The sequence below is a fragment of the Chitinophaga sp. YR573 genome (assembly GCF_900110995.1).
Lineage (GTDB): Bacteria > Bacteroidota > Bacteroidia > Chitinophagales > Chitinophagaceae > Chitinophaga.
On sequence record NZ_FOJF01000002.1, the window covers coordinates 519,042 to 576,712 of the forward strand.

Annotated in this window: 45 protein-coding genes (2 of these 45 cut by a window edge); 27 read left to right on the top strand and 18 right to left on the bottom strand. The window is 43.2% G+C overall.

The annotated features are described in order from the left end of the window. The 3 genes in view from BMW86_RS22040 to BMW86_RS22050 are tightly spaced (at most 12 nt apart) and all read left to right on the top strand, a layout consistent with a single transcriptional unit that may run on beyond the window. Positions 1 to 253: the 3' end of a hypothetical protein gene (locus BMW86_RS22040; RefSeq protein ID WP_089784107.1), read on the top strand. 3,734 nt of this gene lie to the left of the window's left edge; 253 of the gene's 3,987 nt are visible here — the last part of the coding sequence; its start codon lies off the left edge, out of view; it ends in the stop codon at positions 251 to 253. 12 nt (positions 254 to 265) lie between these two features. Next, positions 266 to 1,372 (top strand): hypothetical protein, encoded by a 1,107-nt coding sequence (locus BMW86_RS22045; protein WP_089784108.1) that lies wholly within the window; start codon positions 266 to 268, stop codon positions 1,370 to 1,372. Then, complete coding sequence (locus BMW86_RS22050) at positions 1,372 to 4,311, top strand: pentapeptide repeat-containing protein (RefSeq protein ID WP_255373013.1); 2,940 nt, start codon at positions 1,372 to 1,374, stop codon at positions 4,309 to 4,311. Before BMW86_RS22045 ends, BMW86_RS22050 begins: the two co-directional genes overlap by 1 nt. A 47-nt stretch (positions 4,312 to 4,358) precedes the next feature. Here the strand turns inward: BMW86_RS22050 and BMW86_RS22055 are convergent, their stop codons facing one another. The 4 genes from BMW86_RS22055 to BMW86_RS22070 all read right to left on the bottom strand — a co-directional run bounded on the left by BMW86_RS22055 (position 4,359) and on the right by BMW86_RS22070 (position 9,767). Further along, positions 4,359 to 6,803, bottom strand: coding sequence for a carboxylesterase family protein (locus BMW86_RS22055; RefSeq protein ID WP_255372978.1), 2,445 nt, complete (start codon positions 6,801 to 6,803; stop codon positions 4,359 to 4,361). Positions 6,804 to 6,876: 73 nt separating this feature from the next. Then, entirely contained in the window at positions 6,877 to 7,773 is an 897-nt protein-coding gene (locus BMW86_RS22060; protein WP_089784110.1) for a metallophosphoesterase family protein, read from the bottom strand. 113 nt (positions 7,774 to 7,886) lie between these two features. Further along, on the bottom strand, positions 7,887 to 9,197 hold the full coding sequence (locus BMW86_RS22065) for a DEAD/DEAH box helicase (RefSeq protein ID WP_177189403.1): 1,311 nt from the start codon (positions 9,195 to 9,197) through the stop codon (positions 7,887 to 7,889). 165 nt (positions 9,198 to 9,362) lie between these two features. Next, positions 9,363 to 9,767, bottom strand: a complete 405-nt coding sequence (locus BMW86_RS22070; protein WP_089784112.1) for a GNAT family N-acetyltransferase — start codon at positions 9,765 to 9,767, stop codon at positions 9,363 to 9,365. Between the two features lie 83 nt (positions 9,768 to 9,850). On the opposite strand from BMW86_RS22070, the gene BMW86_RS22075 reads away from it, so the two are divergent. The 10 genes from BMW86_RS22075 to BMW86_RS22120 all read left to right on the top strand — a co-directional run bounded on the left by BMW86_RS22075 (position 9,851) and on the right by BMW86_RS22120 (position 29,432). Next, on the top strand, positions 9,851 to 10,966 hold the full coding sequence (locus tag BMW86_RS22075; protein WP_089784113.1) for a suppressor of fused domain protein: 1,116 nt from the start codon (positions 9,851 to 9,853) through the stop codon (positions 10,964 to 10,966). A gap of 129 nt (positions 10,967 to 11,095) precedes the next feature. Next, positions 11,096 to 12,082, top strand: coding sequence for an aldo/keto reductase (locus tag BMW86_RS22080; protein WP_089784114.1), 987 nt, complete (start codon positions 11,096 to 11,098; stop codon positions 12,080 to 12,082). A 38-nt stretch (positions 12,083 to 12,120) separates the two neighbouring features. Beyond that, complete coding sequence (dusB, locus tag BMW86_RS22085; RefSeq protein WP_089784115.1) at positions 12,121 to 13,158, top strand: tRNA dihydrouridine synthase DusB; 1,038 nt, start codon at positions 12,121 to 12,123, stop codon at positions 13,156 to 13,158. A 71-nt stretch (positions 13,159 to 13,229) separates the two neighbouring features. After that, positions 13,230 to 15,413 carry a putative Ig domain-containing protein gene (locus BMW86_RS22090; protein ID WP_089784116.1) on the top strand — a complete coding sequence of 728 codons (2,184 nt, stop codon included), beginning with the start codon at positions 13,230 to 13,232 and terminating at the stop codon, positions 15,411 to 15,413. Then, a complete protein-coding gene (locus BMW86_RS22095) occupies positions 15,410 to 17,893 on the top strand; it encodes an alpha-L-arabinofuranosidase C-terminal domain-containing protein (RefSeq protein WP_089784117.1) in 2,484 nt (827 codons plus the stop codon). Before BMW86_RS22090 ends, BMW86_RS22095 begins: the two co-directional genes overlap by 4 nt. A gap of 295 nt (positions 17,894 to 18,188) precedes the next feature. After that, positions 18,189 to 19,325 (top strand): Gfo/Idh/MocA family protein, encoded by a 1,137-nt coding sequence (locus BMW86_RS22100; RefSeq protein ID WP_089784118.1) that lies wholly within the window; start codon positions 18,189 to 18,191, stop codon positions 19,323 to 19,325. A 41-nt stretch (positions 19,326 to 19,366) separates the two neighbouring features. Then, the gene (locus tag BMW86_RS22105; protein ID WP_089784119.1) at positions 19,367 to 19,957 is read left to right on the top strand and encodes a phage tail protein; all 591 of its coding nucleotides are present in this window, start codon (positions 19,367 to 19,369) and stop codon (positions 19,955 to 19,957) included. Positions 19,958 to 19,970: 13 nt separating this feature from the next. Next, positions 19,971 to 21,134: an ABC transporter substrate-binding protein gene (locus BMW86_RS22110; RefSeq protein ID WP_089784120.1), complete on the top strand. Its 1,164-nt coding sequence runs from the start codon at positions 19,971 to 19,973 to the stop codon at positions 21,132 to 21,134. A 13-nt stretch (positions 21,135 to 21,147) separates the two neighbouring features. Continuing rightward, positions 21,148 to 28,518, top strand: coding sequence for an Ig-like domain-containing protein (locus BMW86_RS22115; protein ID WP_089784121.1), 7,371 nt, complete (start codon positions 21,148 to 21,150; stop codon positions 28,516 to 28,518). An 8-nt stretch (positions 28,519 to 28,526) separates the two neighbouring features. Then, positions 28,527 to 29,432 (top strand): PorP/SprF family type IX secretion system membrane protein, encoded by a 906-nt coding sequence (locus tag BMW86_RS22120; RefSeq protein WP_089784122.1) that lies wholly within the window; start codon positions 28,527 to 28,529, stop codon positions 29,430 to 29,432. A gap of 57 nt (positions 29,433 to 29,489) precedes the next feature. Here the strand turns inward: BMW86_RS22120 and fusA are convergent, their stop codons facing one another. Together fusA and BMW86_RS22130 are read right to left on the bottom strand one after the other, a co-directional pair. Continuing rightward, positions 29,490 to 31,553: an elongation factor G gene (fusA, locus tag BMW86_RS22125; protein WP_089785746.1), complete on the bottom strand. Its 2,064-nt coding sequence runs from the start codon at positions 31,551 to 31,553 to the stop codon at positions 29,490 to 29,492. A 364-nt stretch (positions 31,554 to 31,917) separates the two neighbouring features. Further along, positions 31,918 to 32,310, bottom strand: a complete 393-nt coding sequence (locus BMW86_RS22130; protein ID WP_089784123.1) for an acyl-CoA thioesterase — start codon at positions 32,308 to 32,310, stop codon at positions 31,918 to 31,920. Positions 32,311 to 32,403: 93 nt separating this feature from the next. Here BMW86_RS22130 and BMW86_RS22135 point away from each other — a divergent pair, with 93 nt between their 5' ends. The 3 genes from BMW86_RS22135 to BMW86_RS22145 all read left to right on the top strand — a co-directional run bounded on the left by BMW86_RS22135 (position 32,404) and on the right by BMW86_RS22145 (position 34,429). Further along, entirely contained in the window at positions 32,404 to 32,871 is a 468-nt protein-coding gene (locus BMW86_RS22135; RefSeq protein WP_089784124.1) for an RNA polymerase sigma factor, read from the top strand. Between the two features lie 4 nt (positions 32,872 to 32,875). Beyond that, complete coding sequence (locus BMW86_RS22140; RefSeq protein ID WP_089784125.1) at positions 32,876 to 33,388, top strand: hypothetical protein; 513 nt, start codon at positions 32,876 to 32,878, stop codon at positions 33,386 to 33,388. A gap of 78 nt (positions 33,389 to 33,466) precedes the next feature. Next, complete coding sequence (locus BMW86_RS22145; protein WP_177189357.1) at positions 33,467 to 34,429, top strand: EndoS/ChiA family endoglycosidase; 963 nt, start codon at positions 33,467 to 33,469, stop codon at positions 34,427 to 34,429. Positions 34,430 to 34,622: 193 nt separating this feature from the next. Here BMW86_RS22145 and BMW86_RS22150 read toward each other — a convergent pair whose 3' ends face one another. Then, positions 34,623 to 35,033, bottom strand: coding sequence for a DUF1016 N-terminal domain-containing protein (locus tag BMW86_RS22150; RefSeq protein WP_089784127.1), 411 nt, complete (start codon positions 35,031 to 35,033; stop codon positions 34,623 to 34,625). Positions 35,034 to 35,300: 267 nt separating this feature from the next. Between BMW86_RS22150 and BMW86_RS22155 the strand changes: the two genes are divergently transcribed. Both BMW86_RS22155 and BMW86_RS22160 read left to right on the top strand, forming a co-directional pair. Next, complete coding sequence (locus BMW86_RS22155; protein WP_089784128.1) at positions 35,301 to 36,191, top strand: PfkB family carbohydrate kinase; 891 nt, start codon at positions 35,301 to 35,303, stop codon at positions 36,189 to 36,191. Positions 36,192 to 36,429: 238 nt separating this feature from the next. Continuing rightward, entirely contained in the window at positions 36,430 to 38,199 is a 1,770-nt protein-coding gene (locus BMW86_RS22160; protein ID WP_089784129.1) for a hybrid sensor histidine kinase/response regulator, read from the top strand. Here BMW86_RS22160 and BMW86_RS22165 read toward each other — a convergent pair. The 7 genes from BMW86_RS22165 to allB all read right to left on the bottom strand — a co-directional run bounded on the left by BMW86_RS22165 (position 38,186) and on the right by allB (position 45,021). After that, positions 38,186 to 39,118, bottom strand: coding sequence for a terpene synthase family protein (locus tag BMW86_RS22165; RefSeq protein WP_089784130.1), 933 nt, complete (start codon positions 39,116 to 39,118; stop codon positions 38,186 to 38,188). The genes BMW86_RS22160 and BMW86_RS22165 overlap by 14 nt on opposite strands. Before the next feature lie 145 nt (positions 39,119 to 39,263). Next, positions 39,264 to 40,661, bottom strand: a complete 1,398-nt coding sequence (locus tag BMW86_RS22170) for a DUF6986 family protein (RefSeq protein WP_089784131.1) — start codon at positions 40,659 to 40,661, stop codon at positions 39,264 to 39,266. 285 nt (positions 40,662 to 40,946) lie between these two features. Next, positions 40,947 to 41,285 (bottom strand): hydroxyisourate hydrolase, encoded by a 339-nt coding sequence (uraH, locus tag BMW86_RS22175; RefSeq protein WP_089784132.1) that lies wholly within the window; start codon positions 41,283 to 41,285, stop codon positions 40,947 to 40,949. Further along, positions 41,282 to 41,755, bottom strand: a complete 474-nt coding sequence (gene uraD, locus BMW86_RS22180) for a 2-oxo-4-hydroxy-4-carboxy-5-ureidoimidazoline decarboxylase (protein ID WP_089784133.1) — start codon at positions 41,753 to 41,755, stop codon at positions 41,282 to 41,284. The genes uraH and uraD overlap by 4 nt, the downstream gene beginning before the upstream one ends. Beyond that, positions 41,752 to 42,486, bottom strand: coding sequence for a (S)-ureidoglycine aminohydrolase (gene allE, locus BMW86_RS22185; RefSeq protein ID WP_089784134.1), 735 nt, complete (start codon positions 42,484 to 42,486; stop codon positions 41,752 to 41,754). The genes uraD and allE overlap by 4 nt, the downstream gene beginning before the upstream one ends. Positions 42,487 to 42,496: 10 nt before the next feature. Continuing rightward, complete coding sequence (locus BMW86_RS22190; protein ID WP_089784135.1) at positions 42,497 to 43,708, bottom strand: M20 family metallo-hydrolase; 1,212 nt, start codon at positions 43,706 to 43,708, stop codon at positions 42,497 to 42,499. Then, positions 43,705 to 45,021, bottom strand: coding sequence for an allantoinase AllB (gene allB / locus BMW86_RS22195; protein ID WP_089784136.1), 1,317 nt, complete (start codon positions 45,019 to 45,021; stop codon positions 43,705 to 43,707). Before allB ends, BMW86_RS22190 begins: the two co-directional genes overlap by 4 nt. Positions 45,022 to 45,087: 66 nt before the next feature. Here allB and pucL point away from each other — a divergent pair, with 66 nt between their 5' ends. Then, complete coding sequence (gene pucL, locus BMW86_RS22200; RefSeq protein ID WP_089784137.1) at positions 45,088 to 45,933, top strand: factor-independent urate hydroxylase; 846 nt, start codon at positions 45,088 to 45,090, stop codon at positions 45,931 to 45,933. Positions 45,934 to 45,938: 5 nt separating this feature from the next. On the opposite strand, the gene BMW86_RS22205 is transcribed toward pucL, so the two are convergent. The 3 genes from BMW86_RS22205 to BMW86_RS22215 are packed head-to-tail and all read right to left on the bottom strand — an operon-like array spanning position 45,939 to position 50,522. Next, entirely contained in the window at positions 45,939 to 46,916 is a 978-nt protein-coding gene (locus tag BMW86_RS22205) for an XdhC family protein (RefSeq protein ID WP_089784138.1), read from the bottom strand. After that, positions 46,879 to 49,161, bottom strand: coding sequence for a xanthine dehydrogenase molybdopterin binding subunit (locus BMW86_RS22210; RefSeq protein ID WP_089784139.1), 2,283 nt, complete (start codon positions 49,159 to 49,161; stop codon positions 46,879 to 46,881). The genes BMW86_RS22205 and BMW86_RS22210 overlap by 38 nt, the downstream gene beginning before the upstream one ends. Beyond that, on the bottom strand, positions 49,158 to 50,522 hold the full coding sequence (locus BMW86_RS22215; RefSeq protein WP_255372979.1) for an FAD binding domain-containing protein: 1,365 nt from the start codon (positions 50,520 to 50,522) through the stop codon (positions 49,158 to 49,160). The genes BMW86_RS22210 and BMW86_RS22215 overlap by 4 nt, the downstream gene beginning before the upstream one ends. A 94-nt stretch (positions 50,523 to 50,616) precedes the next feature. Between BMW86_RS22215 and BMW86_RS22220 the strand changes: the two genes are divergently transcribed. From BMW86_RS22220 to BMW86_RS22245, 6 genes are all read left to right on the top strand, one after another. Further along, entirely contained in the window at positions 50,617 to 51,216 is a 600-nt protein-coding gene (locus tag BMW86_RS22220; RefSeq protein ID WP_089784141.1) for a DNA-3-methyladenine glycosylase, read from the top strand. A 16-nt stretch (positions 51,217 to 51,232) separates the two neighbouring features. Then, a complete protein-coding gene (locus tag BMW86_RS22225) occupies positions 51,233 to 52,423 on the top strand; it encodes a DNA recombination protein RmuC (protein ID WP_177189358.1) in 1,191 nt (396 codons plus the stop codon). A 122-nt stretch (positions 52,424 to 52,545) separates the two neighbouring features. Beyond that, complete coding sequence (locus tag BMW86_RS22230; protein WP_089784143.1) at positions 52,546 to 53,415, top strand: helix-turn-helix domain-containing protein; 870 nt, start codon at positions 52,546 to 52,548, stop codon at positions 53,413 to 53,415. A gap of 53 nt (positions 53,416 to 53,468) precedes the next feature. Beyond that, a complete protein-coding gene (locus tag BMW86_RS22235; protein ID WP_089784144.1) occupies positions 53,469 to 53,768 on the top strand; it encodes a DUF3817 domain-containing protein in 300 nt (99 codons plus the stop codon). Between the two features lie 13 nt (positions 53,769 to 53,781). Further along, positions 53,782 to 54,486, top strand: coding sequence for a dipeptidase PepE (gene pepE / locus BMW86_RS22240; RefSeq protein WP_089784145.1), 705 nt, complete (start codon positions 53,782 to 53,784; stop codon positions 54,484 to 54,486). 233 nt (positions 54,487 to 54,719) lie between these two features. Beyond that, positions 54,720 to 55,214, top strand: a complete 495-nt coding sequence (locus BMW86_RS22245) for a hypothetical protein (protein ID WP_089784146.1) — start codon at positions 54,720 to 54,722, stop codon at positions 55,212 to 55,214. 86 nt (positions 55,215 to 55,300) lie between these two features. Here BMW86_RS22245 and BMW86_RS22250 read toward each other — a convergent pair whose 3' ends face one another. Further along, positions 55,301 to 56,659, bottom strand: coding sequence for an alpha-L-fucosidase (locus tag BMW86_RS22250; protein ID WP_089784147.1), 1,359 nt, complete (start codon positions 56,657 to 56,659; stop codon positions 55,301 to 55,303). 159 nt (positions 56,660 to 56,818) lie between these two features. Here BMW86_RS22250 and BMW86_RS22255 point away from each other — a divergent pair, with 159 nt between their 5' ends. Together BMW86_RS22255 and tnpA are read left to right on the top strand one after the other, a co-directional pair. After that, complete coding sequence (locus BMW86_RS22255; protein WP_089784148.1) at positions 56,819 to 57,241, top strand: OsmC family protein; 423 nt, start codon at positions 56,819 to 56,821, stop codon at positions 57,239 to 57,241. 327 nt (positions 57,242 to 57,568) lie between these two features. After that, on the top strand, positions 57,569 to 57,671 hold the 5' portion of the coding sequence (tnpA, locus tag BMW86_RS22260; protein WP_089784149.1) for an IS200/IS605 family transposase. It continues 383 nt past the right edge of the window; the window shows 103 of its 486 coding nt (coding positions 1-103); the start codon lies at positions 57,569 to 57,571; its stop codon lies off the right edge, out of view.

Sequence of the window (57,671 nt, forward strand, 5' to 3'; positions counted from 1 at the left end):
TGAAACAAAGGGCTTTATTTATGTGCTTTCTTACAAAGATACCGGCACGAAATCAGAGGATTACAAACTGGATATTTATAACCCGGACGGCACTCCGCTTACTCCCAATAAACTTTCAGATAACGGACAGGTGAATGCAGCAAGATTTGTGGTAGACCAGTGGCGGACATTATTCACCCTGAATTATGAACAGATGGAAGGTGCGGCAGGCAGGCCAGAGCCAACTATTAGCCAATGGATCCCTACAACTTAAAAACACTATTCAATGCATAATGATACACAGACGGAATATGCACTTGTGTCTTCCGAATTGCCTTCGCTGCGTGTGATGCTCATTTTTCAAAATACATTCCAGCTCACGACTCCGATGACCAGCGAGGACATTAAAAAATTTTTCACAATGGTGGAATGGCTTTCGGGTAACTACCCGGATGTCAAAAATTCGCAATGCCTGATTTGGTATAACAGTTTCTTTAATGGTCTTGTTACTGTAGACAAGGTAGACATCATGTACCAGGTTTTCAAATACCGGAGATATGTACATGACACGGGGATAGACAATTGTCCTTACTATCGGGGAGAAACAAAATGGTACAACTGGTGGTATACCTATCATCATGGATGGAAGTATTGGGATCAGGACGATCAGGATACCATCACGGATCCCGGGGTAGGATTGCCCGGACACCCTGCTAACTGGCGAACCATGGCAGATACATTACTCATGGCATGGGGAGATAGTAATCCATCAGAGACATACATTAATAAAGGCGTCAGTAATTTGCTAAAAGGTGTAAACGAAGTGCATGCGTCTGAGGATAAGGTAATGAACAACTGGACTGGTATTTCAACGGTTACCGGAAGCATCTCATCTCTATGGAGTAAGCAAAAAGCAGACTTAGTGGCACTGAAGGCGTTGACCACTATGGATAATAAAAGTTATTTGTTTCTTTTACACCTGTTAATCGGTTTGGCTACAGGCGATACGAAGATGACTACTTTTGTCAATAAACTTGTTGTAGTGAATACTTCTACGGAAGCATACCCGAACGAAAAATTCATCAACCAGCTCACTTATTTTGTTCTTATGTACCTGGGTGATATCCGCGAAACAGATGTGAAGTACGGCTGGAATAATGAACAACTACAGACATTTGTAAGAGACCTGATAAGTGTTATCAATAAAACCACCAGCGCTTCTCCAGGTTCCACGGCAATAGTGGCCAGCCTGAATCTGCAATTAGGGTTGCTTTCTACAATATCCTATTACCCTTTGATTGATCCGGAAAGTAGTCAGCCTTTATCAGAACGTAAAAGCGATACACGTGCTGCATTAAACAGGGCCTTAAAAGCAACTCCAATAGAAGCATGATGCAGACAAACAACTATCAGCCGAAAGGAAACCCACCCTATGATTTTACGGGGCAGGATTTAAGTGGAAAAAATCTTGAGGGCCTGGATCTACGGAAGGCAATCATGAAAAATACAATACTGAAGGGCACCATATTCAAAGGAGTTATCAGCATGCAGGGAGCGGACCTTACAGGTGCGCAAATGGGAGATGGTACTGATTTTTCAGGGCTGGACCTTACCGGTGTTGTGTTTGATAATAAACCCAAATTTGGTGATAATGTAAAACAACCGGTTAAGCTGATCAAGGCTACAATCAATTTTAAGCAGTTAGGGTTGTTGTGGAAATGTATTGATCTTACCGGTGCTGTTATTAAAGAGATACCAGCCGATCCCGGTGATCTTATTGCCAGAAATTCCAATCTTACCGGGATAGATCTGTCTAAAATGCGTCTTAACAACGTTCATTTCTACAGATGTGTATTAACAGGGGCAAAGTTCATCGAAAGCATCCTGCACGACGCTATTTTTGGTGACCAGTGCGACCTTACACAGGCCAACTTTTCCAAAGCTGTTATACCTGGTGGTGTGTTTAACAAAGCCATACTGACCAGGACCAACCTGGACGGAGCGGTATTAACCAATGCCTCCTTTCTGAATGCAAGAATGGATGGTACCATTTTCGATAATACCGATCTTACCAATTGTATATTCAGTCAGCCTGCCAGTTTTTCCCGGGAACGGAATAACCTGACCTCTTTCAAAAAAGCAACGCTCAATTTTTCCACACTGAATAAGGAATGGTCCTATCTTGACCTTCGGGAGACTGTTCTACAAGGATTGAATGCTACTGTTAATCTTGATAACCTGGAGGCATTACACAGTAATCTTTCCGGACGGGACTTTACGGGTTATCACCTGGATGATGCTGACTTTAGCGGAGCCACATTGCACGACACTATTTTTAAGAATGCTGTGATGAACAGGGCGAGGTTAAAAGCAGTGAAAGGAGAGAAAACAATCTTTGTGGGAGCAGTACTGAATGCAGCGAGCTTCAGCAATATTGAGGAGCTGAATATTGCAACGGTGTTGAAGGGGGCAGACTTTACAAATGCCCGGCTGAACAATACGCTGTTTATTAATGCAGACCTCAGCCCATATATATCGGCCAGCAAAGTTAGTACACCGTCAAAGTTCAATGGGGCAGAAATGATGAATGGAGATTTCAGCAATGTTAATCTTACAGAAGCGTTGCTGTCGGGTGGAATTGCCATGCATAACACAAACTTTACCGGGGCCTTATTTAAGAAAGCAAATCTTAGCGGAGCTCAGATGGGGGCTTTTTCAACATTGTTTGAAATGTTGGAAGGAACAGAGGCGTATAAAAGATTACTACAACATCTGACATTACTGGACCCTTATGGCACTGCCGAAATATTCAAAGAATATGGTTATTCTTTATCACCCAAAGGCACCCTTATAAAGGCAGAGATAGCAGGTACAGCATGGAGCATTAATACAGAAGGCACTAGTTCTCTTTCCTATCAGGTGCTTAAATGGACTTCTTCGGATGGTAAAACCGTATTGATTGTTTCAAGACCGGTGAGTGCGGCCACACTTTCAAATGCGATCATGATCGATGTTAATCTTGACCAGGCGGATCTGAGAAATGTTACTGCTACGAAGATTGAATTATATGGACCCAATGTCAAAATTACCGGCGCTAAACTACAAGGCATCAAACTGTCTAACAGTAATCTAACTGGTATTGACCTGACTCAGGCGGTGTTATATAAAGCGGTACTAAATGGGGCCAGTCTGATTAATGTCAAATTAACGGGGGCTAACCTGACAGAAGCCATACTGAATGACTGCAATTTGCAAGGGGCCGTTTTTACGGGTACTCAACTGGATGGTGTTACACTATCTGGTTCTGCAGTATCTGTTAATATAGAACAGACAAAAACTGCGGGTGTTTTCCTCTTAGCATCATCTGCTTCTATGTCCCAGCACAAGGTGTTGCTGGACGAGTTGGAGAAGGTGACTGAACCGCTGATGGCAGATGCTATAACCAGGTATTGTAGTCTTTTGAATGATCCCCGGAATATGACCCGGTTAATGAAAGATATCCCGGCTTTCAGAGATACATTTTCAGAAGGAGCCGTATTAGCTGTTGTTGCAAGGGATAAACAATGGAGTGTTACTGACAAAACTACCATTTATACAATAGAATACAGTCCACTTAAAAATCAGATACTGCTATTTCCTGCTACTGACAAAAAGAGTGCAAGAGTGGTTGTAACGGATACGCTTGATACATGTATTAAAGCGCTGAAAGATAAAAATATGTCTTTGCTGCTATCACTTTATACGGATCTTGCCGGCATTTTTTCTACGGCTGCAGTTATTGAAGTGATTGATAAGAACAAAACCTGGCGTATAGTAGAAACAGATTCCCAAAAAGGCACTATCAAAGAATACAGGGTATGGTATGGGTATAGTGCGAGAGGCGTCAGTGGCTTATATATGCAGCCATTGTTCCCGAAGCTGAAAGATATATTGGACAGAGCAGGTGTCCGTCTCAGGACCCAGGCCTGGATCAGCAAAGGTACTGTTATTGATAGCTGGAATATTGATAATGACCTTCTGAATCCTGACAACAAGGATACTGGTTATGTCAAGATCGAAGTAATAAAAGAATCCAGCGGCAATGTATCTTTCTATGGGACGAATCTGCGTGTAGCACAGATCAATGATAAGCGAGAGCGGGAATTATTTATACGTAGTTATCAGTCGACCGTACTTGCCAAAAGTGGTACTACCACTAAGGATTGCGGGTCTGATGGCAGTAACAGCGTTTTTGGGCCTGATACGATCTGCCCTAATACGATGAAGTTTTCTACTAACAGGTTAGAGAGAAGATCATGGGAAGAGATGTTAAGGGTTTCCAGGTTGCCTTAATTATTCTTAATTATAAAAGCGGGCGTCGTCAGACGCCCGCTCGTTTATTAGTTTTTAATACTCTCTGCATCATCCAGTTTCCATTCATTATTATAGAAACCAGCTGTTTTCACTGCATTCATATCTCCTTTCAAAAGATCTGTACTAAAGATCATGTAATCAGGGAATCCACTACCACCGGCGAAGTATTGATTGGCATCAGCTGCTCTCATACCTGGCAGTCCTGAACCGCCAATTACTGCTACGGAAGCTACTTTACTATCAGCCCTGGGCCAGATGAAATAAGCAGCAAACTGGTTGCCGGTATATTCCTGTGTGCCTACGGTTACTTTGCCGCGGGTTACCTGTACCGGGCTGTTTTGCAGCAGTTGTTTCCAGGCTTTATTGGTACTGGCATTACCATAAATAATTACGCTGCGATCCGGATATTTAGTAGCATCGAAATCTTTATCAGCAATAATATCTACTGCACCATTTCCTCTGTAATACCATGTCTCAGCATCATAACGGGCTTTGTTCAAAGACCATTCATTCTCTGCTGATTGACCACCGGTGCTGTATACAAACACCATTCTGTGATTGAATGCCTCTTTAAAAGTACCGTTACGGGCGATGCCTTTTTCAGTGGACAGCGGCGCTGTGCCCTGGGTCCATGTTACACCGTTATGTAAATAGATAGTGGTATCTTCTGCTTTGCGGGTATAGCTGAGAGCCGGTTTGCCGTCTAACAAAATGTTGGTAGTAGCGCCTACAGGAAGGTCCTTTACATCAAAAGCCAGTGTCTGCACATTGGTGGTGGTACCGGTGATGGTATTGTTGTGACGGAAGAGTTGCAGACGGCTATATTCCAGTGAATGTTGCTGCTGTAATATATGTGCCCAATGATAGGCAGAAGAGATAGCAGGGTTGGCGGTGGTAAAGTCTACCACGCTGATACTGCTGTCTGCCGGGATGGTATGCCATTTAAAGAACTGGAATAACGGGCCCCAGTCAACGCATTGGTCGCCATACCAGTGTTCCCCGCCCGGGTATTCATAATAACTGTAATCCGCATGGAAACCGGCCAGGATCTGTTTCATCTGGCGGGCATAATCTACGGATACTACTTTGTCGCTGTCGCCATGCAGGATATACACACCAGCTGCTTTATAATTGGTAGCGAGTTTGAAAGTGTTGCTTGGATTGCTGGCACGTAACAGCACTTTTTCGGTGTTATTACGGGGAGAGTCCGGAATAAGCCCGTCAGCAGAGCCGTAACCCATTAGTGTGGGGTAACCGGAACAAGGAGCGATCGCCGCCCATTTGCCCGGGAAAGTGGCTCCCAGGTACCATGTCCCGTGGCCTCCCATAGAATGACCGGTAAGGTAGATCCTTTCCGGGTTAGGCTGGAACTTTTTAGTAGCAATGTCCAGTACTTCCAGGGCATCTAAACGGCCCCAGTCTTCCCAGTTAAAACCACGGGGGCGACGGTTGGTAGGCGCTACCAGTACACCCCAGTCTTTGTAACGGTAAGCGCTGGCCTGGTTGATAGCCTGTACTTCCGCACCGTGTACGGAGAGGAAGAGCGCAGGCGCTTTCCCGTCGGGGTTAGACTGTGGCGATACGCTGTAATATTGTACGCTGCCATCTATTTCGCTCACGAACGTGTTGCTGTAATGAAGGGTATCACTGACAGGTTTTAACGTAATCGTTTTATTATCGATGGAAGTTTTTGCATTGAGCAGGGTGAGGGAGCAATTGCCATCCTTAAAAGCGGAAGCATCCATTTTAAAGCCCACTTTACGGGTGGTTTGTGCGGCAATGTCCGGAAGGGTGGTCGTGAGCGTTTTACCCGCTACAGTAGCCTGTAACTGCAGGTTTTTAAGCGGCTGGGCAGTCGTATTGATGATCACTACGGCGCCCCATAGTTCACTGTTGTTTTTGTTGGATACAACAAAGGGCAGGGTAGAATCTGCAGTGCTGATATACACGGGTTTTTCCGGGAATAGCAGTTGTGCTTTGATACCCATTCTGCCATAACTGCGGCCTGTTCTGATATAGAAATCGTTGATCCCTTTGTGCAGGGCAACCGGAACGTACATCCATCCGTAGCGGTACATATCACCTGCATGCGGAGTACCATTCACGTATACCATCTGATGGCCGGCAATATTTAAGATAGCCGTTTGTTCTTTGGGAGAGTTGTAGGATACATAGAGGTAGCCGTTGTTGATAGCACGGCCCGCAAAAGAGCCGTCATCATCCGCCTTGATAGGCTGCCAGGTACCGGCTTTGCCTTTATCATCTGTAAAAGAAGCAGCACCGTTGATGGGTGTTTTCAGTTGTCCTTCGCAGATGAGGCCCGCCAGCTGGTCGGTAAATAAGGCAGTCCTGCCGTACTGGTGGCAGGGGCCACTGATTAATCCATCCTTAAAAACGTACGCCTGTTGTGCAATCAGGCTGAGACCTGTGAACTGGAACAATGCCAGTATGAATACAATCTTCCGCATCATAAGTTAATTTGACTTACAAAATAGAAAGCGGATGAATAGGTAGTATATAGTTTTTGAAGAACGGTAAATCTGCTTAATAGTTGATATATTTCTCTGAGAAACTACCATCTGCATATAGATCTATCAAACCATAACCAGGGGCTGTTTCTCTTCTGTTTCCTTCCCACCAGGCGCCACTTACGGCACCATCGCAGATGTAGGTGACATTGTTGTACACTACTTTATCGCGCAGGTGGATATGCCCGCTTAAACATAATTTTACATTCGGATGCTGGTAGAATAATCTGATGATTTTTGCCGTATCTGTATGCATATCTCCACCCAGCATCTGCCATTTATTTACAATGTCATCTTCTATCATCAGTGTAGCGGTGAGAATAGGGATATGAGACATGATGCACACAGGCATAGTGGTTGTTTTCAACTCATTTTCCAGCCAGCTGAATTGTTCATCGCCCAGTTTTCCGATGTACCAGGTATTATCGATATCCAGGTGTACACTATCGAGTATAATAAACTTCCAGCCATTCTTTACAAAGCTGTAGTAAGGAGAAGATAATTGCAGCTGGTCCAGGGAATATTGTTTACCATATACTGCCTGTCCTTTGTTGTTTTCTGCCCACCAGATATCGTGGTTTCCTATAGCGTAATGGATAGGTAAACTACATTCACCGGCTGTGATGGATTTTACCAGTTTCCATTGTTCATCAATGGTACTGATGTTTTCCTTGTTCATGTCAAACACAATATCACCACCGTTGAGGATCATATCTACTTTGGGAGATTGCTGTTGTACATGATGGAGACAGTCGGCATAATGTTTAGGAGCATCCCATTTATTCTTTAAGTGAATATCGGTGAGATGAGCCACCCGCAAAACAGGCTTTTCCTTTTCTGCAGCAAATGAAAACGGAGATGTGAGTACGAGACCACCTAGTCCCAGACCTTTGAGTAATGTTCTTCTTTCCATGACGGGGCAAAGATATATACGGGGTTATTGAGGGCAGGTTATGAAATTGTAAACAAGGCATAAAAAAAGCCGGTTCCCATCAGGAAACCGGCTTGATAAATATAATCAGTTACTTAGTTCTCATATCTTGAAGAAGTCTGCCTTGCTCTTGGCTGACCGCTGCTGCTACGTTGCTGATTACCACGCTGAGGGCGGTTGTTATTGGAAAAATTGCTTCTTCCACCACCGCCACCACCTTGTGGTTTAGGAGCAACACCACGGAAGGTGGGTGCAGCTACGTGACTATCATGGAATGGATGATTTTCCACTACCGGGATATTACGTGCAATCAGTTTATGGATATCACGCAGGTATGCTTTTTCTTCTCCATCGCAGAAAGAGTAGGCAGTACCGTTAGCGCCCGCGCGACCTGTACGGCCGATACGGTGTACATATGTTTCCGGTACGTTCGGTAATTCATAGTTGATCACATGTGCGAGTTCATCTATGTCTATACCTCTTGCAGCGATATCAGTAGCTACAAGTACTCTTGTATGCTGTGATTTGAAGTTGGAAAGCGCACGCTGACGTGCATTCTGCGATTTGTTACCATGAATGGCCTCTGCGGTGATATTTGCTTTCTGCAGGTCTTTCACTACTTTGTCCGCACCATGTTTGGTACGGGTGAATACCAGTGCAGTTTTAATATCATGTTCTTTCAGCAGGTGAAGGAGCAGACCGCGTTTATCCTGTTTGCCAACGAAGTAAACAGACTGAGTGATGGTTTCTGCAGTGGAAGAAACGGGTGTTACTTCTACTTTGGAAGGATCATGCAGGATGGCGTTTGCCAGTTTCTGAATTTCCGGAGGCATTGTAGCGGAGAAGAATAATGTTTGCCTGTTTTCCGGTAATTTGGTGATGACGCGTTTTACGTCATGTACAAATCCCATGTCAAGCATTCTGTCTGCTTCATCCAGCACAAAGAATTTAATATCTTTCAGGCTTACATGTCCCTGGCTGATAAGGTCCAGTAAACGGCCGGGAGTAGCTACCAGGATATCAACACCTCTTCTGAGGGCTTCTGTTTGTCCGTGTTGGGACACACCGCCAAAGATTACAAGATGTTTAAGATCGAGATATTTACCGTAGGCAGCAAAGCTTTCCTGTATTTGTATCGCCAGTTCACGTGTAGGCGTTAATATGAGTGCTTTGATAGTGCGTGCTCCTTTGCGGGGCGCATTCTGTTGTTCCTGTTGGAGTAACTGTAACAGGGGAATAGCAAAAGCTGCTGTTTTACCTGTACCTGTTTGTGCGCATCCCAATAAATCGCGTTTTTCAAGGATAAGAGGGATGGATTGCTGTTGAATAGGGGTAGGATTAGTATATCCTTCATCTTTCAAAGCCTTTAACACTGGCTCAATGAGCCCTAATTGTTCAAATGACAAATTATTTGATTTTTTAATGATAAATATGGTAAGGCTATCAAATGCAGTTGATACTTTACCTGCCTTACTCGCAAGCCTGCACATTTTTGGAGGGTAACTACAAAAGTAGGTGAGGAGAGAGAATAAAAGTTATGCAAATGTACATTAATTTATTGACAAATTGTCTTATAAGAGTTTTTCCATCAGCATTTCAGGCTTTGATGCCGGGGTGAATCCGAATTGCTGATAGAGAGAATGAGCGTCGGCAGTCATCAATCCCCAGCGTTTTAAACCCTGTAAATCAGGATGTGCCATGACCTCTTTCATGAGTAGTTTACTTAAGCCCTGTCCTCTGTAATCTTCTGCTATAAAGACATCCATCACCCAGGCCAATATGGCATAGTCGGTCACTATTCTTGCAAAACCTACCTGTTGATCATCATCGTTAAATACACCAAAACAGAGAGAATTAGCAACGGACTTTTCAACAACTTCCATGGTCCTGCCTTTTGCCCAGTAAGAGCGGTTACTGAGATAATCATGTATAAAGGTGAGATCGAGTTTGGATTTATCTGCGGATACATAGAACATACAATAAAGGTAATGAATGTTGATAAAAAGGCAATTCAGCGGGAGAACACGTTTAATGATTAGTAGTTATCTTGCATCTCATTATGAGCCAGGAACCAATAACACTGATAGAACAGCCTAACGGCCGCCATACCTTGTATGCGGCGGTAGAGCAGGACGAACGTACCGCCTATTTTTACCTGTACACGGCAGAACTGATAAGCAAGAAATACCGCATGCGTGCCTGCTGGTTGCGCAATCTGCAGGCGGGTCCTTCGGGTAGGGATAGTGCAGCGATGGAAAACGGGATGGCGCCTATGCTGCCAGCCAGGTTGTGTAATCATCCACAAGGAAAGGAGCCTTTGGTGGCTTCCAGGTTATCCATTGTATGGATGCCGGAAGATGATGGTGCAGCGGTATTGTATGATGGTGAGATACTGGGTGTAATTCCCGGCTGGAGCCTGTATGTAGATGAACCGGCTGCCTATGCGGCTGATTGTATAGATGTGGATCAGCAGCAACTGGTGTTCCCTTTGGGAGAACGGGGCAGCAATGAACAATATGATCGTGTAGCGGAAGCCGTTAAGTTCCGTAAAGAATGGGAAAGCGTGGAAGAACCTCGCTGGCCGGTGATACAGGAGCAGTTTATCAATGCGTATGAAGAACGTTTTGGTAAAATGCAGCAGTATTATGCGATTGATAACAAGGAATGGCCGCCTATGGCGATGGGGAAATTTGAGAAAGATAATGTTGTCTATTTCCTGACGATGGGTGTGAGTATCCGGCCTATGCCCTGGGTAGCTTACCTGTATAACGAGAGTGCATCTGCTTTCCGGCGCATGGAGCTGGGGATAGCAATCAATAAAGCTGATTTTACTGAAGAAGAGATTATGAAGATGGCGGAAGGACTGTCTGTTCTCGCGGATATCCCCTGGAGGCATATCAGCTGGTTGGGAGAAGGGCATACAGTAGGTTCTTCGAAGTTAACAGCACCTTTTGAAAGCCTGGTATTGTCTGCTGCTTTATATAACGGGGATAGCCTTGTTTTGCCTGAAATGTATGGAGATAAGGTGAATTTCTACTGGACCAGCCCTATTACACCCCTGGAACTGGGTTTTGCCCACAGAAAGCCTAATGGCGGGTATGAATTGCTGGAAAAGATGATAGAGAATGATATTACGCATGTGGTGAACCGCAGGGATGAGATATTTCAGCAGTAGAGATATGCTTCAACTATGAAGCAGACAGGAAGGAGAGAGGAAGGAGACAGGACGGAGAGAGGAAGGAGGCTTCCTTTTTAAATAGTTTTCAGGAAACTGTCAGATGACCGATCTTTGCATAAAAAAAATATGAAATATAGAAGATTAGGCGCTACACAGGAAGAATTATCGGCTATAGGACTGGGATGTATGGGTATGAATCATGCCTATGGGGAACCTGATGACGTGGAATCCATTGCCACACTGGAAAAAGCCCTGGAAATCGGTATTAATTTCTGGGATACTGCTGATGTATATGCCAACGGTAAAAACGAAGAACTGGTAGCTAAAGTACTGAAACCCAACAGAAACAGAATCTTTATAGCTACCAAGTTTGGTTTCCGTGCTGATAAAGACAATAAACTCACCACATTTGATGGTTCTCCTGCTTATATGAAAACAGCGGTAGAAGCCAGTTTAAAACGTTTACAGACGGATGTGATCGATCTGTACTATGCACACCGCATAGACCCGAATGTACCCGTAGAAGAAATGGTAGGCGCCATGGCCGACCTGGTAAAAGAGGGTAAAATCCGTTATATAGGCTTATCTGAAGCGTCTGCTAATTCTTTACGCAGAGCGCATGCCGTTCATCCTATCAGTGCGTTGCAGAGTGAATATTCCCTGCTGACAAGAGACGTAGAAGCGGAAATCATCCCTGTTTGTAAAGAACTGGGGATCTCTTTTGTGCCTTTTAGTCCACTGGCCCGTGGGTTAGTCACCAATGCATTGAATGTATCCGAACTGGCAGCCAATGATTTCAGGAAATCCCTGCCCCGTTACCAGGGAGAATATGCGGAAAACAACAGTAAGCTCTCTGAAGGGTTTGCTGCTATTGCAGGGACTAAAAACTGCACACCTGCGCAACTGGCGCTGGCCTGGGTACTGGCACAGGGAGAGGATATCATTCCTATTCCGGGTACTAAACGCCGTAAATACCTGCTGGACAATGCGGGATCTGTAGATGTAGTACTGAATACGGCTGATTTACAGGAGATTGAAGCCCTGCTGGCTAAATATCCGAATACTGGCGACCGCTACAACGAAGCGAACTACAAGTTTGTAGATAAAAACTGATATTTTTGCGCTCCGGGAACAATCCCCGGATACATATAATGATCAAGATAGATAACATCGTGCTGCCCGACTTTCCCTTGTTGCTTGCACCAATGGAAGATGTAAGTGATCCCCCTTTCCGGGTGGTATGTAAGGATAATGGGGCCGATCTGATGTATACGGAATTCATTTCCAGTGAAGGGTTGATTAATGATACCGCCAAATGCCGTAAAAGGCTGGACATTTTCGATGAAGAACGCCCGGTAGGCATACAGATCTTTGGGGGTGATGAGGGAAAGCTCGGTATGGCAGCTACGATCGTAGATATGATCAAACCAGATCTGCTGGATATTAACTTTGGATGCCCTATTAAAGGGATTGTCAGCAAAGGCGCCGGCTCCGGCGTGCTGAAAGATATAGACCTGATGGTGCGCTTAACTGCCGCCTGCGTAAAAGCCACTAATCTGCCCGTAACGGTTAAAACAAGACTGGGGTGGGACGATCATACCAAAAACATAGAAGAAGTGGCAGAACGGCTGCAGGATGTGGGAATTAAGGCCCTTGCCATCCATGGACGTACCCGCTGCCAGATGTATAAAGGCACAGCCGACTGGGAGCTGATTGCCAAAGTAAAGAACAACCCCCGCATTCACATTCCTGTTTTCGGCAACGGAGATATTGACAGTCCGCAGAAAGCCCTGGAATACAAGAACCGCTATGGTGTAGACGGGATCATGATAGGCCGTGCTGCCATCGGTTATCCCTGGATCTTCCGCGAAGTAAAACATTACATACAGACCGGCGAACTGTTATCTGCACCTACATTGGCCGAAAGGGTAACAGTGTGTAAAAGACAATTACGTAAATCATTGCAATGGCGTGGCCCGGAATCCGGTGTATATGCCATGCGCCGCCATTATATCAGTTACCTGAAAGGCCTGCCGGAGTTTGCGCTGTTCCGCAAAAGACTGGTATCTACAGATGATCCGCAGGAAGTAGAAGCAGTACTTGATGATCTGCTGGTAGCTTATAACGGCTTTGAATTTGAACAGACTCCCATAGAACTGATCAATTATCATGAAAACTGTTCATTGTAATTGATAAAATCTAAGCAAAGCCGGGTAATATCTGTTAACGGATTCTGCTATAAGAGTGGGAAGTTTACAGTATGTGGACTAAAACCTGGCTGATAGTATTTACTCTTACAATAAGCTTGTCATCATTTGCCCAGCACCGCAACTTTATACCTTTACCTGTTGCCCGTTTTTCTACCGGTGATACTGCTGCATGGGCTTTATCTTCCTATAAGGATGTTCACTGGAAGCCGGTGCGTACAGGTCATGTATGGCAGGAGCAGGGCTATGATGGTTATCATGGATATGCCTGGTACCGCATTCATGTAAAGATTCCTTCCTCATTAAAGAATAGTGGATTCTGGAAAGATAGTCTGCGTATTTTCCTGGCACATATTAACGATGTGGATGCCACTTATCTGAATGGCGTTCTGATTGGCAAAACTGGCGCTTTCCCGGAAGATGAAGGCGGATATGTGAGCAAATGGCCTGCGGTGCGTGAATATCATGTATCGGTGAAGGATCCTGCTATTCACTGGGATGAGGATAACGTGATTGCCATCCGTGATTATGATGGTGGTGGCAGTGGTGGTATTTTTATGGGAGACCCTTATATTGATATGCTGGAACGAACAGACGGACTGGATATCACTATGCCGGTGGAAGAAATTAAGTATGGGAAGAATGGAATGGCTACGCAGCCTTTGCATATACATAACCGCTTTAATACACCTGTCTCCGGTACACTTGCCTATAAAGATCATACTATCGCGGTGCAATTACCTGCGTACGGGCAGTTATCATTTGTATTGAATGTACCTGATAAGGAAGGTATTTCTTACTATTATCGTTTTACAGAAAAGGGGAGTGGTTTGCAGGTATATCATCAGCAAACATTTCCTTATATTCTTACACCACCTGTGTCTCCGGCTCCCCGTATCAATTCTGCAAAAGTATATGGTGTAAGGCCGGGCTCTCCGTTTTTATTTAAGATAGCAGCCACAGGTATTAAACCATTAACTTATCATATAGATCATCTTCCTTCCGGATTAGCGTTAGATACTCAGACGGGTATTATTACCGGGATATTGGATAAGAAAGGTAGTTATCAGACAGTCATACACGTTAGTAATGTAAAAGGGAGCGCTGCTCAGAACTTTACTATTAAAGCAGGAGATACGTTGTCTTTTACGCCTGTGATGGGATGGAACAGCTGGAATTGCTGGGGCGTGAATGTTAGTGCAGAAAAGGTACAAAGTTCTGCAAAGGCAATGCTGGATAAAGGGTTGGCTGATCATGGCTGGAGTTATATCAATGTGGATGATGGATGGGAAGCGCCTGCCCGGGCTGCGGATAGCAGTATTGTTACGAATAGTAAGTTTCCGGATATGCCGGCATTAGGTAGCTGGTTACATCAGCGTGGACTGAAGTTTGGTATTTATTCTTCTCCCGGACCATTGACCTGTGGCGGGTTCCTGGGTTCTTACCGGCAGGAGGAAAGTGATGCACGTACTTATGCGGGATGGGGAGTAGATTATCTTAAATACGACTGGTGCAGTTATGAATCTATAACGGATACTTCTCTGGAAGGGTATATTAAACCTTTCCGGATTATGCAGCATGCATTGCGTAAACAAAACAGGGATATTATTTATAGTATTTGTCAGTATGGATTGAAGGATGTGTGGAAATGGGGACGTGAAGTGGATGGACAATCCTGGCGGACTACAGAAGATATAGAAGATACCTGGGAGAGTATGGAGAGGATAGGATTTAGTCAGGATAAATTGCAGGCATACGCCGGCCCTGGTCATTGGAATGATCCTGATATGATGATTGTGGGGAAAGTAGGATGGGGAGAGAATTTACATGCTTCGCGTTTAACGCCTGATGAACAGTATACACATGTGAGTTTATGGTGTTTGTTATCTGCTCCTTTACTGATAGGATGTGATCTGGATAAGCTGGACGACTTTACATTAAATCTGTTGACGAATGATGAAGTGCTGGCGATAGATCAGGATGAACTGGGTAGTCAGGCAAAAAGGGTATCTGCTGATGTATGGGTGAAAGACCTGGCAGATGGAGCGAAAGCCGTTGGCATTTTTAATATGGATACTACTAAGCGTACTATAACGGTGAACTGGAAAACGCTGGGGCTGGATCATTATCATGTTATCCATGATGTATGGAGACAGAAAGATCTCGGTCAATTACAATCCACTTTTACTAAATCAATAGCACCACATGGCGTGATGCTGATAAAGCTGATAAAATGAAAAAACTGTTGATAGCGGGTATTGTTTATTGCAGCGCTGCGAATGCACAAACAGTGATTAATATAAATACACAACAACAAGGTGCGGGAATCTCTCCCACCTTACATGGAATATTTTTTGAAGAGATCAGTCATGCCGGTGAAGGGGGATTATACGCAGAGCTGATACAAAACCGTGGTTTTGAGGAAAGTAATCTGCCACAGGGAACTACGTTGGAAGATGGGTTCATTGTACCTAAAAGAACACCTCATTTTTCCAGTCATCAGATCAGCGACTGGAAAATGGAATGGCCTGTTAAAAGTGAGTGGCCTTCCTGGTCTGCTACGGATGGGATACAACTGGCTTTAACAGATAAAAAACCATTGAATCATCATTCTCTGGAAGTAAACATTAAAGCAAAAAATGCAAGCCTGATGAATGAAGGTTTCTGGGGGATTAATACGGTAGCGGGGAGTAAGTATGAACTGCAATTTTATGCAAGGAATTATAAAGGTCCGGTTACAGCTTCATTACAATCATCTAACGGAGATATTCTTGCCAGTTATACTTTTACTGATATCAATAAAAAAGGATGGGCAAAATATACGGCTACGTTATCTGCTGTTAAATCAGATCCTGCAGCACATTTTGTATTGTCTTTTGGTAATACAGGTGTTGCTTATCTCGACTTTGTTTCCCTGTTTCCGCAACAGACATTTAAGCAGCATGGTTTAAGGTTAGATCTTGCGAATTACATTGCAGATTTAAAACCTGCGTTTATACGCTGGCCAGGTGGTTGTTATGTTGAGGGGATCAATATTGAAAGTGCACCTGACTGGAAACGTACACTGGGACCTGTTGAGAAACGGCCTGGTACGTATAGTCTGTGGGGGTATTGGTCGGGCGATGGATTTGGTTACCATGAATACCTGCAATACTGTGAGGATATTCATGCAGCGGCCTTGTATGTATTTAATGTAGGGATTTCCTGTGATTACAGAAGTGGAACTTTCACGAATGATATAGATAGTGTGATTCAGAGTGCGCTGGATGCGATAGAATATGCGGTAGGTCCTGCTACCTCTAAATGGGGGAAGATAAGGGCAGCTAACGGGCATGTGAAACCTTTCCCATTAAAGTATGTAGAAGTGGGGAATGAACAACATGGGCCGGAGTATGCAGTGCGTTATAATCGTTTTTATGATGCGATTAAAAAAAGATATCCGTCAATAGAGATTATAGCCAGTATGGGAATAGGGGATGTGAACCGGAATACGATGGATAGTATGCATCATATAGACCTGGCAGATGAACATGCATATAAGGGAGTTTACTGGTCGTTTAATCATGATAACCATTTTGATAAGTATAAAAGAGGTAACTGGAAGATGTATGTGGGAGAGTATGCAACGAATGCCGGTGTAGGCACGGGTAATATGGCAGCTACATTAAGTGATGCGGTGTATATGATGGCGATGGAAAGAAATTCCGATCTGGTGAAGATGTCCAGTTATGCGCCGTTGCTGGTAAATGTACATGATATAGACTGGCCGGTGAACCTGATTAATTTTGATGCAGCGCATAGTTTTGCGAGGATCTCTTATTATGCTATCAAAATGTTTAATGACAACAGACCTGATGTAAACCTGGCGACTACGGTGACGACTGCACCTTCAACAGCACCAGCTTTCAGCGGCGGTATAGGATTAAGCACCTGGGATACACAAAGTGAATATAAAGATATAGAAGTAAGGCAGGGGGATCAGTTATTATACAAAAGTGACTTTATACAGAGCGTTCAGGACTGGCAGTTATTAAGAGGGACGTGGTCTGTACACGACAGTGCTTTATCACAAACGGCAGAAGGGGCACAACTAATGGCTGTTTTAAAGGGGAAATCATTTGATACCTATACGCTTACATTAAAAGCACGCAAAAAGGATGGTTTTAACGCCTTTATTATCCCTTTTGCTGTAAAGGACAATAACACCTGCTTAAGAGCGCATATCGGCTCTTATGTGAACCAGAATTGCGTATTTGAAAGAGTGACAGGAGGCTATGATGTATCTGACCTTAGTGATCAGCGCCGTCTAAAACATCCTATAGAAAAAGACCGTTGGTATGATATACGTTTAGAGGTTAAGGTGGATCAGGTAGATTGTTACCTTGATAATGAACTTTTAATGAGTTACCGGGAGCCTGCTAAAGTTTTCGCTATTGCAGGGAAAGAGAAGAGTACCGGAGACATTATTATAAAAGTGGTGAATGCGAATGCAACTTCCTCTAACACAACTATAAAACTGGATAGTGCAGTGACAATCGATAAGACCGCGGAGTTGATAACACTTGCCTCAGACAGTGAAATTTCGGAGAACTCCTTTGAAAAACCTGAAGCATATATACCTGTGCAACATCAGGTACCGGTTAATTCCGGTTCATTTAACCTGCAACTGGCCCCATATTCTGTAAATGTATTGCGACTAAAGAGCAAACATGATTAAATCTGATTTATAATAAATCAGTGTAACCCTTTTAAAAGGTTATCAGGGGTCTTTTTAAGTGTATTGATATTTTCTTAACAAGAAAGGACTCATAACGAGCTGTTGTTTGTTAATAGGTACGTAGTATTATTACTACATATCTAAAATGATTGCTTTTTGATGAAAAGAAAATATATCTTTGCCTCTACATTGGAAATTTTACCCGGACAATTTATTAAAGAACCTCGATTACATTGTTTTGTCTATTTGTTGGTGCCTACGTTTTATTTCTTATACCTAATAGGATTTACTCTGTATGCGAATTTCAAACAGACGGCATTTCTTAAAGAATGCTGCTATGCTTGCCCCTGTGCTTACCTTTTTGCCTTCTTATCTGAATGCGGGGACAGGGTCCCGATTACGTGTAGCTTTTATCGGTATTGGTCCATGGGGACAACAGTATCTTTCTCATGCCTTACAGCATAGAGATCTTGATGTAAGGGCTATTTGCGACATTGATCCGGTAGCTGTACGAACAGGACTGGAGCTCTTTAACAAAGCAGGTTATAGTCGCCCGGATGTATATACCGATGGCTATAAAACATTGCTGGAACGCAAAGATATTGATGCAGTATTGATAGCGGCTCCATGGCATCAGCACTACGAAATAGCCAGGGCAGCGATGCTCGCCGGTAAACACGTAGCCTGCGGAACGATAATGGGGACAACCCTTGCGGAACATTGGGACATTGTACGCACAAGTGAGCAAACGGGCTGTCAGTATTTTACATTGGATGAACATAACTATCGCAGTGATCTGATCGTTGCGGCTAATATGGTGAAGGAAGGTGTTTTTGGTACAGTGGAAGCAGTACGTGCCGGTGCAAATCATCATCAGTTGAATGGTGAACGTACACCTTATCCTGTGTATCCTGCAACAGCAGTAGCGCGGATTACAGGGAATGCATTTGTATCGTTGCGTACTACGAAGGAGAGACAGCAGTATGTGGTTAAAAGACCACATCCCAAAACTGGCTTGTCCTTTACCAGTGGTATGTTGGAGACTATTACGCTGACAACTGCAGAAGGACAAACAGTGCAACTGCAATCAGGTGCAGGAGATCTGTCTACCGGTTTTCACGTTAAAGGAAGTAAAGGCAGCTGGATGGATGTAGCTAAATCCATTTATAAGAAAGATGCTGTCAACCACGTATGGGAAGCTGATAAGCCTTACCTGCAGGAATATACGATTGCTATGCGGAATGAACGTTTCAAACGCAGCCCGGAAAATGATAATGTAGCGCTTGCGTTGCAGGATTTTATTACCGGAGTGAAAGAGTCTTCGCATAGTGTGTATGCAGCAGCTACCAATAGCATTATCGGGCCATTGGCAGTGTTATCTGCAAAGCGTGGAGGCACAAGCATTGATTTTCCTGATTTCAATAAAGGATAACCGTTAACTATTATTATATCACTTAAATTTTCTCTTGAAACATGGATGCATTTCTGGCGCTAATCTGCGCATTCGGCGGTAATTTCAACCCCAGGGGCTGGGCATTTTGTTATGGCCAGCTATTGTCAATTTCACAGAATGCCGCATTATTCTCTTTACTGGGAACTACTTATGGCGGCGATGGTATGACTACCTATGGCTTACCTGATCTGAGAGGTCGTACACTTATCGGACAAGGGCAGGGTGTTGGTCGTCCAAATTATACTTTAGGGCAAACAGGTGGTGCTGAGTCAGTGATACTGACAATCAACAATCTGCCTGCACATACGCATACCACGGATGTAAGTACCCTGATTGTAACGCCATCAGCATCAACTGCAGCAGCTACTACTAATACTCCGGGTCCTACGCTTGTACCTGCTGTATTACCTACAATTGGGGGTGGTCCAAGTGCTACTCAAATCAAAGGTTATGCTGTGAAAAATGATAGTACAACACTGGCCGCAGGCACTGTAACTGGTAGTGTAACTATTGGTGCTACCGGTAGTGGCGCAGCTGTAGCTACTCAGGACCCTTATCTGGCAATCAGTTATATTATTGCTTTAGAAGGTATTTTCCCTAGCCGTAATTAATTAGTAGTATAGTATGAAGCCACCCCTCACTATTGGGTTCCTCACTCCTTATTCTGGTATTTATCCGCATTACTCCAGCCACCTGGTTACAGGTTGGTTATTGGGTATGGGGCTTGATCCTGTACGACAAAGGTCTGTACAGTTTATGTTTGAGTATACTCAAATGGGAGGGGTGGAAGCATCTGTTGCTGCTGCCCGTAAACTGCTTTTTTTTAACAGGGTGGATATACTGTCTGGTTTAGTCAGTTACAAAGCTGCACCCGGATTGATCCCGTTAATTGAAAACGATAAGAAGCCTGCTTTCTTCTTTGATATGGGGGAATATGTTCCACATTTTCCTTACCTGAGCCCTGATGTATTCTATGCATCGCACCAGCTATGGCAATCACAGTATGCATTGGGTCATTGGGCACAAAGTAACCTGGGGAATGGCGGGCGGATGATAATGCCTGTATATGAGGCAGGTTATCATCTGACTGGTGCGTTTCAACAGGGAGTAGCGGCAGCAGGCGGCACGCAGATCAGTTTTAATGTATTACCGTTTGATCATAATGAACCGGACCGTATGGAGCTAGATGCTATTTTTGATCAACTATCAAAAGATGCCCCGCCATACGTACATGCTATATTTGCCGGCAACATGGGAACCAGGTTCCTGGAAAAATGGATACAGAGTGGTTTCCATAAAAAGATCCCCTTGCTGATAAATGAAACAATGGCATATGATGATATACTGGATGATATAAAACATGCAGACCTGCAAATATATACATCCATGATGTGGATGCGTGAAGATGAAAATAAAGCCAATCAGGCATTTGTGAAGAAGTTTGAAAGTATTGCACATCAGCCAGCTAATATGTATGCTTTAATGGGATATGAAGCAGGACTGATGTGGAGAGAGTTGTTGCCCCACGCCCAAAAAAGAGATTGGGATACCGTTAAGCAGTTACTAAGAACTGGTGTCATCAATGGTCCCAGGGGAGAGAAGAATTTTTATCCTTCCTCAGGATTTGCTTTACCGGTATCTAACATTATAAAAATAACTACCTCAGGAAATAAAATAAATAAAATTATTGTTGATCAGGGAAAAGGAATGCGCTATGATGCGAAAGAATTTGAATTGATCCATAATGAATCCGTGTCAGGATGGCAAAACCCCTTTCTCTGTATTTAATTAATATGTTCATATGAAGAACACTTTTACAAAATTTATCAGCAAGCTATTGCTGATATTATGCTTTTTGTTCACTGGCTATCAGGGCTTCGCTCAGTATACGGCGACTACGATAGCTACTGGTGGTGGTGAGTATCCTGCCATGGCTAAAGACCAGTCGAATAATATATACGTGGTGCGGCTGACCAGTGGCGTCAATTACGAAGTAGTTAAGTTTACTGGCGGTGATCCGGCTGTTGCTACAGTGCTTATTACTGGTTTGAATGCAGGCTCAGGAAGCCTTATTTTTTCCTGGGGACTTGCTGTGAACAGCAGCGGAGATGTATTCGTAACAAATGCTAATCAGGATGATGGCTGGGAAATTATTAAATGGAGGGCTGCTACTGGTACGAGTGCAGTTATCCATACAGGTAACTATTATTCATCCCTGGCAATAGATAATTCTGATAACTTACTATCACTGGAATATGATGGGGTTAGCAATTATCAGGTGTGGAAATACCCGGCAGGTGCTGAAGGCAGTACCGGTTCTCTTGTTTATAACGGAATTACTTATCCTGGTCCCACCCTCACTTATCCCTGGGGTTTGTCTGTTGATTCCCATAATGATATTTTCTTCCTGGGTTTCCTGGAAACGAATGGCGGCAGTTTATATAAACTGAGTTATCCGTCTTATAGTCTTACTACGCTGGGAACAAACAAATCATATACTGCACTGACTATTGATGACAATGATAATTTATATACCAGTGAAGGTATAGATGCCACCACTGCGCAGGTGGTAAAGTATACATATCCTGTGACGGTTGGCGCAACAGGAACATCGATTTATGCCGGACTTGCAAGCGCCGCACCTACTTACCCATGGGGACTGGCAGTGAATAGTAGCGGACAGATATTTGCGAATGATGGCGCTGCATCAGGTAGCGGAAGAATCGTACGCCTTGATCCGCCTACTTCTTTGGTTAGCGCTGTTACGCGCTTAAATTCAACACCAACAGCTGCCACCATTGTTACTTACGCGGTAATTTTCAATAAGTCTGTTACAGGTGTTACCCCGTCATCATTCGGTTTGACCACTAGTGGTAGCGTTACAGGTGCGGCTGTATCCGGTGTATCCGGCAGCGGAACTACCTATGTAGTGAGTGTCAATACTGGCACCGGTGATGGTACAATACGGCTGAATGTAACAGGAACGGGAGTTGTTCCTACTACTACCAATGTTCCTTATACCAGTGGTCCGGCATATACAATAGATAAAACACCACCAGTTGGTTCAATAGTCATCAATAGTGGTGCAACGCTTACCAACAATGCTACTGTAACATTAACGCTTGCGGCTACGGATGCGAGTGGCATACAGATGCGTTTCTCTAATGATGGTAGTGCATGGAGTTCTTATCAAGCATATGCAACCAGCAAGTCCTGGGCGCTTTCTGCAGGTGACGGATTGAAAACGGTATATGTGCAGTATGGTGATAATGCAGGTAATATACAAGGTTACAATTCTACAATTACACTGGATCAGACGGTTCCGGTAACAACAATATTAACTGGTCCTGCTAGTCTTACAAATAGTACAAGTGCAACTTTCACTTTCTCTTCCAATGAAGCTGGCAGTACATTCCAGGGTAGTATTGATGCTGGACCATTTAATCCTATTTCGTCTCCGGCTACTTATAGCGGTCTTACAGATGGCGCACATTCGGTGTTAGTAAGGGCAAAAGATCCTGCTGGTAATTTTTCAACGCCAGTTGCTTACAACTGGACAGTAGATCAGACTGCACCAACAGTTGCATCAGTAGGGGTACCTGCTAACGGATATTATGTGATCGGTTCATCAATGAACTTCGTTGTTAATTACTCGGAGAATGTAGTGTTAGATGTAACAGGTGGAACACCTTATCTGAATGTCATACTTAATTCCGGTACTGTACAGGCTAGTTATGTGAGCGGCTCCGGTACCAGTGCATTGACTTTCACTTATGTTGTGGTAGATGGAGATGCGGATATGGACGGTCCTTCCCTGGGTGCTAACTTACAGACAAACGGTGCTACAATTAATGATGCGGCTGGTAATACAGCCGATGTTACATTACAAAATCCAGGTAGTCTTTCAGGTGTGTTCGTAAATACGACCAGACCAACAGTTACATTGGCCTCTTCAGAACTTCCTTTATTAAATCATGCTATTACTGCTACTATCACCTTTAGTGAAGCAGTAACAGGATTTACAAGTGGAGATATTCAGGCAACCAATGCAACAATTACAGCATTTACTACTTCAGATAATATCACTTACAGTATAACAGCAACGCCTGTTACTGATGGTCCGGTAAGTTTGAGTGTACCTGCTTCTGTAGCTCTGAATGTGGCTGGTAATCCAAATCAGGCATCCACAAATACGCTGAGCTTTACTTATGATATTACCAAACCGGTAGTGAGTTCAGTTAGTGCACCAGCGGATGGTTATTACAAAGCAGGTGATAATCTGGGCTTCACCGTTACATTCGATGGAGCTGTTGCTGTAAATACTACAGGTGGCAACCCATATCTTAATGTAACAATCGGCAGCAGCGTTGTACACGCAACACTTATTAGTACAACCGCAAATGCGTTGAATTTTGCCTATACTGTAGTGGATGGAGATCAGGATATGGACGGTATTGCAGTAGGTAGCCTGGTATTGAATGGCAGTACCATAAAAGATGCTGCGGGTAATAATGCTACACTTACCTTGAATAATATCGCCAGCACTGCAAATGTGTTTGTGAATACTACGCATCCTTCCGTGGTATTGTCTAGCACTCTCAGTGTTGTAAATGCACCATTTACTGCCACTATCACCTTTAGCGAAGCTGTAACAGGATTTGCTATCGGAGATATTACTGCTGGTAATGGAACCCTGAGCAATCTGCAAACTTCAGATAATATTACTTATACCGTACTGGTAACACCAACAGCAGAAGGTTCCGTTACACTGAATGTAGCTGCAGATGTTGCAGTGAATATTGGTAATAATGGTAACACGTATGCTGCACAGTTAAATGTATTGTACGATATAACACCACCTGCTGTCACCTCTGTAAGCGTACCTGCGAATGGTTATTACGTAACAGGTAACAATATGAACTTCACCGTTACATTCTCAGAACCTATTGCTATGAGTTTTGCCGGTAGTACTCCATATCTTAATATTACTATTGGCAGCAGTGTTGTACAGGCAACATATATAAGTGGAACAACGACTTCGCTGACATTCAGGTATACCGTAGTGGATGGTGATCAGGATATGGATGGTATTGCAGTAAATAGCCTGAACTTAAACGGTCACACCATAAAAGATGGAGCCGGAAATGATCTGACACTTACATTGAATAATGTAGGCAATACTTCCGGCGTGTTTGTGAATACAGCACATCCTTCAGTAGTAGTGTCAACCACTGCTCCTGCAATAGTAAACGCACCATATACTGCTACTATCACTTTCAGTGAAGCTGTAACAGGATTTACTATCGGAGATATTACTAAGACTAACGCTACACTCAGCAACCTGCAAACAGCAGACAACATTACATATACAGTACTGGTTACACCAACTGCAAATGGGAATGTAAGTGTAGCTGTTGGGGCTAATGTTGCGGTGAATATCGCTAACAATGGTAATGCTGCATCCAACACCATACTTGTAATGTATGATGCAACGGCACCGACTATTACAACAGTTGGCGTACCTGCAAATGGATATTATAAACTGGGGGCTGCACTGAACTTCACCGTTAATTACTCGGAGAATGTTATAGTGGATGTAACGGGTGGTACTCCTTATTTAAATGTGGTACTCGCTACCGGTACTGTACATGCCAGTTATGTAAGCGGTAGTGGTACAAGTGCATTAACCTTCAGTTATACGGTGCAGTCTGGCGACCTTGATATGGACGGACCAAGTCTGGGAACTAATCTGCAAACCAATGGAGGTACAATAAGAGATGCAGCTACCAACGATGCAGATGTAACATTGCAGAATGTAGGTAGCCTGACAGGTGTATTTGTAGATGGAATAAAGCCTGCTGTAGTAGTATCAACTGCTGCACCGGCATTAGTGAACCAGGCAATTACAGCAACCATCACGTTTAGTGAAGCTGTAACAGGTTTGACAACCGGAGATTTCGTAACAACGAATGCGACGGTAAGCAATCTGCAGACTTCTGACAATATTACTTATACGGTACTGGTAACACCTGTTGCGGATGGTGCAGTAGATATCAGCGTTCCTGCTGCTGTGGCTCAGGACGTTGCTGGTAATGATAATACAGCGTCCAATACAATCAGTTTCACCTATGATGGAACAGCGCCTGTTGTTACATCTGTGGCTGTACCTGCAAACGGATATTATAAAGCTGGAACTACGCTTGGCTTCACTGTTAATTTTGATGGAAACATTATCCTGAATACAACAGGTGGTACACCTTATATCAATGTGACCATTGGTTCTTCAGTTGTACAGGCAGCATGTACCGGTACATCGGGATCAGCAGCATTGACCTTCAGTTATACCGTGCAGAATGGAGATATGGATATGGATGGTATCACAGTGGGCAGCCTGGTACTGAATGGTGGTACTATAAAAGATGCGGCTACCAATAATGCGGTGTTAACACTGAATAATACAGGTAGTACAACGGGAGTATTCGTAAATACAGCGCAACCGACAGTAGTAGTATCTACCACAGCTGCTGCAAAAGTAAATGCACCATTTACGGCAACGATCACCTTTAATGAAGCTGTGACAGGTTTCGCCATAGGAGATATTGTAACATCCAATGCTACATTAAGCAACCTGCAAACTTCAGATAACATTACTTATACCGTATTGGTAACACCAACAGCGGAAGGTATAGTGACAGTGAACGTTCCTGCAAATGCTGCTGTAAATATTGGTAATAACGGTAATACGGTTTCAAATACGTTAAGTGTTACCTATGATATAACAGCGCCTGTTGTTACTGTAGTTACAGTACCAGCGAATTATTATTATAAGGCCGGAAGTAATCTTGCCTTCACAGTTCAGTTCAGTGAGAATATAGTACTGAATACAACAGGTGGTAATCCTTATATTAATGTAACGATTGGTTCTACTGTTGTACAGGCATCATTCCTGGGTACCTCAGGATTGCAGGCATTAAACTTCCTGTATACCGTGCAGAATGGGGATATGGATATGGATGGTATCACAGTGGGCAGCCTGGTATTAAATGGTAGTACTATAAAAGATGCGGCTACCAATGATGCTGTATTAACACTGAATAATACAGGTAGTACAGCAGGGGTGTTTGTAAATACATCACATCCTTCGGTGGTACTGTCTACTGCAGCTGCTGCAATTGTGAACACACCATTTACTGCAACGATCACATTTAGCGAAGCCGTAACAGGATTTGCAATCGGGGATATCGTTGTATCGAATGCCACATTGAGTAACCTGCAAACCACAGATAATATCACCTATACCGTACTGGTAACACCAGTAACAGATGGTGCGGTGAGTGTTAATGTTCCTGCTACGGTGGCTGTGAACATAGGTAACAATGATAATACTGCATCTAATAGCTTAAGTGTAATGTATGATGCTACAGCGCCTGTTGTAACTTCAGTAGCTGTACCGGCGAACGGATATTATAAGGATGGCACTACACTTAACTTTGTGGTTAACTACAGTGAAAATGTGATAGTAAATACGGCAACGGGAGTTCCTTATATCAATGTAGCGTTGACTACTGGTGGCGTAAACGCTGCATATGTAAGTGGTAGTGGTACCAGTGCATTAGTCTTCAGTTACACAGTACAGCCAGGCGATATGGATATGGATGGTATTACAGTGGTTAGTCTGGTAAGAAATGGAGGTAGTATAAAGGATGTTGCAACTAACAATGCTGTAGTGACGCTGAACAATATAGCCAGTACTGCTGGTGTGTTTGTGAATACGGCCACTCCTCTGGTATATATCTCTACCACGGCTGGTGTTATTGTAAATACACCATTCACCGTACAATTATCATTTACTGAGGCGGTGACAGGTTTGACCAGCAGTGATATTACAGCATCTAATGCAACAGTCAGCAATCTGCAAACAACAGATAATATTGTTTATACGGCGTTAATAACTCCTTTTGCTGATGGTGTTGTAAATGTTAACGTACCAGCTGGTTCAGCGGTGAACGTTGTTGGTAATGGTAATTCAGGAAATAACCTTTTAGCTATTGTGTATGATGCGACTGCTCCGGTTATTGCGACCGGCCTAACTTTCAATATTGCTGAAAGAAGCCCGGTTGGTACACTGGTTGGAACAGTAACGGCTGTGGAAGCAAGGGGTACTTTACAGAACTGGACGATCGCCAGCGATGATTCCGGTGGAGCGTTCTCCATTGATAACACTGGTAGCATCCATGTTCAGAATGTGGCACTTCTTAACAGTAAGGCGAATAGCACTGTTACGCTCACTATCACGGTAAGCGATGGATTAAATACCAGCATTGCAGAAACTGTAACAGTGAATGTGAAACTGGTGAACCAGGCACCTTTACTGGATCCTGTCAGCAGCGTGGTAATGTGTACAAACACAGATTCTCATACGATACAGTTAACCGGCGCTTCTGCGGTGGAAACTGATCAGACATATGGCTTCTCTGTAAGTGCGGATAAACCAAACTTTGATGTATTGTCAGTTAGCGCGGCAGGTTTAATTACCTACCAGCTGAAAGCAGGTACATCTGGTATCACAACAGTGACCGTAACAATTAAAGATAATGGTGGTACTGCCAACGGAGGTGTTGATACATCACGCCGCACATTTACTATCACAGCCAATAGCTTACCGCTTATCAGCATCAGCAGCGATAAAGGAAATGCGATCTCCAAAGGAGATATTGTCCACCTCACCGCAACCGGTGGTACTTCTTACAGCTGGAATAATGCAGACGGTAATATCAGCGGTCAGCTGACTGATATCCTGGAAGCAAGACCAATGGAGAACACCACTTACAGCGTAACAGTGACAGATGCAGAAGGTTGTAGCGACAGCGCAACAATCAGTGTGAAAGTGGTGGAAGACTTCAAGGTAGATGCGATCAATATCCTGACGCCAAATGGTGACGGTAAGAATGACAAGTGGGTAATCAAAAACATAGATAGCTATCCAAACAATGAAGTGAGGATCTTCGATCGTACCGGCCGACTGGTATACACACGTAGAAACTACAACAATGAATGGGATGGTACTATGAATGGTTCAGCACTTCCAGAAGGTACTTACTATTATATTTTAACGATTGAAGGTGGTAAGACTGCGAAAGGTTATATCACTATCATCAGAGACCGGAATTAACTTATTTTATGAATATACGTTCCTTATTCGTTAGCTGCCTTATTCTGGCAGCAGGTAGCAAAGCCGGTGCGCAATCACTCAGTAATGCCCAGGCATTACTTGAGCCATCCGGTACCCAGTACTTTCAAAACCAGTACCTGAGTAACCCGGCTATGGCCGGTCTTGAAAAGGGCCTCCACCTGAACGCGGCTTACCGCAAACAGTGGAGTGGTATTGATGGTGCGCCTGTAACTAAGTTCTTCACCGCAGATGGTGCGGTGGGGAACAGGGTGGGAGCAGGGCTGAACATCTTCAACGATGTGGCCGGCCTTATCAACAGGACCCGCATTGGGCTTACTTACGCCTATCACCTGCCACTGAGCGATGGTGATCATCAGTTACACTTTGGTTTAACAGCAGCATTCAATGTACAGCGCATCGATTACAAAAACGTAGACGGGGATGTTACGGACCCTTCTGTAAGTGCATTCAACCGCCGCGACGACTACTTTGAAGCGGAGTATGGTATGGCATATACGGATACCAAACTGACCCTGCAGGCTTCACTGCCAAACGTAAGGAGTATTGTTACCGGTGATAACAAAGGAGTTGACGGAGGTGGTATCTTCTTCACTGCTGCATCTTACAGGTTTGCAGTAGATGAGACGATTACCTCTGTAGAACCTAAACTCTGCTATCGCGGAATAAGGGGATATGACAATATCCTGGATGCTGGTGTGAATGTATCTTTACTGAACAATGTTGCCAATGTAATGGCGATGTATCATACTTCTAAAAGTGTGACTGCCGGTATAGGGGTGAACATCATGAAAACGGTGGGTGTACAGGCTATGTATACTTCCCAGACAGGTGGTGTGAAGACTTATGTAGATGGTACGTTTGAAGTAGGAGTAACAGTGAACCTGTTCAAATAGAGAAGACACTTTCTATATAACAACGAAAAAGGGTTGGCCAGTTGGCCAACCCTTTCTTTATTTAGCTATCACTTTTTCAGCAATACCGTTAGGTACTAACTGATAATCCTGGAATGTTAAGGATGCTGCTGCTCTTCCTGAGGAAAGTGAACGCAACACATTTACATATCCAAATAACTCGGACAACGGCACTTCTGCTTTTACATACTGCTGGTTCGCTTTCATTTCCATGCCGCGGATGATACCACGTCTTCTGTTAAGATCGCCTGTTACTACACCGGTATGTTCTTCCGGCATGGTTACTTCTACAGACATGAATGGTTCCAGCAAACGGGACGCTGCTTTTTTCGCTGCATCCCGGAATCCCATCAAAGCTGCATGTTCGAAGTCCAGTGCGTGTGAATCCGTTACATGGATGCTTCCATCCAGTAAGCGTATCCGCATGGAGTTTACCGGGTAACCGGCCAGTGCGCCTGTCTTCATCGCCTCTTCAAATCCTTTCTTTACAGAAGGGATGAATTCGCGGGGGATTGCTCCGCTTTTCACTTCATTGATGAATTCAAGACCTGGCAGTTCATCTTCACGGGGAGCCAGTTCAAACTGTATCTCCGCAAAACTACCGGAACCACCGTTCTGTTTTTTATACACTTCGCGATGGATAACGGGTAATGTAAATACCTCTTTATAGGCGATCTGCGGTTCCCCTTTATTGATTTCTACGTTGTAATCTGCAGATAGTTTTTCCATCACTACTTCCAGGTGTAATTCGCCCATTCCTTTCAGGATGGTTTGGCCGGATACTGCATCTACTTCCACTGTTAAGGTCGGATCTTCTTCCTGCAGTTTCGCTAATGCTTCTCCCAGTTTTGCCACTTCCTTTGCGGATTTCGCTTCAATAGCGTACCCGATCATCGGTTCGGGGAAACTGATCTTTTCCAGTAATACCGGGTGATCAGGATGGGAGAGGGTATCTCCGGTACGAACATCTTTGAGTCCAACGATAGCACCGATATCACCAGCATTTATCTGGTCTACGGTTTCGTATTTATCAGACATAATTCTCATCAGACGGCTGATACGTACTTTCTTACCTGTACGGCTGTTCCATAAAGTATCACCTCCGCGTAATACGCCGGAATATACCCTTACCAGTGTCAGTTTGCCTGTATATTCATCAGAGATGATCTTAAAGGCTAAACCGGAAAATGTATTTTCTATATTGGTAGTAATCTCAATTGCTTCACCGGTATCTATTGATGTACCATGTACGGAAAGGATATCTGCCGGGGAAGGAAGGTATTGCACCACTGCATCCAGCAGGGGTTGTATGCCTTTATTCCTGTAGGCTGCACCACTTAATACAGGTATTACCTGCATATTTAAAGTAGTGCTGCGTAAAGCGGATAATATTTCTTCTTCAGTGATGGCCGCTGGATCTGCTGTGTATTTATCAAAAATTACTTCATCATACAAAGACAATTCTTCCAGCAGGTTATTACGTGCTTTCAGTGCTTCTTCCAGCATGTTGGCGGGTATTTCCTGCACTTCATAATTCTTACCGTCCTGTGTAGTCCATACCAATGCTTTCATTGTGATGAGGTCAATGACTCCTGTGAAGGAATCTTCTGCACCTATGGGCAATTGCACCGGCATTACATTCGCATGTAACACGTCTCTTATTTCCTGTACAACGCGCAGGAAATCGGCACCTTGTCTATCCATTTTATTGATCAGCACAATGCGTGGGATGTTGTAATGGTTTGCCTGGTTCCATACTGTTTCGGATTGCGGTTGCACGCCGGATTTAGCACAGAACACGGCGATAACGCCATCCAGTACACGGAGAGAACGTTCTACTTCAGCGGTGAAGTCGATGTGACCTGGTGTATCAATAATATTGATCTGATGATCTTTCCAATACGTAGTAATAGCGGCAGAAGAGATGGTGATGCCTCTTTTTTCTTCCTGCGGATCGCTATCCATTACGGTATTACCTTCGTCCACACTACCTAATTTATGTGTAAGCCCTGTATAATAAAGAATGCGTTCTGTAACGGTTGTTTTACCAGCATCCACATGAGCCATGATTCCTATATTCCTGAAATTTTCTGAGCGTTTCATTGTTGTATTATTAAAAAAATAAAAATGGGTTTCCAGTCCGGTGATGCAATATGCGTAGCGCATAACATTACCGGTTATACCGTGTAAGTAATTGAGTTAAAAAAGGGAAGATGGGGGGAGACAAAATAAAAAAGGCCTCTTCGGATGAAGAGGCCTCTGAAGAATATTCAGAAAGTACTTAACCTCTCATATCCGGGAATGGATTTGCCTCCCCGTTCTTAATAAAGACAATACAGGTGCTTGCAATAACAGCTCTGATAGCAGTTTTTGCGTTGAACGCTGATTGATATGTGTTGTTGTTAAGCATTTTGTTTATCTATTGTAATAATGTACGCAAAGGTAAGAATAATTTATGAGATAGCAATTACTCTTCACGCAGTCGTTCATCTGTATAAGTAATTTCCGTTCTGCCATGCGGAAAAGGAACGCCTTGTTCATCCACACTTACAAATACGATCTTATCTATGGTAAGAATGCTTTTTTGTGTGATTTTATTCCTTACTTCACAGGCAAGTGTAAGGGAAGTACGGCCGAAGCTGATAGCTTTGATACCCAGTTCCACGATATCACCCTGTTTGGCAGAGTTGATGAAATTGATTTCAGACATATATTTGGTCACGCATCTGTTCGTTCCCAGTTGAATAATGGAGTAGATAGCAGCCTCTTCGTCTATCCAGCGTAATAAACTGCCCCCGAATAGTGTTCCATGTGCGTTCAGGTCCTCTGGCTTTACCCATTTACGAGTGTAAAAATTCATTGATCATTGGTTTGTACGGCGGAAATTTATAAAAGGGCCACAAAGATAGGTCATTTGTAAGTTTTTTACTTTTTAGGCAACTTATAGTAGCATATGGAAGAAGATTTTTTACAGATGATCCGTCAGCATCAGGCAGTGATTCACAAAGTCTGCCGCTTATACCGGGATACCCGGGAAGACAGGGAAGACCTGTTCCAGGAGATCGTATACCAGCTATGGAAGGCTTTCCCTGCCTTTGAAGGCCGTGCAAAGCTCTCTTCCTGGATGTACCGTATTGCCCTTAATACAGCTCTGGCCTCTTTCCGTAAGCGGGCACCTGATATTACGTACCCGGTAGCGCTGCCGGAACGCGTTGCAGACCCTCCTGCAGGCGATTTACAACAGGAACAGCTATTTGCTGCACTGAAGCAGTTAAATGACAGCGATAAGGCTATAATTGCCCTTTACCTGGAAGATATGAGTTATCAGGAGATTGCTGCAATCATAGGTATAGATGAGAATTATGTAGGTGTAAAACTGAACAGGATCAAAACAAAGATTAAAAACATCCTTAAACTTTAATTTTATGGACTCTTTAAAATCTGCATGGAATAATGCCGGTACTGAACAAACAGATATAAAAATAGTGCGTCCGCCTGTGTTGAAAAACATCCGGCGTCAGTTAACGATAGAGACGATTTGTTATGTTGCTTTTCTGTTGGTGTACTATAACTTTTTTGACGGGGATAAGAAGTCGTTTTTTCTAAATGTTATCCTGGTGGTATCAGTCTCATTATTATTGCTGCATAACGTAGCCGGATATATGATCACGAATAACCCTGTGTTTGGTAATAACCTTAAACAATCGTTGACCGTTTATCTGGAAAAACTAAAACGATATGCTGTAATAGCGGTAGCCTCCCGTGCTATTGCGTTTTCAGGGATCATGTTATTCTTTATGGGTAATATCCGCTGGACTACGGGCAAGTATTATGCCCTGGCCTTCATTATCTGTTTACTGGGAATACAGATCTTTTCCCTGTGGCGCATCTGGGCTGGCAGGATAAAAAAGATAAAGGGGGTGTTAGTTGAGTTATAGTAAAATATACGAATGTCATAGTTAATGCGTTCTATATTGCCAGAAGTCTATTTATTAACTATTAAAAGACCCTGGTACATGAAATTCAATTCCACCCTATTGCTGTTCTGTTTAGCAATACTTATTTTTTCAACCTCCTGTAAGAGAGAGCATACAGAACCCGTTACTAACGGTCCCGATACTACTGTTACAAACCCTGTAGACACCATCAAATACCTTACTAAAAGACCACTTATTGTAGAGTACTGGGGTGGCTGTTGCTATGACAGGTCCTCTGTAGGTCCGCTGGATGCTATTCCGGATAGCGTGGATGTTGTCAATATCTTCACGCTGGGTATAGGCAAAACGACTGCCGGCACCTGGGAGTTTGAACACCGGGGAGTATCTGGTCAGAATAACTGGAATGATGTGCTGGTACTTGCACATAACCTGCAAAAGAGGGGCATCCGTGTAGTGGGTACATCCTTTGCTGGTAACCTGGTAAACCTTAGCGGATCAGATGCTGCGGCCATGGCTAAAGTGGTGAAAGATTCCCTGGACAACTGGAAACTGGATGGTGTGGACCTCGATCTTGAATATGGTAATGGTACACATAGTGCCAATATTGATAGCGGTGTTATTGCATTGGGTAAATACCTGGGCCCTGATTCAAAAACCGGCCGTATCCTCTCTGTAGTGGATTACAACAACTATAACATTGCCCAGATCAAAAGAAGCAAAAAATACATAGATTATGTGATGACAATGTCTTACTGGAATACTTCCAAAGACGTTCTCACCTGGATTAAATCCTATGGTGCTGCTATCGGAGATACAAAGAATGTGTTGATAGGAGTAGGGCAGGGCTGTGCTATTAATGCGGGACAGCAGACACCGGCAGGTCAGGAACTAAAGATAGCAGATACGTTGCGTACTGCCGCTCCGGGTAGTGGCATGATGGAATTTATCTTTGGATGCAGTTATCACAATACAGACGCTAATGGTAACATTAAAAAGGATATCAGCTATACTACCAATATAATTACACATCTGAAAAAATAATAAATTGAATATGTGCGACACTGTCGCACATATTCGAATGGTGAAATAAAATAATGCGATATGGGGTGGTTTTTATACCTTTATCGCATTATTTTATTCTTTTTTTGCTGTCTGTATGGCATGATGAAGTTTTTCTGCCAGCAATTCCTTTGGTGGTAATTGTGTCATATATTCGGCCACACGAATCTGACCTTTATCTAATTCCAGTAATCTCAATATAGTATTCTCTTTTTAAAGGTTCTTCTATTGTTATAAGCTCAAGAAAATGACTCCAGCTCAATTTTTGAGACAGCATCACAATACTTTTTTCATCATTAAATAGCTTGTAAAAATTGACCATCCGGCTTAATGCAGAAATCGTGAACCCTTTACCATAGGCCATTGTTAATTTGTGCGACAGTGTCGCACGAATTTGCTCTCCGTAGGAGACTCTTTCACTTTCCAGTATTTTATTATCAATTAATTTACCAATATTCCAGTATAACAATGTGATTTCCTGGTTAACGGTTGATGCAACTTTTCTCCTGCTTTGCTCTATTAAATGTGTGATGTCTTCAAACAATTCTCCTGTGACAATATCTTTTTCATAGTGAATCAGCTCCATATGTAATGGTTTTGAGGTGAGAAACAAACAATTTGGCGGCAATATAATTAATTGACAAGAACCAACAAATTTCCAGGCTAATATTGTATGCTATTATATTGATATACAATGCAAAAGATACTTTACTCCAGGAAACCCCCTATACTTTCATTATCAAACCATTATTATTTTTTATCATTCAAATGGTATAATTACATATATTTGCATACCTACCTACAACAAGCTCAGATTTAAATTAAGGATTAAACAGACTTAAAAGCATTATACATGTTTGATATTTGTTGTATAGGACATATCACATTAGACAGGATCATTACCACCAGAACGGTTGTACAAATGGCCGGAGGCACGTCCTTCTATTTCTCTAATGCGATCCGTAACCTGGATGCGAACTATCTACTGGTTACCTCTCTTGCTGCCAAAGAAATGCAGTTCGTATCAGACCTGCGTAATAAAGGCATCAACGTGAACGTCGTGCCCAGCAGAAACACTGTATACTTTGAAAACAAGTATTCAGAAAACCTGGATATCCGCACACAAAGGGTCTCCCAACAGGCCGACCCATTCACCGTAGATCAATTGCTTAATATCGACGCCGCTATATATCATCTTGGTCCGTTACTGGCCGAAGATATCCCGGTAGATGTTATCAAGCTTTTATCAGGTAAAGGCATCGTTTCCCTGGACGCTCAGGGTTACCTCAGGACCGTGAAGAACGAAGAGGTATTACCGGTAGACTGGCCCGCTAAAAAAGAAGCACTGCAATACGTGGATATCTTAAAGGCCAATGAATACGAAATGGAAGTACTGACCGGTGAAAAAGACATCACCCAAAGCGCAAAGATCGTATCCGACTGGGGCGTGAAGGAAGTCGTTATTACACTGGGCAGCATGGGCTCCGTTATTTACAAAGACAATACCCTGTACAGCGTTCCTCCATATATTCCTGGTAACTATGCAGATACCACCGGTTGCGGTGATACCTACATGGCAGGTTATCTCTACAAACGTAACAGAGGTGCCAGTATCCAGGAAGCAGGAGAATTTGCCTCTGCAATGGCCGGATTAAAAGTGAATTCTTCAGGACCATTCACCGGCACCGAAGAGGACGTTATGAACTTCTGGGGCGCCAGCAGCGACAAAAGAGTACTCCGCTAAAAAACAATATTTCCAATAGATAAAAAGTGAAGTGATTATATCGCTTCACTTTTTTTTATGCCCCAGCTAAAACGGACAACTCTGCTTTTGCCTTATTTATAAATATGAAAAATTATTGTATATTAGAAGAGAGTTAACCTGTTAACAGATTAATTCCACGACAACAGAACAACGACGATACTAACTACAACTGTGACCAGAACCCTTGGCAGATCTATTCTGTAAATAACCAATTCTTATGAACCCGACTTTTTTTCCCAGAACCATTGCATTAGGTACGGAAGATATTACAGACGAACAGGCTAAGAAAGGTATTACCATTGCAAATTCCCTCGCACTCACTACCGGTGTCCTCGCATTGGTCATTGGTACCGCATTCTTTTTTGTTACACACAGCAAAATGCTGCTTATTCCTGCTATACTGGAAAGCATCGCATTCTTCTGTATCCCCCTTTTAAACAAATTTAAAAAACATGAAGCTGCCGGCTTAACCCTCATCGTATTACATTGTATATGGGCTATTTATTTTGGCGCATTACTGGGTATTATCATCGAAATAAGACTCATTTTCCTGTTCCTGATCAGCGCCACTTTATTAATCTATAAAAACAGGCGTCCTATTATTATTGGTATTTCAGCGGCTACTTTTTCATTGATAGTGATGGAGCTGAATTTCTATTTTGGTATTTTTCAACCTATCGAACTGGGACATAATATCCAGTTTTTCTTACGCTGGTTATGTATCATATCCATTCTCTTTTTAAATATTCAGGCTATCCTGTTTTATAAAAAGAATAATAAAGAGTTATTAAATGCGCTTTTAGATCATAATAATAAACTGGAACATCTTGTTCAGGAAAGGACTGCCGAACTGGAAAGAGCGAATCATTCCAAACGGATTTTCCTGCGACAAACAAGTCATGAAATCCGTAATCCGCTCAATGCTATTTTTGGTATTGCACAGCTGATGCGGCATAATATTAAAAAGGATACGGAGAAAGTGGCTTCTCTCATAGATCCCTTATACGTGGCCAGTTACAACGTGCGGGAGATATTAAATAATGTACTGGAATTATCGAGTATAGAAGGTGGAAAGTTGCAGCATGTGGAGAAGAGCAGTTTCCTGTTAAGACCTGGTATCCTGGATATTATCGGTATACAAAAATATGTGGCACTGGTGAAATCTGTACAACTGGAATATGAGTTTGATCCGGCTATGCCCGAATCTATTATTACAGATAAAATAAAGTTAGGACAGATCATCAGCAACCTGTTAAGTAATGCCATTAAATTTACGAGGTATAATACTACGATCCATATTGAAATAAAGAGAGAAGGAGATAGCTGGTCGCTCAGTATTAACGATCAGGGAATGGGTATTGAAAAGGATAAACACGAAAGCATTTTTGATGTATTCGTATCAGAAGGAAATAATTTTACAGCAGGTACCGGATTAGGATTGCCTATTACCAGGCACCTGGTAGATTTACTGGGTGGAAAAGTAACGCTTGAAAGCACGGTAGGTACAGGCAGTACTTTTACAGTGACACTGCCACTGATAGCAGGAGATAGCAATCAGACAGATCATGAACAGAATATGCTTTCTTATTTCCATCATAAATCGGTATTGGTTATTGATGATGATAAGATGAGCAGCACAATCCTGAGTCACTTTCTGTCTGATGCAGGGATCGATATACAGATCGCTACTGATGGCGTAACCGGTTTGGCTGCAGCTGATCTGAAAACGCCCGACCTGATCATTCTTGATACCCAGATGCCGGGCATGGATGGCATAGAAACACTGAAACGTATTAAGGCAGATAGTTTATTGATGGATATACCTGTTATTATTGTTTCAGGAGATGCTTTTACCGAAACCAGCAATCATTTCCTGGCTTTGGGGGCCAATGACTACATCAGTAAACCCATTGAATATAAACAGCTATGTGAGGTAATCGGGAAATACCTGGGTCTCAAAGAGGAAAGGCCGGTTAGTTCTTCTTAAAATCAGATCCCGGATGTCCGTTCTTTTTGTAGCGTTGTGTATTGTAATCCAGCCATTGCAGATGCCCTTGTATCATCAGTCCTATGCTGTCTACAAAAGCGCGTACCGCCTCATTGGCACAGCCAAAATCGGGTAAGCAGCTACGCATGGCCACAAAACACTGTACATCTTCATTATGAATGGCCAGTGCTTTACTGTAGGCTTCCTCTGTACTGCATTGCAATTCGTTCCGCATCACCAATACAAGGTTTAACACGTCTTTACCGTCTTCCACACTGGCGGAATACAGATCGTTGCAAAATGCCATGATACGGCAGGTAAGCCGGCTTATTTCGCGTATAACGGGATGTATGGCTACCTCGTCCGGCAGGATAGCCCCTGTTTCCAGTTCCACTAAGTTCACTAATGGGTATACGCAGGCTGCATATTCCCTGATAGCGATGTAGGCACCTGAGCCCGGGTAGCGCATGTTCGATCGGTAGGGGATCTCCGCCAGCATGCCCGTAAAGTAGCCGTCGATGCTGGCGATGAAGCGTTGCATCCAGCCGGGAGAAGCAAGGCGCAGCAGTTCTTCCCTTAGTAAGGAAAGTTGTGCGTACATGCCTTTGGTGGGATGACCTTCCAGTGCTTCGATCACCTGTTTTCTCACCTGTTGTAATTGTTCTGCAGTACAGCGTTCATAGGCATCGTCATTAATGAATGCCCAGAGGGAGAACCGGCAGATAGAAAGTAAGCCCGCGTAATTGGTGTTGGGGAAGAGTCTTGCACCTACATAACCGACGCCGGTGTGTTCATACTTTTTCTTGATTTTTTCGGGTAGGTAATCATAATCCTGGTAGATCCATTGTCTGATCTGTGACTCAAGGGTATCAGCATATGGACTGACACCGTCAGGAAAAGGATACAGTAATTGTTGCATAGTGATGTGGTTTTAATGAATAAAAAAAGGGCATAGTCCTCCGACATGCCCCATGAACAATGAATTATCCATTAAAAGGTACAAAAACTTAATATATTAAAACTATTCTGGACAATATTGTGAGCTGGTACTGTATAATGTGTAGTTATTTGCCTCTTCTCCCTTCAATAATCCTGTAAAATGAGCGGCTGCGGATTTCTTCGAGGGTTAACCCTGTTGCCAGTACTTCTGTTTCAGAAACGGCTCCGCAGTTGATGGCCTTGATGAAGAAATTCAATAATCCCTGGCCGGTGGCAGCATCATCAAAAATATCTTTTGTTAATGTAGAGATGGCAGACCTTTCTATGAAGGTTTTTAAGCGGAATAAAGCGTCGTTATAGTTACTTAAAAAGAAATGGTAGGTAGCTGCATAACGCATCGGTAACTGGGCAGGGTTGAGATCCCAGCCCTGGTAAAAGCCGTTGATAAGAGAATGAGTAGTATGATGGAAACCAGTACGCCAGGCATGATAGATGACTTCCCTGTTTTCTGCCTGTTGTTCAAAAGTGAGATGATCTCCTTTGTGTGGTCCGACAGGGATTACGTTTGTAGCGCCATCAGACAGGAATATGCCTGTACCGCCTAATGCTACTTTAGTCATGTGATGTGCAAAGTCGCAGACAGGGTGAGACATTGTCTGGTATTTAGCGGTGATGCCGCAGGAAGCCGTATAATCGTATGTACCGAAATGTGCGGCAATACATCTGCCTTCACTGGCCCTGATGATCCTCATCAAAGGGTTTCTTCCTTCATCATCCATGATGATCTGCGTAGCTTCTACCATGGTTTCCATTTGCAGACTGCCTGCTGAAAGATGGTGTTTCTTTTCCAGTATTTCGAATAAGCGGACCAGGGTAGTGACTTGTTCGGGTATAGTTACTTTGGGTAACATTACCACGAAGTTAGCAGGGAGAGATGTATTCTCCAGCAGTGTAGTGAGGAAAAGATCGAGGGTACGTACGCTGCGGTGTTTCAGGTCTTCTGTAAAAGGTTTGATACGGATACCTATAAACGGAGAGACAGTTTTGTTTTGCATCCCCAGCGCCAGTTCTTTAGCTGCTGTGATAGCAGTAGCATCTTCTTCATCATCTGGTCTGTTACCAAATCCATCTTCAAAGTCGATGCGGAAATCTTCTACCGCTTCTGTTTGTAGTTTTCTGATGATTTTTTCATACACCGTATAATGTAACCAGTAAGGAGATGATCTTTTATCTGCTTCCGGCAGGGCATTGAATGTAGCAGCGGAAAAAGGGAAGTTGACCTCAAACTGTAATGCTTTTGCCAGCATTATAAAATCGGGTGCATTTGTTTGCAGATGCTGTAATGCAATCTCCCCCATTTTTTTACAGGTATCTGCTTTAAACAGGTTAGCGCCACCATATACGGTATGTACCGGCTGACGATCTGGTTTGTCGCCCGGATATACCTGCTGGAAGCGGAGATTAGCTGTTTTTAAAGTATTCAGTAACTGTTCTTTTTCATCATTTGTTATAGAGAACTGCATACGGTAGTATTTAATTCAATGTCGTTTGGTTAAGTTCCATTAGTTGAGCTCCGTTAGGAGCTCCGTGTTTGTAGCAACAATCTATCTTCTCCATAATAGACTCCGTTAGGAGTCCCCTATTATAACAATTTAACAGGGGACTCCTAACGGAGTCGTGTTTTGTTGTATAATACGTTTTCTACAAACACGGGGCTCCTAACGGAGCCTATTAAGTTTTGCTCAAACATAGAGTTTAAGTTTTGTTCAAACATAGAGTTTAACTAAATGATATTGGGGTTTTATTATTTAGGAACCTCTGTAAGTAGAATATCCGAAAGGGCTGAGTAATAAAGGAACATGATAATGTTCTCCTTTATTAACAGTGAATACAATTTCTACAAAGGGGAAAAAAGTAGTGATGGCGTGCTGATCGAAATATTCTTTGGTCTCGAATTTCAGTTTGTAGATACCAGGTGTTAATTCCCTGTTCTGAGTGGGGAATTCGCTGATCCTGCCATCATTATTGGTGTTGTTGGCCGCGATCACATCCCAGTAATCATCATGTTGCTGATACAGTACAACGGGTACGTTTTGTGCTGCTTTTCCGCGTGAAGTGTCTAACACATGTGTAGTGATCTTTGTCATGATGCTAATAGTTTTTGTAGCCTTAGCCTGGTGATTTTATCCTGTTCTTCCATGGCTGTTTTTATCTCTTTTTCCGGGGTGTTTGTCAATCTTGCCTGTAGCAATGATAACATTTCTGTAGCCGGTTTGCCGGTTGCGCAAACAATAAAAATATAACCAAATTTTTTCAGGTAGAGATGGTTACCTTCTTCCAGATCTTTTAGTACAGATATAGTAGTATTTGCTACGGACGACTGCTCTTCAGATGCCCATTTGTTGTTCGTTTTGTCGCCTATTTTAGGATGATGATCAAATGCTTCCAGCCAGTCTTTTTCTGTACACTGATGCCATAATAAAGTAGCAGCAGATAATAATTCAGCCTCATCTTTAACAGGAAAGATATCCAGCATTTTCTGCACCCATACCGTTGACCCGCAACATTGGGTGAGGGCTGTTTTCAGCTGTTCGGGCGGAAGGTCATTTAATCTCATATGGTGGTTGGAAAGCGGTTCACGTTTTTATAATAGATATATACGGCAGGTTCTTTTCCCATAGCGGTAAACCATTGCTGGCAATAAGGTGCCATCCATATGGAATCTCCTTTACGGATAGGGTACCACTGGTGGTCCAGCATGTATACTCCCTGTCCCTGTAAATATATCAACCCATGTTCCATGATATGTGTTTCCACAAAGGGAAGGTGCCCACCCGGATCATAGGTAAATATATTCACCGCCATATCGAATGGTAGTTCATCCGGTAATAATACCTGCAAACGCAGGGCTGGATCACCGAGGAAGGGATTACCTGTTACATTCGCCGCATCTCCAAAGAGGATGGAAGGAACATCATATCCGGGCAGTTCTTCGTATACCTTGTGAAAGGTGAGGACCTGCGTACCGGCCGTCGCATTCTCAATGGTATATTCTGTACCGATGGGGATGTATACGAACTGACCGGCAATACGTACCTGTTCGTTGGCAGTACATTGCCCCTGAATAACATAAAAGAAGATTTGTGAGGCTTGTGTGGCGCCTGTAATACGACTATCTTCATTGAGTGTGATCAGCGTCTGGCAGAAACGGGCGCCCATCTGTTCGTTGATGATAACGTTGACGGTGCAGTTCGTCCATCCGGGAACAACACTGTTCACATAGCCATCCGGACAAATCACTGCATGATTACTTTTTACGACAGACCTTGTTAATGCTGATATTTCCATACGTGGTTATTTAATAGTGAATCAAATTTAGCATAAACTGATCTGATACTTTTAATGCTGCTGCTATATCTTCTACATCCACATTTTCTGAAGGGTGGTGACTGATCCCTTTGAAACATTTCACAAATAACATGCAGACGGGGGATACTGCTGAAACAGGAACAGCATCATGGCCTGCTCCGCTGACCAATTGTACTGTTTCATACCCTGATCCGGTGATGGCATGTTTTAATAACCCGCTCATGACCCTGTCGCAGGCAACAGGTTTGCTTTCCTGTATTAACTGCCATTCGACATGTAACTGTCTTTGCTCAGAAATGTTTACCGCTGCCTTTTGAAGGGTGATACTGGCAATATCTAAGGTAGCAATATCTGCGCTTCGGATATCCAGGCTACAGGTAACTTCTCCGGGGATAACATTGCTGGCCGCATTGCTTACCTGAAGATAACCTACTGTTGCCACTATTTTATGGATCCTGGCATATTCTTCTACGGCTAATATAAATTCAGCAGCTCCGCATAAAGCGTCCTGCCTGCTGTTCATAGGGACTGTCCCGGCGTGGCCTGCCATGCCTTTAAATGTGACAGACAAACGTTTCTGACCGGCAATGGCGGTTACGACTGCTATAGGGATGTTGCTGTCATACAATACGGGGCCTTGTTCAATGTGGATCTCAAAATATCCCTGCCAGTTGTGAATAGCATCATCGTGCAGCCGGGATGGATCTTTTCCCATTGATTCAATGACCTCTTTTAAAGTTGTCCCGTTATGATCTTTTTTATCCAGTAAGTCGTTGTTGAAAGCACCGGTAACGGTTTTACTACCTAAATAAGTAGTATGGAAGCGTACACCTTCTTCATCGCTGAAGGCAATGACTTCTATATTGAAGGGGATGTTGGCCCCTTTTAATGCCTGTACGATATCTATACCCATTAGTACGCCTAAGGGGCCGTCGAATTTTCCTGCGTTGATGACAGTGTCTATATGGGAGGCGATAACCAGTGTGCTGGAGGCACCGGTATCCCATCGTCCTCTTACATTGCCTATGTTATCTGTATGTGTGTCTAAACCTGCTTCCTGCATCCAGCGCATCACTTGTTCACTGCCTGCTAAAAAAGCGGCGGTGCCGAATGTGCGGGTGATACCCTCTGCATCTTCACTGATGGCAGCGAGGATATCTATCCTGTTCATAATATTGGTGGCTCTCTGCAGATAATTCATGACCTTAAAATAATTGCTCCGGCGGGTGGTGTAAATGTTCCCTGGTCGTAGACCTTTACCCCGCGTAAATATGTTTGTTCTACCACTCCGTACAGCGTTTCACCGAGGTAGGGAGTTATCTTATGTTTATGATATAATGTTTGTGAGGTGACCGTAAACTGTTTATCCGCATCCCATACCACCAGGTCTGCATCATAGCCAGGCGCTATCTTTCCTTTTCTTTTTTCTAAACCGGGCAGGCGTGCCGGATTTTCACATAACCATAGCAGCAACTGGGAGAGTGTTATATTCCTTTGCCTGGCGGCAGTCCAGAGGATGGGTAATGCCAGTTGCAGAGAAATAATGCCACCCCAGGCTTGGCTGAGATCCCCGCTTTTCAGTTCTGGTGGAGCAGGAGAGTGGTCCGTGGCTACAAAGTCGATGATGCCTGCCTGCAGGGCTTCCCATAACAGGTTGTTATTCTCTTTTTCCCGGATAGGAGGTGCGCACTTAAAGGGTGTTTGTCCGTCCGGGATATCTTCTGCATTGAAGTACAGGTAATGTTGCGCTGTTTCCACGGTAAGGGGTAGCCCCTTTACTTTCGCCCTGGCAATATGGCCGATGGCATCGGAGGAGGAGAGGTGAACGATATGTACGGGGCAGTTATATGCTTCGCACAAATGTATCATCAGGGAAATGGCGTCGTTCTCCCACTGGCGGGGGCGGGAAGCCAGGTATTCCGCATATGACTGAGGATCTTTGACCGGTGGCTGAGGACCGCTTAATTCACAATGTACTAATAGTGGTAACTGTTGCCGGGCGAGCACCGGCATCACTTTTCGCAGGTCATATTCGGTAACATTCGGGAAGTCGTCGATACCGGAGTGGGTAAGAAAGGCTTTAAATCCCAGTACGCCTTTATTGATCAAACCAGCTATTTCATGATCATTCCCGGGTACTACACCACCCCAGAAACCACAATTGGTATATAACTTATTAGTTGCTGAAAGTAGCTTTTCTTCAAAGGCGGATACGGTGGTAGTAACGGGAGACGCGTTGAGGGGCATGTCTACCAGTGTGGTAATACCGCCTGCCAGTGCGCCTTTAGTGGCTGTTTCGAAGCCTTCCCAGCTGGTCCTGCCGGGTTCATTGATATGCACATGGGGGTCTGTGATACCTGGCATTAATATTTTGTCGTGTACATTTATAACAGACGCATCTTCGGGTAAATGACTGACAATATCCAGGATCAGGCCGTCTTTGATGAGGACAATAGCTTTCCTGATCCCATCAGGGGTAAGCACTTTATTTCCTTTTATGGCCAGGTCAAACATACAATTGATTCTTATTAAAAATAGGGAAATAATTTTGTACTTTACTATTAAACAAGCCCCTTGATTATGAGCGCAAAATTAACCCTTAACTCATACGGTAAAAATGCCGTGAACTTGTCCAAAGTAATCCGCCATGCGGATCATCATGAATTCAGGCAGATTACTGTGAATGTATCGCTGGAAGGAAATTTTACCACGGCTTATACGGAGGGGGATAATACAAAGATCCTGGCTACGGATACGCAGAAGAACACGGTGTATGCATTGGCAAAGGAGCATTTCACTTCTTCTATTGAAGCCTTTGGGATTTATCTGTCTGATCATTTTATTGCGAATAATCCGCAGGTGACACAGGTAACGATCGATATTACTGAACATGGGTATACCAGGATGGCTTTTGATGGCAGTGTGCATGCGCATGCTTATATAGGGAATGGCCCGGGTAAGAATACCGCTTTGGTTGTACAGGATAGGGAAAATATTACGGTGAGATCAGGGGTGAAGGATTTGCTTATTCTGAAAACAACGGACTCGGGGTTTGAGAATTTTATACGGGATGAATATACTTCTCTTAAGGAAACGGCCGACAGGATACTGGCTACACAGTGTGCCGCAAGCTGGTTGTACATTTCTAACGGGCAGGATTTTGAAGCTTGTGCTGCTGCCATACGTAATACGCTGTTAAAGACATTTGCGTTTCATAAGAGTTTATCTGTGCAGCAGACGTTGTATGCGATGGGAGAAGCGGTGTTGCAGGAGCATAGTATGGTAAAGGAGATCAGTTTGCAGATGCCTAATAAACATCATATTCCTTTTAATATGGAGCAGTTTGGGTTGAGTAATAAAAATGATATTTTTATTGCTACGGATGAGCCTTATGGGCTGATACATGGGACGATTACGAGAGGGTAAAATGATTAGGGCAGATGGGCGTTTTTTACCTGTATAATCTCTGCTGCAATACTTATTGCTATCTCTTCAGGAGTCTGACTTTTTACGGGTATTCCTATCGGGGCGTGCATCCTGTCTAAGAGCTCCTGATTTATACCTTCTTCTTTATAATCTGTAAACATCTTATTAATCTTAGTCTGACTACCTAATACGCCTAAATATTTATAAGGTTTATTCATCAGGCTTCTTAATACAATATCATCAGTTCTGTATCCAAAAGTCATTACTACTATGTATTGATCTTCAGGAATAATATTTCCCAGCTCTCTGTAATCACCTAGAATCGTTTTCTCATGTGCATCGTTGTTTTGTAACATAGTATGTAAGTCTGAACGGGTATCAAATACATGCACATAAAAATCCATCATCTTCATAACCTTAGACAAAGCTAATGAGCAATGTCCGCCGCCAATAATAAATACTTTATGCTGGTAGCCTACTACTTCCTGGTATAGCCAGTCTTTTTCAGAATGAATAACAAAATGATTCCGGGGGATGATATCGGTACTAAATGCAATTCCCGAAGGGGATAATACTAAAGTTCCAGATACTAACTTCTCAGATGTTGGTATCTCACTTTCAGCAAGTATAATTGCAGATACAACATCTATATCAGCAGCTTGTAACTGATATAATAAGATAGTCTGATCACCGGAACAAATCATCCCGCTCTGCTGGGAAGAACTTTTATCATGCACCTGTTTCCGGATAGTTAACAACGCGCCTTCCTGCCGCAACAACTCCTTTGCCATCTCCACAAATTTATGCTCCATGATGCCACCACCAATAGATCCTTCCATTTCACCAGTAAGGTTCACTGCCATACAAAACCCTTGTCTGCCCGGACTACTACCATGGCTTTCCAGCACATACAGCAGCATCACCGGTATATTCTGTAAAAGGCTTTTACTGATCAATTGCCATGTAGCCAGCTTCTTTTGCATGTTCCATTATCTTCTTTGAGTATAACGCCATTAATACTTTTTCAGGGGTCATGGGCGTGGTAAAAGGGATTTCTGCGGATGGATGATAAGCAAGGATCGCATTACGTAATGCAAACCATACACCGATACCATACATAAGGGGAGGTTCTCCAACGGCTTTAGACCGGAAGATAGCCAGGTTATCCTGCTTGGTTTGCAGGGCTTCTATTTCCAATACGGGAGGAACTGCATAAATATCCGGGACTTTATAAGTGGATAACGCGTTTGAACGTAACCGTCCTTCTTTATCATACACCACTTCTTCCATGGTCATCCAGCCGATACCCTGTACGATACCACCTTCTATCTGTCCGCGGTCTATATCGGTATTCATACTGGCCCCAAAATCGTGTACTACTTTTACGGCATCAGTGGTGTAAATGCCGCGTAAACAATCAATGGTTACTTCCAGTATAGCCGTACCGTATACATGATAGGCAAAAGGATGTCCTTTCTCCTTATTGTTGTCGAAGTGTATTTCCGGTGTAGCATAATGAGCATGTTCGGATAGGTTCACTCTTCTGGTAAACGCTTCGGAAAGAAGTCTTTTCCAGTCCCAGCCAGTGGGCTGACCATCTGCCAATACCTGTTCATTTTTTATCGTAATAGTAGTATCGGGGAAGCAGTCTGCTGCTACCTGCGTTAAACGAGTAAGAATAGCATTACAGGCGATTAAAGTAGCCTTGCCATTCAAATCTGCGGTAGCACTGGCCGCAGAAGGAGAGGTATTGGCAATATGATAAGTATTGGTTGGGTTGATTTTTATTTTATCAGGAGAGATAGAGAATACACTGGCAGCTACCTGTAAGATTTTCGTATTCACCCCCTGACCCATTTCTACAGCACCTGTGCTGATGCCAACACTACCATCCGTATATACATGTACCAATGCGCGGGCATTATTCATCAGTGTATTGGTAAAGGAAATACCAAAACAGATGGGCATACAGGCAATCCCTTTTTTATACAGCTTATTATTGGCGTTGAATGTTTTTACTGCCTGTTGTAATTCTTCCAGTTTGTATAATTCAGCAGCTTTGTCCCAGCTATTGTGTGCTTCACTGTGAGCTATCTGGCCATAAGGAAATTCTTCTCCTGGTTTAATAAGGTTTGCTTTTTGGATGACCGTTGCGGCCACCTGTAATTTCTCTGCTGCCAATGCAATAGCCGCTTCAATTACAAACATACCCTGTGGCCCGCCAAAGCCTCTGAAAGCGGTGTTAGGTGGTAAATGTGTACGGCAGCAATGGGCAGTAGCTTTTACATGCGGGATGAAATAAGCATTGGTGCAATGGAATAATGTACGTGCCATCACCGCAGGAGATAAATCAGCAGATGCTCCTGCATTCTGGAAAAAGGTGACCTCATAGGCGATGATCTTTAATGAAGCATCCAGTCCTATTTTAAAGTCTGCCACATAAGGATTTCTCTTGCCTGTCATGGCCATATCTTCCATCCTGTGCAGGGCATATTTCACGGGTTTCTTTAAATGCCAGGCGGCCAGCGCGCATAATGCTGCCCATGTATTGGCCTGGTCTTCCTTCCCACCAAACCCTCCGCCCAGGCGGGTAACGGCAACTTCCAGCTGGTGCATGGGTAAACCCAGTACCCTGGATGTGGCACGTTGTACAGCGGTAGGGCCTTGAGTAGAAGAGTAAATACGGATGGCTTTATTTTCCTGTGGCACGGCGTAAGCGCCCTGTGTTTCTATGTAAAGGTGTTCCTGCCCGTTGATATCTGCACTGCCTTCAAATACAGCGGTACATTGTTCCCATGCCTGTGAGGTATCTCCCATACTGAAAGTACGGGAAGGAACGATAAATTCTGTAGAAACTCTGGGGTCTGTGATGACAGGCAGTTTATCAATTGTTACTTTTATCTTTTTCACAGCAGCCCTTGCAGCTTCTCTTGTCTGCGCGACTACAAACGCAACAGGCATTCCGCAAAAGTGAACATGATGTTCTGCGAGTAAAGGTTCATCCGGCACAATACCACCAATCTGGTTTTCTCCGGGTATATCTTTGTAAGTGAATATTCTTACTACGCCTGGTTCCTGTAATGCTTCTTCCAGGTGTAGTGAAGTAATGATTCCATGTGCAACGGGAGAGCCATAGGCAGCGCCGAATAATGTCCCCTGTGTTAAAGGGATATCATCGAGGTATACTGATTGACCACTGACATGTGTATGGGAATCTATATTTTTCATAGTAATTTCAATGTAATGAAATGGGCTTTTATCAGTTGCCCTAACAGTAAGCGTTTATATTCAGCGCTACCCCTGGTATCACTGATCGGACTGATCTCTTTCCAGGCGGTCTGTATCGCTTCTGCTACTACATTCTCATTTATCTTTTTTCCTGTTAAATAAGCCATTGTTGCTTTTAGCAACAGAGGAACAGGCCCTACACCACCTGCTGAAATACGAACACCACTAACAATACTCCCTTTTACAGAAATATTGATAGCAGTGTTTACACTGGCAATATCGAGGTGTGTGCGTTTACTTACCTTTTCAAAGTGAAATAATGAAGGTAATTCGAACGTGATGCGTTGAATATATTCATCCGGATTTCTATCCAGTTCTTTATATCCTTTATATAATTCCGCCAGAGGTAATATTCTTCCGTTATTAAATTCCAGTATGGTATTCAATGCAAGAAAGAAGATAGTAAAGTCTCCGATAGGAGAGGCATTGATAAAATTACCGGCGATGGTAGCCATATTCCTGATAGGAGTAGAGGATACCTTTTTGATATAACTTTTTAATTCCGGGAAGTGAGCCTGCATAATGGGAGATTCCAGCAGATCACTGACAGTTACGGCCGCTCCCAGTGTAATGATGTTATCCTGTTTAGTGATATCTTTAGCAGCATTCCAGGCAAAGTTCAGGGGTATTTCCATCAACTCCTCCGGTTTTTGTACATACAGATCAGTGCCACCGGCTACCAGTTGTGTATTCATCTGCAATTCTTCTGCATTCTCAAAAGCATGTTCCCCATTTACAGCTATGAGTAATTCCAGTCGCTCTTTTATCCCTTTAAAATATCCCGGTACAATGGCATGGTCTACGGCAAAATCTATCGGCTCTTCTTCATTCCTGGAAACCAGTAATTCTTTTACGGTGGCGGCAGCCCGCTCTATGGATTTATAGCCTGTACACCGGCAGATATTCCCGTCTATAGCTGCAATAGGATCTGTTTGCCGGCCAAGGCAAAAGCCGGTAAGGGAGACAATAAATCCGGGGGTGCAAAACCCGCATTGCGTGGCTGACTGGTCTACCATTGCCTGTTGAACAGGTGTGAGTGTATCCATGTTGATCCCTTCTATGGTAACAACATGTTTTCCCTGTACATTTCCTAAAGGAGTAAGGCAGGAAGTGAAGGTGCGGTATTGCAGTTCATTATCTCTCAGTTCACCTATCAGCACGGTACATGCACCGCAGTCGCCTTCGTTGCAGCCTGTTTTGGTACCGGTCAGGTGTTGATGATACCGGATAAAATCCAGCAGCGGCATACCAGGAGACAAATGGGTGCCTATGTTTTCATTATTGAGAATCAGGTTAAGCAAAGATGAGGTTTATTTAAAGATAACAAAAAAGAGGCAGATTCCCCATAGCACAAAATGCTTATAAAAAGCGTTATTTTGCCGATTGCTATATATTATGGTAAAACTGGAACAGGAATTCTACAACCGGGCAGATGTTTTAAAGATTGCCCGGGAATTATTAGGAAAAGTCCTCATTACAAAATTTGATGGTATAGTTACTTCCGGCCGTATTGTGGAAGTGGAAGCTTATGCCGGTGTGAAAGATAAAGCCTCACATGCTTATGGGGGGCGTCATACTAACAGGACCAGCGTCATGTATTATCCCGGGGGCACTGTTTATGTATATCTTTGTTATGGCATTCATCACCTGTTTAATATTGTTACCAACATAAAGGATGTTCCTCATGCTATACTGGTGCGTGGAGTAGAACCGATGGAAGGGATTCCAGCCATGCTGCAACGTACGGGTAAAAAGAAGCTGGATTATACACTGACAAGAGGTCCGGGTAATGTATCCAAAGCATTGGGCATTGGCACTAAACATACCGGTGGAAGTCTGTTACAGGATGAGATCATTATCGCCTCAGATGGCTTTGTACCCAAAAAAGAAGATATTGCTGCCACACCCCGGATAGGTGTTGATTATGCAGGAGAAGATGCACTGCTGCCTTACCGTTTTATTATCAAAGGGAATAAGTACGTCAGCGGTAAATAACCAAAAACACATTATCATGGTAAATATCATCCTCATTATGCTGCTTGCTTTCATAGCAGGCGTTATCCTCGCTTTTGTATTAATGCGACAGAAACTACAGGTATTAACATCTGAAAATATTCAGTTAAAAGTACAGCTGGATTATAAAAACGATCAACTTAATCAGATAGAGAATATCGGTAATAAATTCGAGAATCAGTTTAAGGTATTGGCCAGCCAGATCCTGGAAGAAAAAAAGAACGCTTTCAATAAGGATCAGGAAAGCTCTTTAAAAGCGATTTTAGACCCTTTAAAGGAGAATATCTCCTCTTTTAAGCAGGAGTTCAGCGCGAAGCTGAAAACAGAGTCAGATGACCGTATTTCGTTAAGAGAGCAGGTGGTGCATATGATGACCCTGAACCAGACGCTTTCCGAACAGGCGAATAACCTTACCCAGGCTTTCCGGGGTTCTGTGAAACACCAGGGTAACTGGGGGGAGATGATCCTGGAAAGCATCCTGGAATATACCGGTATGCAAAAGGATATCCATTACTTCGTGCAGAAGCGCAGTATCAATGATGACGGGGATAGCATACAGCCGGATGTGCTGGTGAAATATCCGGACAGCCGTACTATCGTGATCGACTCTAAAGTATCTCTCATTCATTATGAGAACTTCTATAAGTCTACTGACCCGGTTTTGCAGCAACAGCAGCTGGCTTTGCTGGTGCGTTCTATCAAGGCGCATATAGACGGGTTAAGCGGGAAGTCTTACCAGGATGTTACGAACAGTCTTGATTTTGTGATGATGTTTATCCCGGTGGAAGCGGCATATATCACGGCTATGCAAACGGACCCTACTTTATGGCAGTATGCATATAAGAAAAGGATTATCCTTATCAGTCCTACCAATATCATTACCGCTATGAAACTGGTGAATGATATGTGGCAGAAGGACAGTATAGACAGGAATGCCAAAGCCATTGCGGAAAGGGCCGGGAAATTGTATGATAAGCTGGCTTCTTTTGTAGAGGAATTTGAAAAAATAGGGATTCATTTAGAGAGGGCTGCAGGAGCTTTTCAGGATTCTAAAAAGAAAATGACGGATGGAAAAGGGAATCTTGTAAGTCAGGCCCACCGGATGAAACAGATGAAAATCAATTCCAAAAAAGCCTTACCTTCTGTAATTATAGAGGAAGCTTTGATGGAAGATGAGGATGAGGAGTAAAATATTTATTGAGTTGATTCGTCCTGATCAGGGTAGAGATTCGCTCATCCTTCGTTCATCCTTCGTTCGCGAACGAAGGATGAACGAAGGATGAGCCTTATCCGACTAGTAATCAACCGAATATGAAAGAGATAAAAGTATACAATCCTGCTACTTTTACGACCAGGTTCATGAAGCCTGAACTAAAAAGCATTTTAAAGCCCGAAAAGGGGAAGTTTTTTGTTGTAAGGGTAGAAGATATATATCAGCTGATAACCGGATCAATACCGGCCTCCAGGTCCACCACGCATAGCTGTCTTTTCCTCACAGAAGGAGAGGCGAGGATGAAAGTCGGGGGGCAGTCGTACACCATCCATAAAGGAGAAATGTTATTTGTTCCTGCCGGGCAGGTTTTCTCTTTCGAGGAAGGGGATGTGAACAAAGGGTTTTTCTGTAATTTTCATAGTGATACCCTGGCCGGTTGGTTTAATAAATTCGAGTTTTTAAAGGTATGGGGAAACCCGATGATCCGGTTAAATGAGCAGACGGCTCAATTTGTACTGCACCTCTTTCAGCGACTGTTATTTGACTATACGCTGCATGGATTAAAGAACCCGGATATTATACAATTGTATTTAGTGACCCTGTTATCAGAAGCAAAGCAGGCTTACCAGCCTTTATCAGATCATAATAATCTCATGAGCCGGTTTAAGGAACTGATCTTTTCAAAGATCAAAAGTGTGCACCAGGTATCAGATTATGCTTCCCTTTTGAACATCACCCCTAATCATCTGAATAAAACTGTTAAAACTCTTACGGGTAAATCTCCTACCAAGTGGATTGATGAGGCTATTGTACTGGAAGCGAAGGTGCTGCTGGTGCAAAGTGAGCTTACTATCAGTGAGGTAGCCAATGAAGTGGGGTTTGAAGACCCTTCTTATTTCTCCCGCCTGTTTAAAAAGTATGAAGGTGTTACGCCGTCGGATTTCAGGAAAATGATTGAAAAGTCCTGAAACAGGCGTTTTTTGTCCTAACAGGCAGGTGGTTTAGCGCCGAACTTTGCGACATGATTAAAACAAAGATCGGAAGACTGCGCCTGATCGCTTTCTTCGAAGGACTTTCCCTGCTGATACTAACTGGTATAGCGATGCCGCTTAAATACATTTACCATGATCCTTCACTGGTGAAAACAATGGGGTCTATACATGGCTTATTGTTTGTACTTTTTGTGTTTAATACGTTGAGTGTAGGTGTGGAATATAAGTGGAAATTCAGTACAACTACCTGGAAGGTATTACTGGCCTGTATCATTCCTTTTGGCACATTTTATATCGACAAAACTATCTTATCTAAGATAAAAAGCTAATTTTGCATTCATTATGAAGAATGTCGTTTTAGCTAGTACATCTACCTTACACGGGCAAACTTACCTGGAATACTTATTACCGGTAATTAAAGAGTTATTCAGTGGGATAGAAGAGGTGATCTTTATCCCGTATGCAAGACCGGGTGGGATTTCCCATGATGAATATACCGGTCGTGTTACTACTGCGTTTGCTGCCATTAACCTGCGTGTCCGCGGTCTGCATACTTTCGAAAACCCGGTTGAAGCAGTGCAGAAGGGGCAGGCGTTTTTTACCGGTGGAGGGAATACTTTCCTGCTGGTACAACAGTTGCATGCACTGCATGTAATGGAAACGCTGAAAGCGGCTGTGGAAGATGGTAAACCTTATCTGGGCTGTAGTGCCGGGAGTAATATCGGGGGTGTGAATATGCAGACTACGAATGATATGCCGATTGTATATCCTGCCAGTTTTCAGACGATGGGACTGATCCCTTTTAATTTAAATCCTCATTATATGGACCCTATTCCGGGTGTGCTGCATATGGGTGAATCCAGGGAGACGAGGATTCGTGAATTTCAGGTACAGCAGCCGTTACCGGTTGTTGGTTTGAGAGAAGGGAGTTGGATAAGAGTGAAAGGGGAAACTATTACTTTGGAAGGATCGGAGCCGGCGAAGATATTTGAGGCGGGGAAGGATGCGTATGAATTGAGTGTAGGGAAAGAGATTATATTTGAATAGAGAATGTATCCAAAATATTAAGAGATACTATGCATAACGGGCATGCTGTTTATAGGTATTGACTATTTCCCGGATATTCGTATATTTGATTTATTCACTTTAATACAGTTCGTTAATCACATGACTGACCCTCTCAAAACCTCTAGTATGTAAATGTTTTGCTTTGTTAACTTGGTATATAGCCGCGGTATACCTCTCATATATCTTCATTACCCTCAAACCCTTTTATCATTATGAAAAATTTAAGTATCCTTTTGCTGGTATTAGCCCTGCCCTTTATGTCTTTTAATGGTATCGACAAGCGAGCAGCTAAGCCGCCTGTAAAAGCAAAAGCCAAAAAAGTAAGCTCCAGATCAGGTCAGGACAATATAGTGATAGTAAATAATACTCCATATGCAGTAAATGTGGATATTCAAATATCGCTGGGGCTTGGTACTCCTGTGGATCATCAATATACGCTGGTAGCACCTGCCAATTCATCTGTGAGTACGCCCACCTTTGACGGTACCTGCACTTACATTGACGGTAATAATACCACTTATATGCTCGTAGAGTGGACGTCAACTGGTCCTGCGGCTGCCACTAGTTACCAGCTTTATTTCCCCGATGGATCAACATACGGCTGCAAGCGCCGGACTACCCGTGATGGCGGCATTGGCACCTATCTTCAATATGGTTGTGGTACACAAACTTTTTTCCTGTATAACACCACAAACTGCTCATTATAAAGCAGTATAAAACAGACTCTTATTTTTTCGCGGCATGTAATAAAAAGAGGGTGTCTCAATTACTTTTGAGGCGCCCTCTTTTTAATTTATTTCAGTACTACTTCAATCACTGGAATGGTATACGGTGGTTGCTTCTCTGGCAATGTTAACACCATGTCTGTTCCTTTTATTACTCTCTTAATTTCTGAATTATCATGCAGGAACTGTGTATACTTTGCCAGTCCTCCATACCCTTTTAGCGTAATACTACCTGAAGGATATTTCATCAGATGTATATACAGGCGTTTGGTAACGGGGTTATATGTCAGCATAGTATTTTCCGGTGCCTCAAAGGTAGCGGGAGCTTCTTTACAACCATATATGGCGCGTTCATTTACATGCATCCATTGGGCTATACTATCCAGGGCGCGTTCTGCACGATAATCAAAAGTACCGCGGGCAGTGGGGCCTACGTTTAAAATCAGATTACCGCTTTTACTTACGGAAGTGATGAGTAATGTTAATAATTCCTGATTGGTTTTCCAGCTGTTTTCATCACGGTTATATCCCCATGAGCCAGAGAATGTCTGACAGGTTTCGAAGGGCATACCATTGTATAATGATTTCAGTTCGGAAGGTTTCACCTGTTCCGGTGTGGCGAAATCGGCGCCATCTTCGTATTCGTCCAGGTCCAGGCGGTTATCGACGATAATACCTGGTTGCAGTTTACGAATGAGTTTAAGCAGTTCAACAGAGCCCCAGTCTTCCTTTCCTTTTCCGGGATGAGATCCGGGGTAGGAGAAGTCGAGCCACATAATATCTATCTTACCATATTTGGTAAGTAGTTCTGTGATCTGGTTGTGAAGATAAGTACGGTATTTAGCGATATCCCGGCCTTTATTCAAACGGGCGTAGATGGTATCGTTGCCTTTATCATCTGTAGGGGGGCGCTGGGGATGGAGTTCATCGATAGGGAAATCAGGATGATGCCAGTCGAGTAATGAGTAATAGAACCCTACTTTGATACCTTCTGCTCTGAAAGCCTCTACAAACTCCTTCACGATATCCCTTTTAAAAGGAGTGTTGGTAGATTTGTAGTCAGTGAATTTAGAGTCGAACAGACAAAAGCCTTCGTGATGTTTGGTAGTAAGTACAGCGTACTTCATACCGGCCGCTTTAGCACGTTTAGCCCATTCCTTTGGATTGTAAAGATCTGGGTTGAAGAGGTCAAAGTAAGGCTGGTATTGCTCATCTGTCAGGCTTTCCCATTTTCTTACCCATTCATGCCTGGCGGGCATGGCATATAGGCCAAAATGGATAAACATACCGAACCTGTCGTGTGTCCACCAGGACATACGTTGTTGTTTCTGTGCGGGAGTTTCATTCCCGATCTTTTTCTTTTGTTGCGCCTCGGTGGCGGATGTACAGCAGAGTACAAGCAATAAAATGGTTAATAATCTTTTCATGAGACCTGTTTAATGTAAGAACTACACCTTTTTTCATAAAATGGGTGAATGTAAAATATAAAAAATCCTTTCATTATATGTACAAATCATCGATTTTAACCTGGGTTAAAGTTTATATCAACTATTAGCCTGAGATTTGTGGTATAAAAAACAAACAAAATGAAAAGAACATCAAACGCACATTGGAACGGTAATTTAAAAGAAGGTAAAGGTGAAATTTCCACACAGAGTACCGTGTTGAACAACACTCAATATTCATTTAATACCCGTTTTGCTGACGGCGTAGGTACTAACCCGGAAGAACTGATTGCTGCTGGTCATGCAGGATGTTTCACGATGGCGGTATCAGCTATCTTATCCCAACAGGGTATAACTGCTGGTGATCTGGATACAAAAGCGGTGATAGAACTGGACCCTGTTGCTCAGAAAATAACAGGCATTGCACTTGAATTAAAAGCTACTGCTATTGATGGCGTATCAGAAGAACAATTTAAAACATTTGCACAGCTGGCAAAAGAAAATTGCCCTATTTCCAAGTTGCTTACCGGCGCACCGATTTCGTTGAATGTGATTTACGGATAAATAATTGATGATGTTAGAAGCTCCTGATTAAGCTGTTTTGGCTTGATCAGGAGTTTTTTGTTTATGGAAGAATGGAAATACTTTATTAAATTTAGCTTGTTTAAGTGTTTGTTAATCAATTTCCTTAAAAACTGGATCCGTTAGCCGTAACAGGGTTGTGGCAAATTGCTACAAACATGTGGCTCCTAACGGAGTTTTGTTCGCATCTCCTAATATATTTTACAACAAAACATAATAGGCTCCGTTAGGAGCCTCGTGTTTGTAGAAATACGATAATAACAAATTTGACTCCGTTAGGAGTCTCCTGGTTCCAGTAAATCGTCTATTATGCCTAATACATATTCTCAAATTTATTTACAATTTGTTTTCGCGACAAAAGGCCGTCAAAATTTGATTAAGACAGAATATAAGGATGAATTACATAAATACA

Excerpts from the sequence above, each read along its gene's own strand:
- BMW86_RS22045 (WP_089784108.1), top strand. The coding sequence starts at position 266 with ATGCATAATGATACACAGACGGAATATGCACTTGTGTCTTCCGAATTG.
- BMW86_RS22050 (WP_255373013.1), top strand. The coding sequence starts at position 1,372 with ATGCAGACAAACAACTATCAGCCGAAAGGAAACCCACCCTATGATTTT.
- BMW86_RS22055 (WP_255372978.1), bottom strand. The coding sequence starts at position 6,803 with ATGATGCGGAAGATTGTATTCATACTGGCATTGTTCCAGTTCACAGGT.
- BMW86_RS22060 (WP_089784110.1), bottom strand. The coding sequence starts at position 7,773 with ATGGAAAGAAGAACATTACTCAAAGGTCTGGGACTAGGTGGTCTCGTA.
- BMW86_RS22070 (WP_089784112.1), bottom strand. The coding sequence starts at position 9,767 with ATGTTCTATGTATCCGCAGATAAATCCAAACTCGATCTCACCTTTATA.
- BMW86_RS22075 (WP_089784113.1), top strand. The coding sequence starts at position 9,851 with ATGAGCCAGGAACCAATAACACTGATAGAACAGCCTAACGGCCGCCAT.
- BMW86_RS22080 (WP_089784114.1), top strand. The coding sequence starts at position 11,096 with ATGAAATATAGAAGATTAGGCGCTACACAGGAAGAATTATCGGCTATA.
- dusB (WP_089784115.1), top strand. The coding sequence starts at position 12,121 with ATGATCAAGATAGATAACATCGTGCTGCCCGACTTTCCCTTGTTGCTT.
- BMW86_RS22090 (WP_089784116.1), top strand. The coding sequence starts at position 13,230 with ATGTGGACTAAAACCTGGCTGATAGTATTTACTCTTACAATAAGCTTG.
- BMW86_RS22095 (WP_089784117.1), top strand. The coding sequence starts at position 15,410 with ATGAAAAAACTGTTGATAGCGGGTATTGTTTATTGCAGCGCTGCGAAT.
- BMW86_RS22100 (WP_089784118.1), top strand. The coding sequence starts at position 18,189 with ATGCGAATTTCAAACAGACGGCATTTCTTAAAGAATGCTGCTATGCTT.
- BMW86_RS22105 (WP_089784119.1), top strand. The coding sequence starts at position 19,367 with ATGGATGCATTTCTGGCGCTAATCTGCGCATTCGGCGGTAATTTCAAC.
- BMW86_RS22110 (WP_089784120.1), top strand. The coding sequence starts at position 19,971 with ATGAAGCCACCCCTCACTATTGGGTTCCTCACTCCTTATTCTGGTATT.
- BMW86_RS22115 (WP_089784121.1), top strand. The coding sequence starts at position 21,148 with ATGAAGAACACTTTTACAAAATTTATCAGCAAGCTATTGCTGATATTA.
- BMW86_RS22120 (WP_089784122.1), top strand. The coding sequence starts at position 28,527 with ATGAATATACGTTCCTTATTCGTTAGCTGCCTTATTCTGGCAGCAGGT.
- fusA (WP_089785746.1), bottom strand. The coding sequence starts at position 31,553 with ATGAAACGCTCAGAAAATTTCAGGAATATAGGAATCATGGCTCATGTG.
- BMW86_RS22130 (WP_089784123.1), bottom strand. The coding sequence starts at position 32,310 with ATGAATTTTTACACTCGTAAATGGGTAAAGCCAGAGGACCTGAACGCA.
- BMW86_RS22135 (WP_089784124.1), top strand. The coding sequence starts at position 32,404 with ATGGAAGAAGATTTTTTACAGATGATCCGTCAGCATCAGGCAGTGATT.
- BMW86_RS22140 (WP_089784125.1), top strand. The coding sequence starts at position 32,876 with ATGGACTCTTTAAAATCTGCATGGAATAATGCCGGTACTGAACAAACA.
- BMW86_RS22145 (WP_177189357.1), top strand. The coding sequence starts at position 33,467 with ATGAAATTCAATTCCACCCTATTGCTGTTCTGTTTAGCAATACTTATT.
- BMW86_RS22150 (WP_089784127.1), bottom strand. The coding sequence starts at position 35,033 with ATGGAGCTGATTCACTATGAAAAAGATATTGTCACAGGAGAATTGTTT.
- BMW86_RS22155 (WP_089784128.1), top strand. The coding sequence starts at position 35,301 with ATGTTTGATATTTGTTGTATAGGACATATCACATTAGACAGGATCATT.
- BMW86_RS22160 (WP_089784129.1), top strand. The coding sequence starts at position 36,430 with ATGAACCCGACTTTTTTTCCCAGAACCATTGCATTAGGTACGGAAGAT.
- BMW86_RS22165 (WP_089784130.1), bottom strand. The coding sequence starts at position 39,118 with ATGCAACAATTACTGTATCCTTTTCCTGACGGTGTCAGTCCATATGCT.
- BMW86_RS22170 (WP_089784131.1), bottom strand. The coding sequence starts at position 40,661 with ATGCAGTTCTCTATAACAAATGATGAAAAAGAACAGTTACTGAATACT.
- uraH (WP_089784132.1), bottom strand. The coding sequence starts at position 41,285 with ATGACAAAGATCACTACACATGTGTTAGACACTTCACGCGGAAAAGCA.
- uraD (WP_089784133.1), bottom strand. The coding sequence starts at position 41,755 with ATGAGATTAAATGACCTTCCGCCCGAACAGCTGAAAACAGCCCTCACC.
- allE (WP_089784134.1), bottom strand. The coding sequence starts at position 42,486 with ATGGAAATATCAGCATTAACAAGGTCTGTCGTAAAAAGTAATCATGCA.
- BMW86_RS22190 (WP_089784135.1), bottom strand. The coding sequence starts at position 43,708 with ATGAATTATCTGCAGAGAGCCACCAATATTATGAACAGGATAGATATC.
- allB (WP_089784136.1), bottom strand. The coding sequence starts at position 45,021 with ATGTTTGACCTGGCCATAAAAGGAAATAAAGTGCTTACCCCTGATGGG.
- pucL (WP_089784137.1), top strand. The coding sequence starts at position 45,088 with ATGAGCGCAAAATTAACCCTTAACTCATACGGTAAAAATGCCGTGAAC.
- BMW86_RS22205 (WP_089784138.1), bottom strand. The coding sequence starts at position 46,916 with ATGCAAAAGAAGCTGGCTACATGGCAATTGATCAGTAAAAGCCTTTTA.
- BMW86_RS22210 (WP_089784139.1), bottom strand. The coding sequence starts at position 49,161 with ATGAAAAATATAGATTCCCATACACATGTCAGTGGTCAATCAGTATAC.
- BMW86_RS22220 (WP_089784141.1), top strand. The coding sequence starts at position 50,617 with ATGGTAAAACTGGAACAGGAATTCTACAACCGGGCAGATGTTTTAAAG.
- BMW86_RS22225 (WP_177189358.1), top strand. The coding sequence starts at position 51,233 with ATGGTAAATATCATCCTCATTATGCTGCTTGCTTTCATAGCAGGCGTT.
- BMW86_RS22230 (WP_089784143.1), top strand. The coding sequence starts at position 52,546 with ATGAAAGAGATAAAAGTATACAATCCTGCTACTTTTACGACCAGGTTC.
- BMW86_RS22235 (WP_089784144.1), top strand. The coding sequence starts at position 53,469 with ATGATTAAAACAAAGATCGGAAGACTGCGCCTGATCGCTTTCTTCGAA.
- pepE (WP_089784145.1), top strand. The coding sequence starts at position 53,782 with ATGAAGAATGTCGTTTTAGCTAGTACATCTACCTTACACGGGCAAACT.
- BMW86_RS22245 (WP_089784146.1), top strand. The coding sequence starts at position 54,720 with ATGAAAAATTTAAGTATCCTTTTGCTGGTATTAGCCCTGCCCTTTATG.
- BMW86_RS22250 (WP_089784147.1), bottom strand. The coding sequence starts at position 56,659 with ATGAAAAGATTATTAACCATTTTATTGCTTGTACTCTGCTGTACATCC.
- BMW86_RS22255 (WP_089784148.1), top strand. The coding sequence starts at position 56,819 with ATGAAAAGAACATCAAACGCACATTGGAACGGTAATTTAAAAGAAGGT.